This window comes from Paraburkholderia dipogonis, assembly GCF_042680985.1.
Classification (GTDB): Bacteria; Pseudomonadota; Gammaproteobacteria; order Burkholderiales; family Burkholderiaceae; genus Paraburkholderia; species Paraburkholderia phytofirmans.
This window is the reverse complement of record NZ_JBHUFR010000038.1, coordinates 1-57,671: the sequence shown is the minus strand read 5'-3', so window position 1 is coordinate 57,671 and position 57,671 is coordinate 1. Positions and strand designations below refer to the sequence as shown.

The 57,671-nt window shown below is 60.5% G+C and carries 50 protein-coding genes, 2 tRNA genes and 4 pseudogenes; 16 read left to right on the top strand and 40 right to left on the bottom strand.

What is annotated here, in order from left to right; translation table 11 throughout:
* Positions 1 to 388 precede the first annotated feature (388 nt).
* The 4 genes from ACFSNN_RS37775 to ACFSNN_RS37760 all read left to right on the top strand — a co-directional run bounded on the left by ACFSNN_RS37775 (position 389) and on the right by ACFSNN_RS37760 (position 6,363).
* Positions 389 to 1,282: an MBL fold metallo-hydrolase gene (locus ACFSNN_RS37775; protein WP_134458494.1), complete on the top strand. Its 894-nt coding sequence runs from the start codon at positions 389 to 391 to the stop codon at positions 1,280 to 1,282.
* A gap of 20 nt (positions 1,283 to 1,302) precedes the next feature.
* The gene (locus tag ACFSNN_RS37770) at positions 1,303 to 2,799 is read left to right on the top strand and encodes an aldehyde dehydrogenase family protein (protein WP_134458492.1); all 1,497 of its coding nucleotides are present in this window, start codon (positions 1,303 to 1,305) and stop codon (positions 2,797 to 2,799) included.
* A gap of 3 nt (positions 2,800 to 2,802) precedes the next feature.
* Entirely contained in the window at positions 2,803 to 4,437 is a 1,635-nt protein-coding gene (locus tag ACFSNN_RS37765) for a GMC family oxidoreductase (protein ID WP_134458490.1), read from the top strand.
* A gap of 543 nt (positions 4,438 to 4,980) precedes the next feature.
* Positions 4,981 to 6,363, top strand: coding sequence for an MFS transporter (locus ACFSNN_RS37760; RefSeq protein WP_244322825.1), 1,383 nt, complete (start codon positions 4,981 to 4,983; stop codon positions 6,361 to 6,363).
* Positions 6,364 to 6,514: 151 nt separating this feature from the next.
* Here the strand turns inward: ACFSNN_RS37760 and ACFSNN_RS37755 are convergent.
* Positions 6,515 to 6,596: pseudogene (locus tag ACFSNN_RS37755) on the bottom strand (cold-shock protein); the annotation flags it as partial.
* A gap of 74 nt (positions 6,597 to 6,670) precedes the next feature.
* Complete coding sequence (locus tag ACFSNN_RS37750; protein ID WP_244322824.1) at positions 6,671 to 7,585, bottom strand: LysR family transcriptional regulator; 915 nt, start codon at positions 7,583 to 7,585, stop codon at positions 6,671 to 6,673.
* Positions 7,586 to 7,746: 161 nt separating this feature from the next.
* Here ACFSNN_RS37750 and ACFSNN_RS37745 point away from each other — a divergent pair, with 161 nt between their 5' ends.
* Together ACFSNN_RS37745 and ACFSNN_RS37740 are read left to right on the top strand one after the other, a co-directional pair.
* Entirely contained in the window at positions 7,747 to 8,667 is a 921-nt protein-coding gene (locus ACFSNN_RS37745; protein WP_134458486.1) for an alpha/beta hydrolase, read from the top strand.
* A 195-nt stretch (positions 8,668 to 8,862) separates the two neighbouring features.
* Positions 8,863 to 9,498, top strand: a complete 636-nt coding sequence (locus tag ACFSNN_RS37740) for an SDR family oxidoreductase (RefSeq protein WP_134458484.1) — start codon at positions 8,863 to 8,865, stop codon at positions 9,496 to 9,498.
* A gap of 69 nt (positions 9,499 to 9,567) precedes the next feature.
* On the opposite strand, the gene ACFSNN_RS37735 is transcribed toward ACFSNN_RS37740, so the two are convergent.
* The 12 genes from ACFSNN_RS37735 to ACFSNN_RS37680 all read right to left on the bottom strand — a co-directional run bounded on the left by ACFSNN_RS37735 (position 9,568) and on the right by ACFSNN_RS37680 (position 22,146).
* Positions 9,568 to 9,801, bottom strand: a complete 234-nt coding sequence (locus tag ACFSNN_RS37735) for an MBL fold metallo-hydrolase (protein ID WP_134458482.1) — start codon at positions 9,799 to 9,801, stop codon at positions 9,568 to 9,570.
* A gap of 2 nt (positions 9,802 to 9,803) precedes the next feature.
* The gene (locus ACFSNN_RS37730; RefSeq protein ID WP_134458480.1) at positions 9,804 to 10,304 is read right to left on the bottom strand and encodes an MBL fold metallo-hydrolase; all 501 of its coding nucleotides are present in this window, start codon (positions 10,302 to 10,304) and stop codon (positions 9,804 to 9,806) included.
* Between the two features lie 212 nt (positions 10,305 to 10,516).
* Positions 10,517 to 11,434 carry a LysR family transcriptional regulator gene (locus tag ACFSNN_RS37725; protein ID WP_134458478.1) on the bottom strand — a complete coding sequence of 306 codons (918 nt, stop codon included), beginning with the start codon at positions 11,432 to 11,434 and terminating at the stop codon, positions 10,517 to 10,519.
* A 310-nt stretch (positions 11,435 to 11,744) separates the two neighbouring features.
* Positions 11,745 to 12,893, bottom strand: coding sequence for a CaiB/BaiF CoA transferase family protein (locus ACFSNN_RS37720; protein WP_134458476.1), 1,149 nt, complete (start codon positions 12,891 to 12,893; stop codon positions 11,745 to 11,747).
* A 111-nt stretch (positions 12,894 to 13,004) separates the two neighbouring features.
* Complete coding sequence (locus tag ACFSNN_RS37715) at positions 13,005 to 13,424, bottom strand: Zn-ribbon domain-containing OB-fold protein (RefSeq protein WP_134458474.1); 420 nt, start codon at positions 13,422 to 13,424, stop codon at positions 13,005 to 13,007.
* Between the two features lie 20 nt (positions 13,425 to 13,444).
* Entirely contained in the window at positions 13,445 to 14,656 is a 1,212-nt protein-coding gene (locus ACFSNN_RS37710) for a thiolase family protein (protein ID WP_166799283.1), read from the bottom strand.
* 11 nt (positions 14,657 to 14,667) lie between these two features.
* Entirely contained in the window at positions 14,668 to 15,165 is a 498-nt protein-coding gene (locus ACFSNN_RS37705) for a MaoC family dehydratase (protein WP_039341337.1), read from the bottom strand.
* Positions 15,166 to 15,243: 78 nt separating this feature from the next.
* Entirely contained in the window at positions 15,244 to 16,386 is a 1,143-nt protein-coding gene (locus ACFSNN_RS37700; protein WP_134458472.1) for an acyl-CoA dehydrogenase family protein, read from the bottom strand.
* Between the two features lie 370 nt (positions 16,387 to 16,756).
* Positions 16,757 to 18,070, bottom strand: a complete 1,314-nt coding sequence (locus tag ACFSNN_RS37695) for an MFS transporter (RefSeq protein ID WP_134458470.1) — start codon at positions 18,068 to 18,070, stop codon at positions 16,757 to 16,759.
* A 476-nt stretch (positions 18,071 to 18,546) separates the two neighbouring features.
* Complete coding sequence (locus tag ACFSNN_RS37690; protein WP_134458468.1) at positions 18,547 to 19,464, bottom strand: LysR family transcriptional regulator; 918 nt, start codon at positions 19,462 to 19,464, stop codon at positions 18,547 to 18,549.
* 225 nt (positions 19,465 to 19,689) lie between these two features.
* On the bottom strand, positions 19,690 to 20,943 hold the full coding sequence (locus tag ACFSNN_RS37685; protein WP_134458466.1) for a CaiB/BaiF CoA transferase family protein: 1,254 nt from the start codon (positions 20,941 to 20,943) through the stop codon (positions 19,690 to 19,692).
* 42 nt (positions 20,944 to 20,985) lie between these two features.
* The gene (locus ACFSNN_RS37680) at positions 20,986 to 22,146 is read right to left on the bottom strand and encodes a CaiB/BaiF CoA transferase family protein (protein WP_134458464.1); all 1,161 of its coding nucleotides are present in this window, start codon (positions 22,144 to 22,146) and stop codon (positions 20,986 to 20,988) included.
* A gap of 473 nt (positions 22,147 to 22,619) precedes the next feature.
* On the opposite strand from ACFSNN_RS37680, the gene ACFSNN_RS37675 reads away from it, so the two are divergent.
* The 6 genes and pseudogenes from ACFSNN_RS37675 to ACFSNN_RS37650 all read left to right on the top strand — a co-directional run bounded on the left by ACFSNN_RS37675 (position 22,620) and on the right by ACFSNN_RS37650 (position 29,331).
* Entirely contained in the window at positions 22,620 to 23,486 is an 867-nt protein-coding gene (locus tag ACFSNN_RS37675; protein WP_377747345.1) for an SDR family NAD(P)-dependent oxidoreductase, read from the top strand.
* Positions 23,487 to 23,597: 111 nt separating this feature from the next.
* A complete protein-coding gene (locus tag ACFSNN_RS37670; RefSeq protein WP_134458462.1) occupies positions 23,598 to 24,653 on the top strand; it encodes a zinc-dependent alcohol dehydrogenase family protein in 1,056 nt (351 codons plus the stop codon).
* A 65-nt stretch (positions 24,654 to 24,718) separates the two neighbouring features.
* Positions 24,719 to 26,179, top strand: a complete 1,461-nt coding sequence (locus tag ACFSNN_RS37665; RefSeq protein ID WP_134458460.1) for an aldehyde dehydrogenase — start codon at positions 24,719 to 24,721, stop codon at positions 26,177 to 26,179.
* Between the two features lie 254 nt (positions 26,180 to 26,433).
* Positions 26,434 to 26,550, top strand: a pseudogene (locus tag ACFSNN_RS37660) (MerR family DNA-binding transcriptional regulator); the annotation flags it as partial.
* A gap of 137 nt (positions 26,551 to 26,687) precedes the next feature.
* A complete protein-coding gene (locus tag ACFSNN_RS37655; protein WP_134458456.1) occupies positions 26,688 to 28,238 on the top strand; it encodes an MFS transporter in 1,551 nt (516 codons plus the stop codon).
* Positions 28,239 to 28,446: 208 nt separating this feature from the next.
* Positions 28,447 to 29,331, top strand: a complete 885-nt coding sequence (locus ACFSNN_RS37650; RefSeq protein WP_134458454.1) for an alpha/beta fold hydrolase — start codon at positions 28,447 to 28,449, stop codon at positions 29,329 to 29,331.
* A 455-nt stretch (positions 29,332 to 29,786) separates the two neighbouring features.
* On the opposite strand, the gene ACFSNN_RS37645 is transcribed toward ACFSNN_RS37650, so the two are convergent.
* Together ACFSNN_RS37645 and ACFSNN_RS37640 are read right to left on the bottom strand one after the other, a co-directional pair.
* Positions 29,787 to 31,079, bottom strand: a complete 1,293-nt coding sequence (locus ACFSNN_RS37645; RefSeq protein ID WP_134458452.1) for an acetyl-CoA hydrolase/transferase family protein — start codon at positions 31,077 to 31,079, stop codon at positions 29,787 to 29,789.
* A 304-nt stretch (positions 31,080 to 31,383) separates the two neighbouring features.
* Positions 31,384 to 32,234, bottom strand: a pseudogene (locus tag ACFSNN_RS37640) (LysR substrate-binding domain-containing protein); the annotation flags it as partial.
* Between the two features lie 29 nt (positions 32,235 to 32,263).
* Between ACFSNN_RS37640 and ACFSNN_RS37635 the strand changes: the two are divergent.
* Positions 32,264 to 32,446: pseudogene (locus ACFSNN_RS37635) on the top strand (AMP-binding enzyme); the annotation flags it as partial.
* A 2,335-nt stretch (positions 32,447 to 34,781) separates the two neighbouring features.
* Positions 34,782 to 35,201 (top strand): hypothetical protein, encoded by a 420-nt coding sequence (locus tag ACFSNN_RS37630; protein WP_377779218.1) that lies wholly within the window; start codon positions 34,782 to 34,784, stop codon positions 35,199 to 35,201.
* An 11-nt stretch (positions 35,202 to 35,212) separates the two neighbouring features.
* On the opposite strand, the gene ACFSNN_RS37625 is transcribed toward ACFSNN_RS37630, so the two are convergent.
* The 22 genes from ACFSNN_RS37625 to ACFSNN_RS37520 all read right to left on the bottom strand — a co-directional run bounded on the left by ACFSNN_RS37625 (position 35,213) and on the right by ACFSNN_RS37520 (position 54,937).
* Positions 35,213 to 35,542 carry a hypothetical protein gene (locus tag ACFSNN_RS37625; RefSeq protein WP_134458448.1) on the bottom strand — a complete coding sequence of 110 codons (330 nt, stop codon included), beginning with the start codon at positions 35,540 to 35,542 and terminating at the stop codon, positions 35,213 to 35,215.
* A gap of 201 nt (positions 35,543 to 35,743) precedes the next feature.
* A complete protein-coding gene (locus tag ACFSNN_RS37620; RefSeq protein WP_134458446.1) occupies positions 35,744 to 35,932 on the bottom strand; it encodes a helix-turn-helix transcriptional regulator in 189 nt (62 codons plus the stop codon).
* A 46-nt stretch (positions 35,933 to 35,978) separates the two neighbouring features.
* Entirely contained in the window at positions 35,979 to 36,482 is a 504-nt protein-coding gene (locus ACFSNN_RS37615; protein WP_134458444.1) for a hypothetical protein, read from the bottom strand.
* The gene (locus ACFSNN_RS37610; RefSeq protein WP_279631145.1) at positions 36,479 to 37,480 is read right to left on the bottom strand and encodes a ParM/StbA family protein; all 1,002 of its coding nucleotides are present in this window, start codon (positions 37,478 to 37,480) and stop codon (positions 36,479 to 36,481) included. The genes ACFSNN_RS37615 and ACFSNN_RS37610 overlap by 4 nt, the downstream gene beginning before the upstream one ends.
* 754 nt (positions 37,481 to 38,234) lie before the next feature.
* On the bottom strand, positions 38,235 to 38,921 hold the full coding sequence (locus tag ACFSNN_RS37605) for a hypothetical protein (RefSeq protein WP_134458440.1): 687 nt from the start codon (positions 38,919 to 38,921) through the stop codon (positions 38,235 to 38,237).
* Positions 38,922 to 39,114: 193 nt separating this feature from the next.
* Positions 39,115 to 40,002: a site-specific integrase gene (locus tag ACFSNN_RS37600; protein WP_134458438.1), complete on the bottom strand. Its 888-nt coding sequence runs from the start codon at positions 40,000 to 40,002 to the stop codon at positions 39,115 to 39,117.
* Positions 39,999 to 40,340: a hypothetical protein gene (locus ACFSNN_RS37595; protein ID WP_134458436.1), complete on the bottom strand. Its 342-nt coding sequence runs from the start codon at positions 40,338 to 40,340 to the stop codon at positions 39,999 to 40,001. Before ACFSNN_RS37595 ends, ACFSNN_RS37600 begins: the two co-directional genes overlap by 4 nt.
* Before the next feature lie 679 nt (positions 40,341 to 41,019).
* Positions 41,020 to 41,096: transfer RNA gene (locus ACFSNN_RS37590), tRNA-Pro, on the bottom strand.
* Positions 41,097 to 41,159: 63 nt separating this feature from the next.
* Positions 41,160 to 41,573 (bottom strand): MerR family transcriptional regulator, encoded by a 414-nt coding sequence (locus ACFSNN_RS37585; protein WP_134458434.1) that lies wholly within the window; start codon positions 41,571 to 41,573, stop codon positions 41,160 to 41,162.
* Positions 41,574 to 41,619: 46 nt separating this feature from the next.
* A complete protein-coding gene (locus ACFSNN_RS37580; RefSeq protein WP_012433735.1) occupies positions 41,620 to 42,030 on the bottom strand; it encodes an integration host factor subunit alpha in 411 nt (136 codons plus the stop codon).
* Between the two features lie 69 nt (positions 42,031 to 42,099).
* Positions 42,100 to 44,535, bottom strand: coding sequence for a phenylalanine--tRNA ligase subunit beta (gene pheT / locus ACFSNN_RS37575; protein WP_134458432.1), 2,436 nt, complete (start codon positions 44,533 to 44,535; stop codon positions 42,100 to 42,102).
* 162 nt (positions 44,536 to 44,697) lie between these two features.
* Complete coding sequence (pheS, locus tag ACFSNN_RS37570; RefSeq protein WP_166799281.1) at positions 44,698 to 45,711, bottom strand: phenylalanine--tRNA ligase subunit alpha; 1,014 nt, start codon at positions 45,709 to 45,711, stop codon at positions 44,698 to 44,700.
* A gap of 158 nt (positions 45,712 to 45,869) precedes the next feature.
* Entirely contained in the window at positions 45,870 to 46,229 is a 360-nt protein-coding gene (rplT, locus tag ACFSNN_RS37565; protein WP_006052502.1) for a 50S ribosomal protein L20, read from the bottom strand.
* Between the two features lie 29 nt (positions 46,230 to 46,258).
* Positions 46,259 to 46,456, bottom strand: a complete 198-nt coding sequence (gene rpmI, locus ACFSNN_RS37560) for a 50S ribosomal protein L35 (RefSeq protein WP_012433738.1) — start codon at positions 46,454 to 46,456, stop codon at positions 46,259 to 46,261.
* A gap of 246 nt (positions 46,457 to 46,702) precedes the next feature.
* Positions 46,703 to 47,227: a translation initiation factor IF-3 gene (gene infC, locus ACFSNN_RS37555; protein ID WP_074263967.1), complete on the bottom strand. Its 525-nt coding sequence runs from the start codon at positions 47,225 to 47,227 to the stop codon at positions 46,703 to 46,705.
* Between the two features lie 48 nt (positions 47,228 to 47,275).
* On the bottom strand, positions 47,276 to 49,183 hold the full coding sequence (gene thrS / locus ACFSNN_RS37550; RefSeq protein ID WP_012433740.1) for a threonine--tRNA ligase: 1,908 nt from the start codon (positions 49,181 to 49,183) through the stop codon (positions 47,276 to 47,278).
* A gap of 253 nt (positions 49,184 to 49,436) precedes the next feature.
* A tRNA-Val gene (locus ACFSNN_RS37545) sits at positions 49,437 to 49,513 on the bottom strand.
* Positions 49,514 to 49,646: 133 nt separating this feature from the next.
* Positions 49,647 to 51,890, bottom strand: coding sequence for a RelA/SpoT family protein (locus ACFSNN_RS37540; RefSeq protein ID WP_134458430.1), 2,244 nt, complete (start codon positions 51,888 to 51,890; stop codon positions 49,647 to 49,649).
* 58 nt (positions 51,891 to 51,948) lie between these two features.
* Positions 51,949 to 52,302: a RidA family protein gene (locus ACFSNN_RS37535; protein ID WP_134458428.1), complete on the bottom strand. Its 354-nt coding sequence runs from the start codon at positions 52,300 to 52,302 to the stop codon at positions 51,949 to 51,951.
* Between the two features lie 83 nt (positions 52,303 to 52,385).
* On the bottom strand, positions 52,386 to 53,300 hold the full coding sequence (locus ACFSNN_RS37530; protein WP_134458426.1) for an alpha/beta fold hydrolase: 915 nt from the start codon (positions 53,298 to 53,300) through the stop codon (positions 52,386 to 52,388).
* A 288-nt stretch (positions 53,301 to 53,588) separates the two neighbouring features.
* Entirely contained in the window at positions 53,589 to 54,230 is a 642-nt protein-coding gene (locus tag ACFSNN_RS37525) for a CoA transferase subunit B (RefSeq protein WP_012433744.1), read from the bottom strand.
* A gap of 2 nt (positions 54,231 to 54,232) precedes the next feature.
* Positions 54,233 to 54,937 carry a CoA transferase subunit A gene (locus ACFSNN_RS37520; RefSeq protein ID WP_106309570.1) on the bottom strand — a complete coding sequence of 235 codons (705 nt, stop codon included), beginning with the start codon at positions 54,935 to 54,937 and terminating at the stop codon, positions 54,233 to 54,235.
* 243 nt (positions 54,938 to 55,180) lie between these two features.
* Between ACFSNN_RS37520 and ACFSNN_RS37515 the strand changes: the two genes are divergently transcribed.
* Positions 55,181 to 55,726: a LuxR C-terminal-related transcriptional regulator gene (locus tag ACFSNN_RS37515; protein WP_106309572.1), complete on the top strand. Its 546-nt coding sequence runs from the start codon at positions 55,181 to 55,183 to the stop codon at positions 55,724 to 55,726.
* Between the two features lie 153 nt (positions 55,727 to 55,879).
* Here ACFSNN_RS37515 and ACFSNN_RS37510 read toward each other — a convergent pair whose 3' ends face one another.
* Entirely contained in the window at positions 55,880 to 56,311 is a 432-nt protein-coding gene (locus ACFSNN_RS37510; RefSeq protein WP_134458424.1) for an acyl-CoA thioesterase, read from the bottom strand.
* 187 nt (positions 56,312 to 56,498) lie between these two features.
* Positions 56,499 to 57,275, bottom strand: a complete 777-nt coding sequence (locus tag ACFSNN_RS37505) for an SDR family oxidoreductase (protein ID WP_134458422.1) — start codon at positions 57,273 to 57,275, stop codon at positions 56,499 to 56,501.
* A gap of 187 nt (positions 57,276 to 57,462) precedes the next feature.
* Between ACFSNN_RS37505 and ACFSNN_RS37500 the strand changes: the two genes are divergently transcribed.
* The coding region (locus tag ACFSNN_RS37500) for an NAD(P)-binding protein (protein ID WP_377779217.1) at positions 57,463 to 57,671 on the top strand (209 nt) is incomplete at its 3' end.

The following is a 57,671-nucleotide window of genomic DNA, read 5'->3' as shown; positions in this document are numbered from 1 at the left end:
GACAAAACTACTTCGTTGCTCATACCGTCTCCTTATCGTCTGGATCGACCTGCACCGGTTTGCGATATGCCAGCACGTCCGCCCCTGCCCACATTAAACGCGCGCCCCGTCGGTATTCGCAATGCGACACGCGAGTTGTTCCGAAAGTTGGAAATGAACGCGATGCCGGCGTTGTCGCCGGTAGCGACGACGAGCGCATCACAGCCGCCCCTTCCGAAGTACGAAACAATATGAGGCAAACGGCTCGGCAAAGACGTGCGCTGTGATGCAATCGAATATTCGTGCCCAGACAAGCACGACACATTTTTCTAGTGCGGCCGGCGCTTGATCTGCGAGAACACTCTTTGAGCTAGGCCGTCCGCCAAACCCATCTCCGGGGAGACACACCATGTCGTTGCTGCACACCATCCGCTCGCGGATCGGCCATGCGGAAATCGTGCAGATCGTCGAAATGGACATCAGCCGGATTCTGGAAACGCTGCTGCCCGACGCCACGCCCGACGTGATGAAGACCATTCCGTGGATGAAGCCTCCCTACGTGAACGATGATCACAGCATGCGCGCCGTCAGCCAGTGTTTCATCATCAGGATAGGCGCGCGCATGCTGGTGGTGGACACCTGCGTCGGGAACGACAAGCACACTGCCGGCTTCGACGCGTTCGCCGAACTGCAACTCGAATTTCTGACCACGCTGGAGCAGGCGGGAATCGATCGCCACGCGGTCACCGACGTGCTGTGCACGCACCTGCATTTCGACCACGTTGGCTGGAACACCTACAGGCAGGACGGCCGGTGGCTGCCCAGTTTCCCCAACGCGAAATACTACTTCGGCAAGAAGGAGTACGAATTCGCGCAAAAGGGCAACCCGAAGGACGCGATGTACGAGGCGCAGGACATGTCGTTCCAGGAGTCCGTCAAGCCTGTCGTCGATGAAGGTCTCGCGAACTTCATCGACCGCGACACCGACCTGGGCGACGGAATCTCGGTGTTCTCCGCGCCGGGACACACCATCGGCCACATTGCCATCGAGGTCGACGCCGGCACCGAGAAATTCATCATCGGCGGCGACGCGATGCATCACCCGGTACAGGTCGCCAAACCGGACATGGCACAGGTTCTGGACTACGACAACGCACAGTCGTCGGCCACGCGACACGCGTTGCTGTCGCGCCTCGACGGCAGCGCCACGCTGTTCACCTGCACGCATTTCTGTTCACCGTCGTTTGGGTTAATTACCCGCGATCCGAAAGGCGACTACATGTTCACCGGCGTTCACAAGTAACGCCCATTTTTTTCCAACCCATGCTCAGTCTCGTCTCTACACTCGACCGGTTAAACGTCCGCCCCGGACGCCTGTTCATCGATGGCCAATGGCTGGACTGGTCTGATGCGCGTTTCGACCAGCTCAACCCCAATACGAACGAGGTCATGACCAGCTTCGCCGAGGCGGGCCCGCGCGGTGTGAATCTCGCCGTGGCTGCGGCACGCAGGGCGTTCGACGAAGGCCCCTGGCCGCACCTGCGCGCGCAGGACCGCAAGCGCCTGTTGCAGCCTATTGTCGAACGCCTGTACGCGGCCGAGGAGGAGATCGCCCAGCTACAAACGCTCGACAACGGCATTCCCTACGCCTTCAGCCGCAACTCGCGCGTTTCCGCCAAGGCGGCCGCCGACATCTTCGATCACTTCCTGGGGTGGATCGACAAGATCAACGGCGAGACGCTGCCGATCTTCTCCAGCGCGTCGAACATGCAGTACATGACATTCCGCGACCCCGTCGGCGTGGTCGCGGCCGTATTGCCGTACAACGGCCCGGTGATGACGTTCGCGATGAAAGTGGCGCCGGCGCTGGCCTGCGGCTGTACCGTAATCGTCAAGCCGTCGGAACTCACCAACCTGGCCGTGAGCAGGCTTGCGCAGATCCTTGCCGAGAGCGACTTGCCGCCTGGCGTGTTCAACCTTGTGACCGGCGGCACCGAAACCGGGGCCGCGCTGACCTCGCACGCCGGCGTCGACAAGGTGAGCTTTACCGGCAGCCCTGTCATCGGCGAAAAGATCACGGTCGCCAGCGCACCGACCATGAAACGTCTGTCACTGGAGCTGGGCGGCAAGAGCGCGGCGCTGGTCTTTCCCGACACGCGCAGTGTCCATACTGCCGCGCAAGCGCTGATGGGGCTGTGCTCCACCTTTTTGTCGGGACAGGTCTGTACCACGCCTTCACGCGCGGTCGTGCATCGCTCAATCATGGACGAGTTCCTGCACCACGCGCAGGCACAACTCCGCAAAGTGCGGTTCGGCGATCCGTTCGACGCCGCCACCACGTCAGCGCCGATGATTTCCCGGCGTCACCAGGCGCGCGTGCTCGAATACGTCGAAAGTGGTCAGCAGCAAGGTGCGACGCTATTGGCCGGCGGTCGTTTGCCGGGCGGCGATTTAGGCAACGGCAACTGGGTCGAGCCCGCGCTCTTCGCCGACGTGCGCAACGACATGAAGATCGCCCAGGATGAAATCTTCGGCCCCGTGCTGTCGGTGATTCCGTTCGACACTGAGGAGGAAGCCATCCGCATCGCCAACGACAGCGAGTACGGCCTGGCCGGCTGCATCTACACCACGGACGTGAGCCGCGCCTTCCGCGTGGCACGCGCGGTGAAGAGCGGCTCGATCGGCGTCAACGGCTTCGCCAGCATTCCGAATGCGCCTTTCGGCGGCATGAAACGCTCGGGCGTGGGGCGCGAGGGCGGCTGGTCGACGATCGAGGCGTTCACCGAACTGAAGACCCTCAACTTCAATCTGGATGCCTGAACCATGAGCGAAACGTTCGATTATGTGGTCGTCGGCGCTGGCAGTGGCGGCAGCGTGGTGGCCGCCCGCCTGGCCGAAGCCGGCCATACTGTGTGCGTGCTCGAAGCCGGCCCGCCCGATACCAATCCCTTCATTCACATCCCGGCCGGGTACATCAAGAACCTGTTCAACGACAAGCTGGTGTGGCGCTTTCGCAGTGGCCCCATCGCTGGCACGGACGGACGCACCATCGAGTTGACGCAGGGCAAGGTCGTCGGCGGCTCGGGTTCGATCAACGGGATGGTGTACAACCGCGGTCAGCACGCCGACTTCGACAACTGGGCTGCGCTGGGCAATCCGGGTTGGGGCTACGACGACGTACTGCCGTTTTTTAAAAAGGCGGAAACGCGGATCGGACCCGGCGATGACCGCTATCGTGGCCGCAGCGGGCCGCTGATCATTACCGACCCCATCTTGCCCGCCCCCTTGTGCGACCTGTTCATCGAAGCAGTCGAGAGCCTGGGCTACCCCTATATCGCCGACTCGAACGCCGAAGCGCAGGACGGTGTTGGCCCGTGGCATTTTATGATCGACACGCGCGGTCGTGCGCCGCGACGCAGAAGCGCCGCCAGGGCTTACCTGCATCCGGCCATCAAGAACGGCCGCGTGACGCTGCGTACCGGCAGCCCTGCCACCCGCGTGCTGCTGGACGGTCGCCGCGCCACGGGCGTGCGTTACCGGGCGGGCGGCGCCAGCGCACCCGAGCACGAAGTGCGCGCCAACCGCGAGGTCATCGTGGCGGCAGGCGCGCTGAACACGCCTCGCCTTCTGCAAATCTCGGGCATCGGCGACAGCGCGCATCTGCGCGCGATCGGCGTGCAGACGCGGGTCGACCTTCCCGGCGTCGGCGCCAACCTGGTCGATCACTTCAACCTTCGTGTGGCCGTCAAGGTCAAGGACATCGCCACCATCAACGAGCGCGGACGCGGCTTGCCGCTAGTCAGGGAGATCGCAAAGTACTTCCTCGGACGGCCCAGCATCCTGAGCATGGGCCCCGTGCCGATGCGTTTTTTCTTCCGCTCCGAACCTGCGTTGTCTCGGCCCGACCTGCAAGTTTCGTTCACGCCGGGCAGCTATCAGGAGGGACTGCCCGGCCTGCTGGATCATTATCCGGGTATGACGCTCGGCGGCCACAAGCAGCGCCCCGACAGTCGGGGTTGGGTCAAGGCACGCTCCGCCAACATCGACGAACTGCCCGAGGTGCAGCCCAACTACCTGACCGACGAGTCGGACCAGCGCGCCATGGTGGCGGTGGTAAAGATGGCGCGCACCGTGCTGCAGGCCAGGCCGTTCGCGCCGTACTACGTCGACGAAATGTTCCCCGGCAACGAGGTGCGCACCGACGACGAGATCCTCGCGTTCGCGCGCCAGCGCGGCGGCACCGTCTATCACCACAACGGCACCGCGCGCATGGGGCCCGACAGCGATCCGATGGCCGTGGTCGATGCGCGACTGCGCGTTCGCGGCGTGCAGGGATTACGTGTGGCCGACGCGTCCGTCATGCCATCGCCGATCTCGGGCGCGACCAATGCCGCCACCATCATGATTGGCGAGAAGGCTGCCGACATGCTGGTTCAAGACGCGAAGACGACGGCCTAGACACGCGTCCGACGGATGCCGCCTGCCTTCCCGAACGCGAGTGGGTGGACGGCAATGCGATGCACGAAAACCGACAACCGTTGGCCCGATCAGGGATGATCTCGACCGGCAAGCTTGTCTCGTCGTTTCATGGCCTTTATTCCGTACTTCGAGGTACCTTCCCGGTCAGCAAACAGGCGCAGCGTCACCGTCGATCCGGCTGTCATCCCGGCCGACCCGCTCATCTAACGAATGGTAGATCGATTCGAAAAAGACGACTCCATCCGGTCAAACCCAGACGCCCGCGCGGCGTCCGGATCATGCAGGTCGCGCTTAATGGATAACACCCATAGCACATCACTTCCGATCTCGCCAAACTACCTAACAATAGTTTGATAAAAACACTCACAGGTATCGCCGCCGGCCGCTTCGATTGAGCGGCGATGAGCGCTCGATGCGCTTGATCGATGCGAAGCTGTCGCCTCGAATGTCGTGTCTTTCGTATTTGCCGAAAATATCCCGCAGCAGCTGAACGATCGTATTGGAGGAATGATGAGGAATGCCATGAATGAATCCCCGCCCGTCGGCGGCCTAAGCGACGCACTAGCGGGACGAACCTCCGTCCAGACCGGGCATGACAGCCTTCGGTCGTGGTACATCCTGATCATTCTCACGCTGGCGTATTCGCTCGCTTACATTGATCGCCAGATTCTCAACCTGCTCGTCGACCCGATCCGGCATTCGCTCGCCATTTCCGACACGCAACTCAGCCTAGTCCAGGGCATCGCGTTCATTTCCGCGTATCTGATCGCGTCGCCACTTTTCGGCCGGCTCGTCGACGTGACCAATCGACGCAACATCCTGCTGGTCGGCATCTGTTTGTGGTGCATCTTCACCGCCCTGTGCGGCAAGGCCACGACATTTCAAGGGCTATTCCTCGCGCGCTTCGGCGTCGGTGCCAGCGAAGCGTGCGTGTTTCCGATTGCACTGTCGATGATCGCCGACTGCTTTTCGGCGAAGCAAATGCCGCGCGCGATGAGCATCTTCATCCTCGGCCCAATGCTAGGCGGGGGACTCTCACTCGTCGCCGGCGGCCTCGTCATCTCGTTCGCGCGCGACGTCCACCAGCAGTTTCCGTTGCTCGCTGAGTTCGAAACCTGGCAGCTCGCATTTGTTCTGATCGGGCTGCCAGGCATTCTGTTCGCATTGCTGGTATTGCTGACAATGCGCGAGCCGGTGCGCAGCAAAGTCGTCAGCGGCAGCGCGGATGAGCGTCAGTACTCGACCCGAGAATCAGCCGCGTTTATTTGGGAGCGGCGCGGGTTCTACGCGCGCATGTTGTTCGGTGTCGGCATGCTCGCGATCGTTGTACTCGGTATGCCCGCATGGCTGCCGACGTATCTGATCCGTTCACACGGCATGCCGGCAGCGCTCGTCGGATTCCGCTTTGGCGCACTGGTGGTTGGCTCCGGCGTCGTCGGCGTGCTGGTCGGACCATGGGTCGTTCGCCGGTTCGAAAAGCGTGGCTATGAAGATGCCCCCCTGCGAACTGCCGCGTTCGCGATGATACCGATGCTGCTCTGCTGTGCGAGCATTCCGTTTGCGCCGGGCGCCACCGGCACACTGGCCGCGGCCGCAGGCACGGTCTTTTTCTTCACTCTGCCTACTGCCTGCATGGCCGCTGCACTGCAGCTCGTCGCACCCAGTCGCATGCGCGGTATTGTCGGAGCGCTCTACTCGTTCTTCGCCCAATTGATCGGGTTTGGACTCGGTCCGACGTTGATTGCGTTCGTCACGGATCGCGTGTTCGGCAATCCGAAGATGGTCGGCAATTCGATCGGATTCGTCTGCACGATTGCGGCGGCACTGGCCATGTGGCTTTTGTTCACGGCGCTGCCGCACTATCGCCGATTGCTTGCGGAGGAGCGCGGAGAGGAAGTTGGTTGACGTTGCGTGATGTTGGCCAAGGTCAATCATCGCTGCGGCTAACCCGAGGAAGGCTCGACCTGAGAGACCGCCCATTTTTTGCGGAATAGATAATAGACCCTTAAGCCCTGTCTTTAGCGACAGATGCGGCACTGCGGCTTTTCGCACATATAGAGAATTGAGCGAACAGATCGCCGCCACCGCTGTCGCGGCGTGATGAAGCCAAAGCCCTTGCTGTCGTTGAACCACTTGACGGGAGCGGGCCTATAGAAGCAACACGTCCCAACTTAAAAATTCGCCGGCCTCGAACGTTGCTCGGCCCCGCAGACTAGAAAGCGCGCGAGGCGGCAATCGCCTCGCGCTTCTCCACGAGGAAATCGATGAGCGCCCTGACCTTGGCCGGCATCTGTGCACGGGTCGGTGCGTAGACATAAAAGCCCGCAAAGGGCTTGCACCACTCCTGCAACACACGCACAAGCGCCCCCGAAGCCAAATGTTGCTGCACGGCAATGTCGATGTGCTGGATGAGTCCGACACCCTGTAACGCAGCGCGGATCATACCGTCGTCGTCATTGGTGGTAATGCTTCCCCGCGGCTCAACCACGAAACTGTGGCCCGACTCTTGTGGCGACGTAAATTCCCAAGGATGAATTGCCCCACTCACTTGCCGGAAGCGCAAGCAATTGTGCTGCGCGAGATCGGTCGGCGTCACTGGCTTGCCGTAGCGTTTGAAGTAGGCCGGCGTGCCGACCACTGCCATCTCCAAATTCGGAGTAATGGGCACGGCAACCATGTGTTGAGCGAGGCTCTCACCGATCCGAATGCCAACGTCACACCCGTCGGCCACGATGTTGGCAAGGCCATCATCCATCACCAACTCAAGACCCAGTCTCGGAAAGCGGGTACTGAACTCCTCGAAGTGTGGCTCTATCAGCGTCTTCGCTGCGACGCGCGAAGTATTCACACGAATCAACCCCGAAGGCTCGTCACGCGCCTCGTGTAACGCGTCGACGGTGCGCTCGACTGCGACCAGAGCGGGGTACCACACTTCGTAGAGCCGCTGCCCCTCCTCAGTCAGCGACATGTCGCGCGTCGTTCGATACAACAGCTTGACATTCAGCCGGCGCTCGAGCGCCTTCACATTCTGCGAAAGATTCGCTCGAGAAACGCCCATTTCCGCAGCCGCTTTCGTGAAGCTACGATGATGTGCGACGTGGGCAAACCACGCGAGAGACGGGAGCAATGAGGGATCCATGCAGGTGCGATTGTCAATTTGAAGATACCACTGTAGTCCAGATTGCGATCTTACGGAATTCCAATCGGCTCTCTATATTCGAGTCGTTGCCGCGTGGCTACCAACGATTCGGCCTAGCGAACTTACCCCTCCCCCTAAAAGGAGCTGTTATGAAAAGCGTCAAGATCAAGAATGTGTATTGGGACATCGCAGCCGACATCCACTACCCGCAGAATTTCGACGAAGATAAGAAATATCCCGCCATCATCAGCGCGCATCCGATCGGCAGTTGCAAAGAGCAAACCTCGGGGAACGTGTACGGCGAGGCTCTGGCCAAGGAAGGTTTCGTCGTCATTGCATTCGACGCCAGCTTTCAGGGGGATAGCGGCGGCGAACCCCGTTACATCGAAGATCCAACGTTGCGCGTCCAAGATTTTCGCGTTGTCTGTGACTACCTCGTGACGCTTCCGTACGTCGACGAAGAGCGTATCGGCGTGCTGGGCATCTGCGGTGGCGGCGGCTATTCGATCAATGCAGCCATGACCGAGCGTCGCATCAAAGCGGTCGGCACGGTCACGGGCGCCAACTATGGTCGCCTGATGCGTGAAGGCTTCAGCAACTACAACCCCATTGCCGCACTTGAAGCTATGGCCAAACAACGTACGGCGGAAGCACGCGGCGCCGCCCTGCGGGTGGACGATCTGTTGCCGCCGTCGCCCGAGGCTGCCAAGGAAGCCGGTCTCACGGAAGTCGACTTGTATGGTGCAACCGAATACTACCGTTCGGATCGCGGCCGTGCGCCGAACGGTGTCAACCGCTCGCTGTTTTCCCACCAGGCCGCCGCCGTGGGCTGGGACGCGTTCCACCTGTGTGAAACCCTGCTCACCCAGCCGCTGATGGTAGTGGTAGGCGACAAGGTCGGTGCTTTCGGTGCATACCGCGACGGCTGCGAAATCATCGGTCGCGCGGCTTCGAAAAAGAAGGAACTGGTGGTTGTCGAAGGCTGGTCGCACTACGACCTGTACGACAAGCCCGAGCCGGTCAGCAAGGCATTGGCCAAGCTGGTCCCCTTCTACAAAGAAAACCTGTAATCCCCATCGCCGCGATCGCTACGGCAACTTCTCGCGCCAGGGAGCCAACACGAGGCTTCCTGGTGTGGCTGCCCACGTTCCATGCGTGAGGCGCCCGTAACCGCGCTGCCGCGCATACGCAGGATCTGTCACGCTCATCGAACATGCTCCTACGTTCTCGCGCGAAGCCTACTTTCTGAATCCGGAATAAACATCATGACCAAGGTATTGATCCTCGGCGCCAGCGGACAGATTGCGCGCTGGGTCGTACAGATGCTGGGCGAGAAAAAGGACGTCAAACAGACCCTCCTAATACGCGATCCCAAAAAGCTGGCCGGCAACGAGCCCACCAACGCGAGCGTCGTTATCGGCGACGTACTAGACAAGAAACTCCTGCCGCGGATCATGGAAGGACAAGATATCGTCTACGCCAACCTGGCTGGCGACGTGGACACTCAGACCGAACATATTCTGGCAGCCATGAAAGCCAAGAATGTCAAACGGCTGATCTTCATCAACTCTCTCGGCATTTACGAAGAAGTACCGGGCGAATTCGGCGAGTGGAACCGTCGGGAGATCGGGCAATATCTGCCGCCCTATCGCAGGTCTGCCGATCTGATCGAAGCATCCGACTCGGAATACACCATCCTCCGTGCGGCTTGGCTTCAGGACAAGGATGAAGTGGCCTATGAGGTCACTGCACGAAATCAACCGTTCAAGGGAACCGAAGTTTCTCGCAAAAGCGTGGCTGCATTGGTAACCGAGTTGGTCGAACATCCCGACAAGCTGGTGCGCGCCAATGTCGGCGTCAACAAACCGGGAACCGACGGCGTTAAACCCGCCTTCGTCTGACGTCGTACACCGGTACGCTTAAATGGGGCGTCGGCATCACCTGATGGACCGACTCGTGGCGGCGTCTCGTCAGACCTGGGTGAAGCGAAAACGATACTTGTCGCCATCCCGCTCGACATGCTCGCCCGATCCATATCTGAAGTGGGCAGGAAAGAGCATCGTATCGGTGCCTGCAATTTCCTCGAGCACCGCGATGCGAACCTGTTCCGCAAGATCGCCGTTCCAGTCGTACGCAAAATGAAGATCCGGACGGATCAGTTGAACCGGATGATGTACCAAGTCGCCGGCGAACCGCCGCAGCAAGCCTAGATCATGCAGCTTCCAGGCGAGTGGCCGTACGCCGGCCGGAGCCACATGCCGTCACCGGCCTTGCCGAAAATGACTTCGTCTCCCTCGACGATATCCGCCTGCCCGACATCGATCACTGGTAAGACGGAATCGAGCCACAGTTCACGAATCATCGCATGGGTGCCCGGTGCGCTGAGATGGTCGACATCGCGCCTGTTCATGACATAGCGCGCATTCGGGAAAGTCGGCACCCAGCGCCCGTTGTCGAGGCGTGTGTTCCAGCCGACATGATCAACGTGCAGGTGCGTACACATGACCATGTCGACATCTTCCGGAGCAATATCGAGTTTCCGGAGCCTGTCGAGCCAAGGCGTATTCAGCCGATGGAAGGTTTCGGTCGAGCGATCCTTGTCGTTCCCGTTGCAACTGTCGATCAGGATCGTCTTTCCTCCGAAACGCACAAGGTAACTGCGAATGCTCAGACCACACCGTGCTTGAGTCGGATCGAGCGAAAGCACATCGTCCCAGTACCCCCTTCAGGCGGGAAAGGTCGCCTGCAGTTACGCCCGGGAACAGCACGTCGATCGGAAAACTCGTTTCCATTTCGACTACCTTCTGAATCTCCAACCTGCCAAGCACAATGGGCTGCATCGGAGCTTTCCCTTGTCTGTCGTTGTGATTTTCGTGTCGAAAGTATGAAAGCGTGGCCATCCAGCGCCGAAGCGACCACTCAGTCGCGAGGTCGGTCCAGCAGTTGCTTGATCAGCGCACGAACAATCGGATTCTGGTCTCGACCGCGCGCAGTGGCGATATGAATGCGTCGCAACGCCCATGGTTCGGCCAATTCCAGCACGGCAACCCGGCTAAACAGTTCATGACTGACAAGGCATTCCGGTTGAATGGTGACGCCCAGTCCGGCCTGCACCAGACTTACTGCGACGCCAGCGCTCCTGACGCTGTAGCGCGGCTTGAACTCTTCGCCCAGTCGCCGCGTGGCCGCACGTACCGCGCCAAGCATCGCCGTGACGGCGATAACATTCTCGGAAAGGAGATCCTTGAAGGTCACGCTTGCCTGCTCGCTCAAGCGATGCCCCTTCGGGACGACGGCAATCAACCTGTCTTCCCGGTATGGCGTTACATCGACGCCGCCTAGGTCCAGCTCGTGTGCGGCAGCGAACACGCCAATATCGGCTTCGCCTCGGACAACGGCCTGCACGATTTCGGCATTCTCGAGCTCCTGCATCACGAGGTCGACAAGCGGGTATTCCCGACAGAACTCGCCTACTTCGCGCGAAAGAAACGGGACGATGATCGACCGAGCGGACGCAATTGTCAGCTCGCCCTGCATGCCGTCGGTAAAGGACGTGATCTCGGATCGCATATCGTCCAGATCATCGAAAATCTTGCGGATATAGCGCAGTAGTACCGCACCGGCCGGGCTGGGCGAGACGCCTTTCGGGCCACGTTCGAGAAGTTTTACGCCGGCAATATCTTCGAGATCCTGAATACGCTTGGTTGCAGTGGACGCGGCGATATTCTCCCGGATCGCGGCCAGGCCGATCTGCTGCTCCTCAACCGCTGACACGAACAGCTTCAGCGTAAACAAATCGACCTGACGAATCAGGTGCAATCGGTTGAATGTACTCATGTCTCCTCGCGTGCACGTCTTCATGACCTTGTTAGGCGTCATGTCACACGGCGTGCACTTCCGCTCTCAAACGCCTCACCACGATAACGCGTCGATGCTGTTCCGTGTCTGTGTCGGCAGCGAAGTGTGCTTCCTCGTCGACTGACGTTAACCCTGATCGTACACCAACGTCATCTGCCCGGTACGCCAATAAATGACCCCGCCAGCCTGACGCAAATTGCGTGGCTGGCGGGATCATCGATCGTCGCTTGACGACTCAAACGGAACGGCATCCGCCTTGCTGCATCGTCGTCTACTTCGGGTAAAACGGTTAAGGACTGACCTTCAGAAGACTGTCGAGGAGCGAATTGTCGGCGCCGGTATCCTTCGCCAGATGCAGCGGCGGGGAACGCTTGCCGTCGAACGAAAGCGGCAGGCCAACGATACCGATCTCATCGTCCGACGGCTTCTCGATGATGCCAAGCGCCTGCGTCTGCTCGTGGGCCAAAACTTCCGCGGTCGTTTGAATCGGTGCAACCGGAATTCCGGCGGACTGCAACCGTTCCGTCCAGAACTCCCGCGTCCCCGTCGACAACCGATCGCCGATAAGGCGGTCGATCTCAGCGCGATTCTTCAGACGCCCCGCGTTCGTCGCGAACCGCTCGTCCGTCGACCATTCCGGATGGTCGAGCGCGGCACACAATCGCGCAAAGAGCGGATCGTTCGCGCAGCTCACGATGAGGAAACCATCCGCAGTCGCAAACGCACGGTGCGGCACGATAAACGCGACCCCCGACCCATGCCGACCACCCGGTTCGCCGTCTGCGTTGTAATTCGCGATGCCGACGGACATCCACGCAAGCGCAGTCTCCAGCAGAGAGGCATTCACGGTCGCCCCGCAGTGCTTCATCTGACGTCGGTACAGCGCAGCCAGAATGCCCATGGCAGCCCACATGCCCGCACCGAAATCGACGATCGACACCCCCGCTCGCACCGGTGCTTGACCTTCTTCGCCCGTGATGCTCATGACCCCGGAAAACGCCTGCATCAGCGGGTCGTAACCGGGAAGCGTATTCATCGGTCCGACATGGCCGAATGCACCGATCTCGCAGCAAATCAGCTCGGGCTTCGTAATCCGCAGGCTGTTTGCGTCGAGCCCATAATTCGCGGCCGCCCCGGGCCGCAGATTGTGAATGAATACGTCGGCACGCTCGGCAATCAACCGATGCAACGTCGCCAGTTGTTCCTTGTCCTTGATGTCGATGCAGATATTGCGCTTGCCGCGATTCAATGCGTGATAGGCCGCGCCGCTGCCTTTCCACATGCTTGGGCCCCACCCGCGCGCAGAATCGCCTGTCGCCCGTTCGACCTTCCATACTTCGGCCCCGAGCGACGCGAGTATTTTCCCGCTGAACGGCGCGGACGCGCTGTCGCTCAATTCAACCACCACCACGTTCGAAAGCGGTAGATCTCGTAACATGTCGCTCCTCCACTTCAATGTCTCGATCAGGTCATCGCGGCATCGGCCGGGTCCACATCGATACGGACTCGACCATGTGCCAACGCGCGATACCTGATCACGCAGTTAGCGTTATTGTTTCGACAACACGAATACCGGCAACTTCTGTTCGCCACGCTGCACGAACCGGACTTCGACACGCTGGCCAATCCGTATCGCTTCCGGCGCTTCGTCAATCTGCGAGAACAGGAAATAGCCCTCGTCCATGCGAATGAAGCCGACGGTGTACGGAACGATGCCGGCCCAGACCGGCGTCGGCCCGCGCGTGATAGTGCTGTATGAATAGATTTCGCCGCGGCCGGACGACTGCGTCCAGCCCAGCGACTTCGCACCACAGTGCGTGCAAAACGAGTGAGCCGGCCATACCGATTCGCGGCACGCAGTACAGCGCTGGAACGTCAGCTTCTCGTCGGCCAACGCGTCCCAGTAAGGCTGCGCATCGAGCAACCGGTACGGTTGCGGCCAGGTATTCGGCAAATGGGTTTCCGTCATGGGATCCTCTCGATCGGGTATCAGGTCTCGGACGACAGGAGCAGAACCGCACCCGCGGCGAGCATCCCTCCGGCGCCTTGCACGAGCGCGGTCTTCGGGCGGCGCGATGGCGCCAGTCCAAGCGGCTCACCGCGCAACTGGCGAACGGCTTCGACGATGCTGTCCATGTTGCATGAAATGCCAGGCTGACCAAACGACAGCCAACCGCCGTTCGTGTCGGTCGGCAGATCGCCGTCGACGCTCGTACGGCCTTCTCGATAGAGGTCGATGCCGCGCCCCTTCTTCGCGAAACCGAGATCCTCCATCACGATCGGCCCCATGTGCGCGAAGTTCACGGAGATCTGTGCCATGTCGATGTCGGAGGGACTCAGGCCCGACATCGCATAGGCTTGTCGTGCCGCCTCGGCAGTTGCAGTGGTCGTCAGGTTCGGAAATGCGCCGAGACTATCGAACCTGCATTGACGCATGTTCATGCGATCGGTCAGATATTCGTGCGTCGTGGCCGATCCGTAGCCGAGCAGGTACACCGGATCACGCGCGTGGCGCGCGTTTTCAGGCGATGTCACGACCAGCGCGCCGCCCGTGCCGCCCCCCCACGTCGAACACATCCAGCGTCGCAGAGGCGTCGCCACATACGGCGACGACAGCACCGCCGCGCGATCGATCTCGCCGAACTTCGCCTTCGCCGCGTGCGGATGATGGCGCCCCCAACGCTGATTCGCGATCGCGACATCAGCGAGGTCGTCCTCGGTGATGCCGAACTCGTGAAAGTAGCGCTGCGCCGCCTGTGCATAGAGCGCCGGAATCGTCGGGCCGTACGGGATTTCGAACTGAGGGTCCGCGTCGGCTTCCGCGCCCATCGCCACTGCGTCGACGAACAGCTCGGTCGCATCGCTTTGCAGACACAGCACGTATTCCGCGCGGCCGGCCGCGATCATCTGCGATGCGATCGCGAGTGTCGACGTCAGGCCGGCGCCATGCATCGTCAGCTCGCTCGTGAGCGTCACTGGCATCTGCATGTGCGAGATGAAGATGTTGCTCCACTGCGAACGCTTGTCGGCCCACGGCGAGCGTCCCGTGAATACCGCATCGACTTGGTCCTTGCGGATGCCCGCGTCGGCAAGCGCGTTGAGCGTTGCCTCGGCGGCCAACTGCAGCGGGTCCTTGCGATTCGCACGCGACGCATAGGCGTCACCCATGCCGACGATCACCGCAACCGGACGAGGAGTCATGGCCGCGCTCCTCAGACCTTGAACTCGGGTTGGGCTTCGGCGATCAGCGCCTCGAGATCCGCGCGCTTGCGCAGCATCAGCAGGCTCCATTCGCTGCGCTGCACGACTTCGCCGCGCTGGTTGTACGCCTGAATCAGCATCGTGCCAACGCCGAACTTGTCGTCCTTTTCCTTCTTGGCGATGACTTCAGCGCTCGCGTAGACCGTATCGCCGATCTTTACCGGATTCAGGAAGCGCATCTTGTCGACGCCGTAGTTCGCCTGGATCGCGGGACCGAACTGCAGCAGGCCGGAGATCAGCGAGAAGGTCAGCATGCCCTGCACGATGCGCTCACCCCAGCGCGTTCTCTCCGCGTATTCCTTGTTCGAATGAATCTCGATCCAGTTGCCCGTGAACATGCAGAACATCACAACATCGCTCTCAGTCACGGTACGGCCAGGCGAACGAAATTTGGTGCCCACCTCCAGCTCGTCGAGCGGAATGTTGATGCTGTTGTTGATAACGCTCATTACAGTGTCTCCTGTCGAATTCGGGGTAACGGCGCGCGGGCCTGCCCGCGCGCTCCGTTCATGTGAAGCGATACGACGTTACTGGCGCATCGATTTCGCAATGATCGTGCGCTGGATCTGCGACGTGCCGCCGCCGATCGTCGATTGAATGCTTTCGCGCAGATAGCGCTCCATGTCGGCTTCCGGCAGATTTGCATAGCCACCCAGGATCTGCATGCCTGCGAGCGCACACTCCTTCAGCGTCTCGGACCCGTAGAGCTTCGCCATCGATACTTCACGGCTGCACGGCACGTGGTCCGCCGCCATCCGCGCCGCGCGATAACAGAGCAGACGCGCCGCGTCGACCTTCGTCTGGCAGTCGGCGAGCAGGTGGCGAATCACCTGGAAGTCGTACAGTTGATGGTCGAACTGGATACGCTCGTGCGCGTAGCGCGTCGCCGTCGTCACTGCCTGCTGTGCATTACCCGTATAAGCTGCGGCCACCGCGCAGCGCTCGAGTTCGAGGTGTTCGGTGATGATCTTCCAGCCCTGCCCTTCCTCGCCCAGCAGCGCATCGCCCGGTACACGCACTTCGTCGAGGAAGATCTCAGTCGTACCGGTCGCGTGACGTGACAGCGTCGGAAGGCGGTTGATGACCATGCCCGGCGTATCGTTCGGAATCAGCAGCACGGACAGGCCTTTGTGCTTGTCGTCGGTGCTCGTGCGAACCAGCATCGCGATCACGGTGTCTTTCGCCGCCGCGCCGCTGCACCACAGCTTCTGGCCGCTGACGATCCAGTCGCCGTTGCTGTCGCGGCGTGCGCGCGTCTTCGTGTTCGCTGCATCGGAACCTGCGTCGGGCTCGGAAATCGACACCGAAAAGCGGATCTTTCCGTCGATGAAGGGCTGCACGTACTTCGCTTTCTGAGCCGGCGTGCCGAACTTGGTGATGTTCATCGCGGTAAACGTCGGCACGAGCACCGAGCACGCGAAGTCAAAGCCGAACTTGCCAAGACCTTCAGCCATCAGCGAGTAATCGAAAATGTCGCCACCCGAGCCGCCCTCGGCTTCCGGAATCAGGATCCCGAGCCAGCCTTGTTTCGCGATCTTTTCGTACGCTTCGTACGGGTAGTCGCGATTCATGTCGCACTTGCGCACGTATTCGACGGTAATCTCGTTGTCCATGAACTTGTTCACGGTGTCGAGCCACATCGTTTGCGATTCGTCGATAAAGTTTGCCATTTGTCTTCGCTCCTGTTGTGTGGCGTCTGCTCCTGCATCGGCCCTGATCGTCATGACCTTCAGGTTAGGGCCACGTCCGGAGCAATCCAACTGGTCATTTTCGAAGCGGCGATTCGGAAATGGCGAAGACGGTTACCGACTACTTCGCGTCGGTCGTTCTGCTTCAATGATCGGGCAGGTTTGACCGAGCGAGGTCGCCGCCCGACCCAACTGAAACGTGCCCGACGTTCCTTTTTTGGAATCGTCGGGCACGGTCGCGATCAGTCCGGCTTCGGTACGCTAACAAGCACGCATTTGTCGTCGAACCTGCAGTCGACAGCGTGCGCTAAAGCTACCGTGCACCGCCTCGCGTCGAGACGACAACGTCGGGTCATGCCTTCGCATACGTCACGTCCACACGCCTCGTTTTGGGAATCTGGGTCACCATGATGGCGGCAATCACGGACGGAATCGCGAACACGTAGAAATTCCACTGATGTCCCAGGGTCGACCCGACGACCCATCCACCGATCATCGGTCCCAGCACCGAGCCGATCCGCCCCAGACCTTGGGCTGTGCCGATGGCCGAGCCTCGGCAGGATGCGGGGAAGTACGTAGCGATGTAGCCGTAGCCGAGCGTTGTCGATCCGATCGACCCCAGCCCTGCACCGAACACGGCAAGCATTAACCAGATGTAATCCGGTTTCTGGCTCATGACCAGCAACGAAATTGCGCAAACGGAAAAAAGGGCGATGAGTATCTTTCGGGATCCAAAACGATCGGCCAACCAGGCACCAAACAGATTGCCCGCGGCAGCACCGAATTGCATCACCAGAAGAAACTGCAGCGATGAGCCGAGCGGATACCCAGCCTTCCGCATCAACGTGGGAAGCCAGACATTCATTCCGTAGACAACAATCTGCCCGCAGAAACACACAACCGCGAACAGCAGCACCGCGGATCGCCAGTCTGACGACATCACAAGCTTGAAGCCGCGCCGTTCGCCTGAGACGGATTGAAGCTGACGTTGGTTGGCGTTATCGGCCAGGACACGATCGAAGTCGATCGAATAGCGGGTCGCCAGTTCTCGCGCTTCGTCCATTCGATTGCTGTCGACGAGAAAATTGACCGACTCCGGCAGGAAAAAGTACATGATGGGAAGGATGACAACGTACAACGCGCCGGCGGCATAGAGCACTCGCCAGCCGTGACTCTGCAACAGCGACATGGCCAGCAGCGCACACACTACGCCACCAATCGCATAGCCCGTCAGGGCGATTGCGCTATACAGCTGCCGGCGATTTCTCGGTGCGTACTCGATTGTCAGTGCCACCGACGACGGCACCACACTCCCCAACCCGACACCCGTGATGAAACGTGCGAAACCCAGTTGCGTCGGAGAATGGGCCGCCGCGCAGAGCAGCGATCCGATGGAAAACCACAGCACGCCGGCCATGATCAGTTTCCGACGGCCGATGCGATCGGACAAGGAACCGGCACCGAACAGGCCCAGCATCAGCCCGGCCAGTGTCCAGCTCCCGATCATTCCCGCCCCCGATGTGCTCAAGCCCCATCCGGGCTCCGCGAACAGGGACGACACCGTTGCGCCGTAGACGATGAGATCGTAGCCGTCGACAGCGATCGTTAGAAAGCACAAGACGACTACGAACAAGCTGCTGCGAGTCCGAATGGAAGAAGCGTTCACGTTGTCTCCTTTTTACTCACGAATTCCCGTTGACGACCGGGTTCTTTATCTCCTCGCCCACTATAGGGATGCGAAATTTATCGACCAAGTGACGGATTTCGAAGCGGCGCTTCGGCGGATTCGAATTACCTTTCGTGCGATCAGAAATGCCGTGCACGCGAGGCGTGCCAGGTTTACGGCAACGCACCCGTGGACAAATTCAGGCTTCTCCACTCGGCTGGAAGCAGCACGAATCGTCTTGTCAACGGTCGGGAAGACGTTGTCTCGATGGAACGGCCGTATTGAAGGGAACGCTTTATTCAGCGGTGTGGGGGATATTGCAGGGCAACTCGGGAAGCGGCATCGCACAAACGAAAAGCATGCGCATGCGCGACTCGCTCGACGCTCTCACGTCTGTCGACCATCGGAACTCCACGTAGTCGATGCAGCGCGCCGCGCCGCACGAATGTCGGAGCCGCATGTCATTGATACCGCAGCTAGCGGTCAGTGAACCGTGCAACGAACGCCCTCGTTGCTGCTGTCAGCGAATCGCCGCGCCTTGTTCCAATGCAGAGCCGGCGCAATGCCCATGGTTCGTCCAGCGCCACCAGCGTCACCTTGTTGAGGTCCTCGACCGGCAGCATGCTCTCGGGCTGAATCATCACGCCCAGGCCTGCCTTGACCAGGCTACGAGCTGCCTCGATCGTGCTGACCCGGAACTTCACATTCAACTCGCGTCCCAGCGCGGCGGCTGCATTTCGCAGCTGGGTCATCATCGAAGTTGTCGCTGAGATGCCAATCACGTTCTGCTCGAGGAGATCCCCTGTCTTTACGCTGGCGCGCTCTCCCAGGCTGTGCCCTTTCGGCACAACGGCAACGAGACGATCGGTACGATACTCGATGATCTCGAGCGCATCCCTGTCGATGTCGTCGGTTGCATAGAACATCGCCACATCGGCCTTGCCGGCCACGACGGCACCGACCACGTTGGTATTTGCATCCTCTTGCAACTCGATATCGACGAAGGGAAAGTCCCGTGTGAACTCGGCGATCTCCCGAGCCAGAAACTGGACGATGATCGTGCTGGTGGAACTGATAAAGATATGACCGCGCACGCCCTCGGTGAACTCGGCTACCTCCCGACGCATCACGTCGAGATTATCGAACAGCAAACGCACGTGACGAGCCAGCACTTCGCCGGCGGCGCTCGGCACCATGCCGGTTGGCAGTCGCTCGAATAGGTCAATACCGGCAATCTCTTCGAGATCCTGGATTCGCCTCGTCGCAGCTGACGGCGCGATGTTCTCCCTCACCGCTGCGCGACGCATCTGCTGCTCTTCCACGACGGTGAGAAACAACCTCAACGTGAAAAGGTCGACGCGTCTCGTCAGATTGTGGAGACTGAGCCCGGCCATGTCCTCTCCTCGGTCTTCTCGCTCGGCTGGATTGCTGAATTGAGCCATAGAGACTAAGCCGGGGGTGATCGGGCGTCAATTGGGAGTCGAAGAAGGGGCGACCGGGACAACCGCGGCGATATCGGTCATATCCCAAGGGCAGTCGAGAAGCTTGGGCCGCCTCGACGTCATGCGGGGCATGAGACGATTGGCGCGAGGCGGGCACGCGCCATCGGTTCGCCGGGTTCAGATCACGTTCATTTCCCGCAATTTCCCGATTTCATCGTCGTCCATGCCCAACCACTCGTGCAAGACATTCGTGTTGTGCTCGCCCAGGCGCGGCGGCGTCTTTGCTTCCGGTTCCGGAACATCCGACATCTTGACCGGATTTCCCGCCACCTGAATGGGACCCCATACCGGGTCATCGAGCGTCATGAGCATCCTTCGTGCAGCAACGTGCGGACATTCGAACAGGTCCGGCACGTCGTTCACGTTGGCGCAAGGCACGCCGCCCGCGCGGAGCTCGGCCAGCGCCGTTTCGCGTGACCGATCCGCCAGCCAAGCGTCGATCTCGACATTCAGATCGTCCAGATGCTGCTTGCGCAACATGCCGTCGGCAAATCTCGGGTCGTCCGGCAGATTCGGGCGGCCGATCACTTCCGCGAACCGCTTCCAGATGTGTTCGCCCAGTACCGCAATGACGATATACCCGTCTTTCGCACGATAGGTTCCGAACGGCGCAGTGACCGCGTGCACACCGGGAGGCGACGTCCGCTTCGTTGCGGAATACATCGCGACGGAGATTTCGTTCAGGATCAACGAGGCATCGTACATCGAGATATCGATTTTTTTGCCCTTGCCCGTCGTCTGCCGATGCAAGAGTGCAAGCACGACGCCGTAGAGCGCCAGAATCCCGCACTCGATATCGGCGAGCGAGAATCCCAGATAGGTTGGGCGGTCGTCGCTCCGCTCGGGACGATACATCAGCCCGCTCATCGCCTGTCCCACGATATCGAACGCCGGGAAGTCGCCGTACGGACTGGGCAGTATATCGTCGTGTCCGAACCCGGAAATAGCGCCGTAGATCAAACGCTGATTGATCTTGCTCAGGTCCGCATAACCGAGTCCCATCCGATCCATGACGTTCGGCCGCAGATTCTCGATCACGACATCGGCTTGCGCGGCGAGTTCGGTGAAGATGCGCCGGCCTTCCGGGTGTTTGAGATCGAGTGTGACACTCTTCTTGTTTCGATTCGCCCGCAGAAAAGCGAGGCCGCTCGGCTTTCCGTCCGCGCCCGGTTTGACCGGATTGGTGCTGCGGGAAAAATCACCGCCTTCGCGCGTCTCGATCTTGACGACTTCCGCGCCGGCATCCGCCAGCCACATCGAAGCAAAAGGCGCCGCGATGAAGTTTTCGACGGTGAGTACCCGAATGCCGGCCAGCGGTCGATCGGCACCGATCTTCGTTCCGACACGCGAATCATGAATTGCCTCCTCCATCACATCTCCTTTTCGATCATCTTTAGAATCCCGCACGCGCGCTCACCGAATCGCATCTCGATTGCGCAGCGCATCAATCTCATGTTGGGCAAACCCCCAGTCGAGCAACGCTTCGTCCGTATGCTCCCCGATCCGGGCAGGGGGCCGCTGGATGGCGCCTGGCGTGCGGCTGAAGCGCGGTGCCGGGCCGGGCTGTACTACGCCGGCCACCTCATGGAACGTTGCTCGGGCGACGTTGTGCGGATGCCGCGGTGCTTCCGTCAAAGACAGTACCGGCGCGATGCACACATTGGTCCCGGCCGCGAGGTCGCACCACTCGTCCCGGGTCTTCTGCCTGAATATCTCGGCAAAGCGTGCACGCAGCAGCGGCCATCCGTCCGTGTCGTGCTGTTTCGGAAGCACTTCATCGGCCACGCCGAGCAGGGTCAGCGTCTCGCGGTAGAAGCGTGGTTCGTTGGATGCGAGCGATACGTAGCGGCCATCGCACGTTTCATAGACCTGATACCAGGGCGCGCCTGAATCCAGCCGATTCGAGCCCCGCCGGTCGATCCATGCGTTGCCGGCATGCATGCCGTATATCAGTGTCATCAGCGACGCGGAGCCGTCGACCATTGCCGCGTCGACCACCTGCCCCTGTCCAGAGCTCCGGGCCTCGAGCATTGCACTGACGACCCCCAGTGCAAGATAAAGCGACCCGCCACCAAAATCTCCGACGAGATTGAGCGGTGGCACCGGGGGGCCGTTTTCGGAGCCGATGGAATGGAGTGCCCCGGTCAACCCAATGTAGTTGAGATCGTGGCCGGGTGCGTCTGCGAGGGGGCCGTCTTGCCCCCATCCCGTCATCCGGCCGTAGACGACCTTCGGATTGACTGCGAGACAGTCGTCAGGGCCAACGCCAAGCCGCTCCGCGACTCCGGGACGAAAACCCTCGATGACAGCGTCTGCTCCCTCGACGAGACGCAGGATCGCCTCGATAGCCGCCTCATTCTTCAGATCCATCGCGATCGAGCGGCGGCTACGGCGCAACAGGTCGAACCGGCTTTCCAGCGAAACACCGCTGTCCGACGGCACGATACGGTCGATTCGCAATACGTCGGCGCCGAGATCGGCGAGCAGCATTGCACAGAACGGCAGCGGCCCGATGCCGCCGACCTCGACCACCTTGAGACCCGCCAACGGGCCCTGGCCTTTGCAGCGTTGCAAGTTTGTCTCCGATTTTTTTGCGGGATTTCGTATCGCTACCCCGCCTCTTGTGTCCGAGACACTGTCTGCCTCGGAAAGCGTTGTGCCATGCGCGTCGGCAATTTGCCGGGCTTGCTAGTTGACGACCGGAGCCGACCAGCACGGTCAATCATAGGTGCGTCCGCCCCCTCGTTCAAATGCAGATTCGCGAAAGCGGAGTTGCAGTTTCGCGAACAAGGACATCGCACTGCAGGTCACGAGCATCTCGGTTGCCACATCCCGATCGATGGGCCAGTCAGGCAGTCACCTGCCATGTCACGGTGCGACGAAGGTCAGATTCGAAAATAAGCAACTCCTCATTCGAAAAACGTCACTCGAAATACCCCGTCTCCGTACCTACTATTGCCCAAGCAGATATACGGTGCGCGGAAGAGCTCATTTGCCTCTCGCCGCCAGGCATTCTCGATCCGCCAGTCGGATTCGCACGATTCGCAATGTCGTGCGTACCCGACCGACAGGCGAGCTCGAGCGAACTTCTCCATGATTTGAAGGCAATTTCGATGAGCAGTCTTGAAGGGAAAGTAGCCATCGTCACCGGTGGCACAGGCGGGATTGGCAAAGGCATCGCATTGCAGCTCGCATCGCGCGGCGCAACGGTCGTGATCAGTGGGCGAAACGCAGCAAAGGCAGAGGCGGTCCTTGCCGAGCTCCGGCTGGCCGGGGGCATTGCAGATTTTCTGTCCGGTGACGTGCGATCGAAAGCCGATATGGACGCGTTGGCCGCGGAGACTGCCCGCCGCCACGGCGGCATCGACATCGTCGTCGCCAATGCCGGCGGCAATGATGACGAGGCGCGGTCTCCCAAGGTTCGTGGCGCATTCGCCGAGATCGATCTCGCACGTGTTGCGGCGCTGGTTGCCGAGAATACGGCCGCCAAGCTCTTTCCGGTGCAAGCTGCGTTGCCGTACATGCGCCCTCGTGGCGGTGGCAGCGTGATCTTCGTGACGTCGGAAGGCGGCCGGGTGCCCACTCCGGGTCAAACGGCCGTCTCGACATTTGCCGGCGGCCTGATTCGCGCAAGCAAAGTCATCGCCAAGGAACTGGCGCGCGACAAGATCCGGGTCAACTGTGTTTGCGTGACGGTCGTGCGCGACAGCCCGTCGTGGGAAGCCGTGTTCGGTGCCGATAGCAAGGTATCGGAACAGCACCGCAAACAATACGAAAAGGTCGTCGCCGGCTGCCCGCTCGGCGTTGCAGCGCCGACGGATATCGGTCAGGTCGTCGCGTTCCTCGCATCGAACGAGTCGGCCTACCTGACAGGTGCAACGCTGAGTCCGACGGGCGGGCTGACCATTCATTAATCGTGCCACGGGTCGTGCCTGAGCTCACCGCGCCGGTATCGGAACACTGACGCCTCGCGCAAGAGCTGCAGCGCACACGCCGGCTTATGCACCAGCATTCGGAGAACTCTCATGCGTGGCATAGTCTTTCAGGGAAATTGCAAGGTCGATGTACTCAACTTCGACGATCCTGTTCCGGAATACGGAGAAGCAGTCATCGAAATGAAGGCTTCCGGCATGTGCGGGACCGACCTTCACTATTACCGCCACGGTATGGCGGAGTCGTTGAGCATGCTCGGCATGCGCGGCCGGATGGAATCCGAACAGGTCATCGGCGGTCATGAACCTTGCGGCGTCGTGGCCGCGGTCGGCCCGGGCGTAGATCCCACAACGTTTCGGGTCGGCGACCGGGTCATGGTCTTTCATTACGCGGGTTGCAGCTGCTGCGACCACTGCCGGACAGGCTGGACCCAACTATGCGATCGCGGCGCGCGCATCTACGGCGTGCTAAGTCACGGCGGGCATGCGAACTACATGAAGGTACCGGTATCGTCCCTAGTACATCTGCCGCAGGAAGTGTCGTTCAAGGGAGGTGCGGCCATCGCGTGCGGCACCGGCACGGCATACGGCGCGCTGTTGCGTCTGGATATCAGCGCGCGTGACACGCTTGCCGTCTATGGCCTTGGTCCTGTCGGCCTCTCCACGGCTCAACTCGCCGCCGCAATGGGTATCGAGGTGATTGGCATCGACATCAATCCGAGTCGCGTCGAGCGCTCGAAAGCATTCGGCGTCACGCATGGCATCGACGCCAGCAAAGTCGACCCGGTCGAGGAGATCCATAAGCTGACTGGCGGAAAAGGCGTGTCCTGTGCAGTCGAATGTGCCGGCGGCGAATTGCCACGCGCACAGGCGATTCGCAGCACGAAAGTATGGGGGCGTGTCGTTCTCGTTGCGGTCGGCGGGAACCTGACCATCGATGCGATGAAGGACCTGATCGGCAAGCAAAGGACGCTGATTGGCTCCTTTACCTTCTCTGAAGTCGGCATGAAGGACTGTGCCCGCTTCATAGCCGATCGCGGTGTCGAAGTAGACAAGCTCTTTACCGAAGAGTGGCGTCTCGAGCAAGCCGGTGAAGCCTACGCACACTTCAACCAACAAACGAGTGGCAAGGGCGTCGTCGTATTTTGACGGCACGCACACCCGTGCTGTCCGGAATTTGGAAAGCGCCGTCGATGACGGCTCTGGAGAATCAGATGACCAAGAGAACGATCGACCTCAAGCATCCTCGAGAGTTCTACATCGGTGGACAATGGGTGGAACCATCCACCGCCGAAACGTTCGATGTCCTCGACTGCGCGACGGAAGAAGTCGTGGCAACCGTGGCAAAAGCCGCGTCCGCCGACATGCAGCGTGCAATCACTGCGGCTCGTGACGCATTCGACAATGGCCCGTGGCCTCGAATGACGCCGCAGGAACGCGCGGTTTATCTCGAGAAGTTCGCCGAACGGCTGGAGGCGCTGAACGACGATTTTGCGCGCATCTGGTCGATCGAGACCGGGATCGTGTACAAGATCGCCCAGCCTCGAATCGGGCTGTTCATCAGCGGCGCATTTCGCCAGTATGCGGCAATGGCATCGACCTTTCCGTTCATCGAGGAACACCGGTCGGTTACCGGCAATCTCGGCTATCGCGTCTACGAGCCGGTCGGCGTCGTCGGGGAAATCATTCCGTGGAACGGTCCTGCCGGGTTGATGGCGTACAAGACTGCACCCGCACTGCTCGCGGGTTGCACGCTGGTGATCAAGTCGTCTCCGGAGGCACCCTGCTCTGCCTACGTGTTCGCCGAGATCTGTGAAGAAATCGGTTTGCCGCCTGGTGTGATCAATGTTGTGACGGCTGACCGGGACGTATCCGAGGAGTTGGTCCGCCATCCCGGCGTCGACAAGATCACGTTCACGGGTTCGACGGGCGCGGGTCGCCGGATCGCGTCCATCGCCGGTGATCGAGTCGCGCGCGTCACGCTCGAACTCGGCGGCAAATCTCCCGCCGTCATTCTTGATGATTTCGATGTCGAAGCTGCGGCAAACATACTCGGGCCATCCTATTTCGGCTACAACACCGGGCAGATCTGCCACAGCCTGACGCGAGTGATCGTTCCTCGTGCGAAACACAACGCGATGGTCGAAGCGTTGTCGAACATCGCCAGACAGATTGTGGTCGGCGATCCTTTCGCGCCAGAGACGACCTCCGGCCCGCTCGCGAGCGCGCGGCAGCGAGAGACCGTCGAGCGATTCGTCGCGAAGGGCATCGCGGAAGGCGCAACGTTGGCAGCCGGCGGCAAACGGCCACCCGAACTGCAGCGCGGGTTCTTCTTCGAGCCGACGGTGTTTGGCAACGTCGACAATCGTTCGACGATCGCGCAGGAAGAGATCTTCGGGCCGGTGTTGAGCGTCATTCCCGCCGACGACGAAGCCAGCGCGATACAGATGGCGAACGATACCCCATTCGGACTGAATGCAGCGGTCTTCACGAACGATAGCGCCCGTGCCCTGCACGTGGCACGACAGATCCGCTCGGGGACGGTCGGTCACAATGGCCCGCGCACCGATTTCTCGATCGGCTTCGGCGGATTCAAGCAATCCGGCATCGGGCGTGAAGGCGGTGTAGAAGGACTGACAGCCTTCATGGAATCGAAGACCATCGTCATGGCTTGACGATCCGGCTTTTCCGGCGCGGTTCGCTCATCGACACGGGTAACAGAGTCGATTGGTAACGCGGTTCTCTGATTTCGCGTAGCGGATCGACCGTGTCTCTCCCGACACGCCCGTCCGACTCAACGATGCGCCGACAGAATGTCGGCGCTTCATTTTCGCCAAACATGTACGCATACGTTGACGTTCCATGCAGCGCCCAAACGCGCCGCGTGAATCCGTATGCGCGGGCAACCGCCCTCCCCCTCGTTCAATCGATGCAAGCCGGGAATTCACAACTCGTCGCGATTCGCGAGGCCGCTCGGCAACTGGCCGTGACGCCCCGCACACTGAAGTATTACGAGGAACTCGGCCTTGTGATTCCAGCCAGGAGCAACGAGCTGAACGACGATCTCGAGTACTTGCGGCGACGACTCGCTGGCACACCCGCGGAAGTCCTCGAAGGTGAACGTCTTTCCGCTCGCGAGCGCCGTTCTGCCTCGTTCGGGTCTGGAAACGGAGAATCGTGATCATGGCATTCTCCCGTGCGCGGTCGCTTACGTACCGCCATCTTCGCAATGACCTTTTTCCCTGGGCCGTCGCGTTGTCGGTCGGACTCGACTACTTCGACAACACAGCTTTCTCGTTCTTCAGTAGCTATGTGGCCGGTGGGATCAACGTGCCGCCGGACGAACTGGTGTGGTCGTCGTCTGCGTATGCTGTCGCATCGGTACTGGGCATTCTTCAACAGCAATGGCTGATCGAGCGAATCGGGTTCCGCCGATACCTCAGTGGCTGCCTGATGATGTTCGCGATCGGCTCGCTGGCGGCGTCGCTCAGCGTTACATCATTTCAACTGGCGATGGCACGAGGCTTTCAGGCCTATTTCATAGGGCCGATGCTGGGTACGTGTCGGATTCTCCTGCAGACTGGCTTCTCGCCCAAGAATCGCCCGCCAGCGACGCGCCTGTTCCTGACGATCATCCTGTTGGCGAGCGCTCTTGCTCCGCTGGTCGGTGGCGTGCTCATTGCGAACTTTGGCTGGCATGCGCTCTTTCTCTGCACGACAGTCGCCGGACTCGCACTGGCCGTATTTGCGTTCCTGGTCGTCCCGCATATCGGCAAGCGCCAGCCGGCACTGCGCAGCGATACGCATCTCTGGCCCTACCTGATTTTCGCACTCGCCCTCGGTGCGCTGCAGATCGTCGCTCAGCAGATCCGCTTCGAGCTGTTCAGTACGTCGCCGATACTGTTGCTCCTTACCGCGATGGGCCTGCTTGCGCTCGGTTGGGTTGCCTGGCAGCAATGGAACCACCCCAAACCGCTCATTCGGTTGAATGCACTGCGAGAAGGCCCCTTCAGAATCGCCATCATTCTCTACGCGTTCTACTACTACATCACGAATGCAATCGGCTATCTGATTTCACGATTGCTCGAAGGCGGGCTCGGATACCCGGTGGAGAATGCGGGTCGAATCGTCGGATTCACATCCCTGTCGTCGATCACCGTGGCGTTCATGTATTTCCGATACGCGAAGTTCGTTACACGCAAAAAACTGTTGATCGTTCCAGGATTTTTGATGGCTACCTTCATCGCCGTGTGGTTTATCCACCTCCCCCCCGATGTGAGCGTACCATGGCTCCTGGCACCGTTGATCGTACGCGGCTTCCTGTTGATGTTCATCGCTCTGCCGAACGGAAACGTGGCGTTCCAGATCTTCCCCGATCACGAGTTTACGCACGGCTACCGACTGAAGAATATCGTCAAGCAGCTCGCATACTCGCTCTCGACCGCATCCATCATTATCCTCGATCAGCATCGCCTCGCACTCCATCAAACCAGGCTGATCGAGTTTGCGACCCCTTACAACCCGATCTTTGAGAACGCGCTGCAGTCGACGACTCGCGAGTTCGTCGAGCGGGGCATGAGCTCCGCACAGGCCGAAGGTTTGGCCCTCGGAGAATTCGCCCAAATGGTCGCTCATCAAGCGAGCTTCATGAGCGTCCTAGACTGCTTCTATGTGATTGCGATCATTTCCCTGGCTGGCGCCGTCATTGCACTCGTTCAGAAGCAGATAAAGTGACACGAGCGTCATCACAGTACGGAACGTTACGGGTGTCGAGATTGACGCAACTGCCCGCTGCGTCGAACTTATAGGGATGCTCAGTGATCACCATGGGCGACACCGATCTATCCGAATCCCAAGCCGAGAACGCGGGATCCGAGTGCATCGGTTGCTCACGGTGTCGAATCGGTGGCGAATGGTCACGTAATGCGGAAGCGGTGCAATCATGACGATTTCGATGAAAGAGGAAACCCGCCCTTCGTGCTCGACGGGAAGGACTCACACATGGACGAGTGCTGACGGTCTCCGGCTCGCCGGCGAATCGTGGGGCAACCCGCTCGGCACGCCCGTCATCTTGCTGCACAGCAGCGGGCAAACGCGCCATGCGTGGAGCGGAATCGGCCGCGCGCTCGGTGCGGCCGGCTTTCATGCCGTTGCCTTTGACGCACGAGGCCATGGTGAATCGGATTGGTCGCCGACTGGCAACTACAGTCAGATCGCGATGGTCCGCGATCTCGAACGCGTCGCGACCATCTTCGATGGCCGACGACCGATGCTCGTCGGCGCCGGCCTGGGAGGTGGCACGAGCTTGCTCGCAGTCGGGGAAGGCTTTCTTGATGCAGTCGCACTGGTGCTCGTCAACATTGCGCCTTGCGTCGAACCGCACGGTGTCGTACGTCTGCAGTCGCTAATGCGACGGCCGGATGGGTTCGAATCTCCCGACGAAGCCGTCGACGCGATCCGGCGATATCGCCGACATCCGAAAAATGCGTTCGTTTCAAGCAACGTGGGCCGCAGCCTGCGTCATGACGGCGATGGAAGATATCGCTGGAATTGGGATCCTTATTTTCTCGCGTGGCCTCGTGATCTGGATCGACGCCACGCACGCTATTCTGCCTGCGCACGAAGGCTCAAGCTGCCGACGTTGCTGGTGCGCGGCAGCAATTCCGACATCGTCAGCGAAGCCGGTGTGCACGAGTTCCTCAAACTGTGCCCCCATGCGGAGTACGTCAACGTTGCTGACGCCGGGCACATGGTGGCGGGTGATCGCAACGATGTCTTCGGAAAGGCCGCAGCTCAGTTCCTCGCTCGCCACATCCGCCCTGTATAGAACTGTCGGGTTGTCACCAAATCTGCTCAGCAGGTCGAACTGCCACATGCGGCAAAAATCGAGCGAAGCGAACGCGTCGCTGTTCAGACCCTCCGCATCACGTCCGTTGTGGCCGCCCGGGTGGAGCGAAATCCATCGACATCGCGAAATGTTCTGCATCGTGGCGCGATGTGCAGCCATGGCGCGTGGTGGTGACATCCCGCGAGACGATCTATCAGTGCCGCGCTGCACTCGTCGACCATGCTGCGCGGCATACCGAGATGGATTCCGATGTCCGGTAAATATGCGCGGCACGTAAATCGCGAAGATGATAGATGATGGATCGTTTCGACGTCTGCCGGAGTCCGTTCATCCAACCACAAGCGATCGATGAGCTTGTGCATGGTGTGTTTCTCCTTCCATTGATCGCTATCGGCGTTCGACTCAATCCGCCACGTCGCCCTTGGCCGCGTCATTCAGCTACCCGGATGGGCTTCTCGTGCGAGACGCTGGCGATGATCGGGGTGTGCGACTGCAATCATCTTCGGAATACGCTGGGCGAGCGACAGGCCACGCAAATCAGCAATCCCGTATTCGGTAACAATCACGCATGCGTCACTTCTCGGTATCGTGACCGGCCCCGACAATCGCGTCACGATCCGGCTATGCCGCCCCGCGGTTGACGGCAGCGCAACGATAGGAACGCCTCCATGGCTGAGCTGTGCCGCACGCAGGAAATCGCCGACACCGCCGACGGCGCCAACATACGTGTCGCCAACCACCTCTGCGTTGATCTGCCCGGTCAGGTCCACCTCCACTGCCGAATTGATCGCGACGAACCGGTCGATCCGGCGAAGCACCTCCGGGTTATGCGTGTATTCGGTACCGCGCAACTCGAGCGCGGGATTGCAATGCGCAAAGCGACGCACACGTGCAGAACCGATGATGACACCACCGATGATAACCCCCGTGTCGATCGCCTTCTTCGCGTTCGTGACGACACCTGCTTCGCAGAGCATTGCAACCCCGTCCCCGATACTTCCCGAATGCACGCCGAGGTCGCGTTTGCCCCGCAGTTCCGCCATCACTGCATCGGGAATCGAGCCGATGCCTGTTTGCAGCGTCGCGCCGTCCTCGACGAGCGATGCGACATGCCGACCGATTGCCTGCTCGACCTGCCCAGGCTCTGTCACAGGAACTTCGGGGAACACCGCGTCGGAAGCCACCACCAATTCGATATCGTCGGCGCGGAAATACGGCCCACCGTGAGTCCACGGAACGTCCGGATGCACCTCGGCGACAATCGCGCGCGCGTGCTTCACCGCCTCGACCAGATACTCGCGAGCAAGACCGAGGCTGTAGCGTCCCTGTTCGTCCGGTGGCGAAACTTGCAGCATCACGACATCTATCCGCAACCCGCCGGCACGGATCAACCCGGGCAGCTGTGAGTAATGCACGGGAAGAATGTCGAGCACGCCTGCGCGGGCTAGCTTTCGGTTCGATCCGCTCCCGCAATAGGCGAGAAAGTCAAACGCGTCGGCATGCTCGGGGGCAAGCACGTCGGCAAGGCCGATACCGAGGAAGATGCGGATCCGCTTCAGGTGGTCGCGCTGGGCGACGAGCGCGCGCATCAGCGTTACGGGTTCGGCGTGAGATTGACCCCACATCACGGTGTCGCCAGGTCGAATGATTGTGGAGAGAACTTCGCAGCGGTCAGCCGTGGCGGCATCGTTCGAAGATCCCGGAATCGAGGGTTCAGCGTGGTTCATGCGCGGACGAAATCGAAAGTCACGGAGATCCTGATCCGACGCTGCTCACTGCGTTCGAAACGGTCTATGTGGAATGGGGTAGTCGGCACGCCACCGCGGCATGCAACATGCTTCTGCGCGCAAGCAAATTGGGCCGTCGGGTTCGCTACAGCAAGAGTCGAGAGCAGCTGTGGCGGTAAAGGCGTTCTGCATCGATTGCAGCACTGCCATCGGGGCGCGTCAACGCGGTCTCGGTCCGCGTTCCGTACTTTGGTGTGCGTTGTATTGAACCCGCCTGGCGACCACCGACACTGCCGTCGTCGTTTCAGTGAAAATCGGTCGCGGCCGCGCGCAATGCAATATCCGTCCAGACACCACTCTCGGCCAACTCGGTGATCAGTTCGACAATGATTCGCCGCACCGCCAACGTCGCCGAAACGACAGGCGCCGTGTTCGACCAGCAAAGGCTGACCGGGCGCCGGATCTCAGGATGCACGATACGCTGCATTTTCGGCCGGTTCGTGACATCGCGCGACGCCAGCACGGATGCAGGCAGGATCGTACATGCCGCCCCCGAATGAGCGATTGACAACAGCGTGGGCAACGAGTCGATATCCGCCGCGATGTCCAACGGAATACCTTCGCGAGCGAACGTTCGTTCGAGCATAAGCCGCAATCCGTTCGCCGCGCTCGGCGAGACGACAGGTACGCAAGCGCGGTCCGACCGCGCCGCCCGGCTCGCCGAGCAAGTACAGATCCCCGTCGAACAACGGCATCGCGGTAATGCCGGCTGTATTGGATTCGCGGAACAGGATCGCCGGATCCAGGCGCCCGTTTGTCAGGAGCTCGTTGATGTACCCGCTGATGCTCTCGAAGAATTGCAGCCGAATACCCGAAAAGCGCGCCCTGACGCGTTTGAAGACCGGGGCCGCAAGCAAGAGGGCCATCGTCGTCGGCAAGCCCATCGCGACCGTGCCAGCCTCCCCGCCCGCGTCTGCCCTTACCTCTTGCCGCAACTGATCCATTTGCCGGAGAACGAGACGCGCATGCCGATACAGTGCCTGTCCTGCCGGAGTCGGCTTGACACCCTGCGGACTGCGCACGAGCAGTTCAACTGCCGAGATCATCCTCGATCTTCGCAACTTGCTGGCTCAGTGATGGCTGTGCGACGTACAGGGTCGGGATTCCGCGCAAATCAACACTTCGAAGCGAGCTATGCGCTCGTGTGGGACTTGCAACCGCACGTCCGTACGCGGCTAGCCGCACACGAGTATCCGCGCGAGGTGCGCTTCGCCGCGGAATTGCCAATGACCGCGACGGGCAAGGTCATCCGCAGGACCTTGCGCGCCGACTTCACGCGGAAGCCCCGAGCCGAATCAAAAGCCTAGACCCGCGACGAATCTCCAGTGACCATTCGTCGACGCGAGTTCCATCACCTCGGCCAGCTCGGATCCATCGAGCGACTTGTGCGCGACGGTGCCCGTCGAATATCACTCGACGCTGCTCCAACTCACATATTCCATCATCGCCACGCTCGGTCATGGATTGCCCGAGCGTCGGTCTGAATAGTGAGGCCGGCCTCGCGCACGTCAGCCTTCGGGTACAGACGCCTCGGTCAAGGTTTTGTGAATGATCGCAAGGTGTTGGGAAAGACCCAGACACTTGGTGCCGTGCGCAATTCTCTCAGCCCACGCGTCGCTATTCACGATCAAGAATTGGAAGCAGTGACGCGGAATCCTGCGGCAAGGTAGTAGTCGTTTGGGCGTCAAACCACCATTGAAAATTGAAAGAGCACTCGCGGAGCAACCGGAGTTCTCGCGGCGGCCAAGCCTCAGCCGAGCGTATCCCGATTACGCAACGTCGCTTTACGCGTCGGCCTAGAGGGACGCAACATCGCTGTGATCGCATTTCGGTTTTGTACGCTGTGTCAGGATACCTACCCTTCCGCGCTTGCGTTGCCTAGTAAGCGTTTGGCGCTGGATTGAGCTTCCGCATCTCTTCTTAAACGCAAATTCGATTGACTTATAGCTCGATCGGCACTTTGTCGCTGACTACGGAAACCCGCGCTTCCTGCCAGCCACCCGCTAAGACAAACGCGCCCCGCGGTCAGGCGATGTGAACTTGCGTGTGTTAATTCGAGAACGCGTATGAGACTGCGTGACCAGATGGTCCTCCGGAAACTGCGCACCGGTCCTGCCAGTTGCCCCGGATCTGCCAACGGACTAGGACGCTGCCGGTTCAATTTGAGGACAGAAGGTCTCCGCGCCACACGCTCGCGACACCCCTGCGTCATTGGCGAAGCTCGTGCAACACATCAATGACTCACGGAAATCACTAGACCGCCCGCCAGAACCTTATAGGCGAGTGCGCTACGCCGATCCTGTACCCTATCTGGTAGATTTATCAGCGTCCAGATGCGCCAGCCGATCCTGTATGCCTGTCTGGAGTAGATATGTGGTAGATAGCGCACCCAAGCACGCTCGCCCGACGAGAATGCGCCGACCCATCGCGATGGCAGTGTGGATCGTCGCCGAACACTCGCGAAGCGCGACGACCACCACCGGATCGAACCAGTCGCACTTACGCTGCTGTTTCCCTCCCAAACCCTCCGAGTGCGACGACTGACCTGAGGAGAGTCGACGCGCCACCACGATCACAGTGTCGGTTCGGAGGATCGGCGTCAGCACTCCGGCTACGCTTGCTCCCGGTCTCTGTACCCGACAAGTACACCGAATACCCAAAGCATGCGCAATCACGGCGCCCACCGCGGCTTGAACAACGTAGGGCCGCAACTGAGAGCTTGGCCAACACGCGGTAGCACAGACTCTTTCGAGGATACGGCGCGAAGGGAGGGCTGATTTCAGCCTTCGGTTAATTGAGCAATGGCGCTCTTTATTTCGATCTTTCAACCGGTATAGCCCACTCCTTTCCTCGCAGAAAATGCGTCGCCGCCAAGATCGGACATCGAGGCAATAATTCGCCTTGTAGAGTGCGCATGATCTTAATTATCTTGAGCGCGAAGTGCGGCGATTGACTGACCGCTCAACCAGGCACCGATGGAATCACTGAACTTGAGGGGGATACGAGCGTGGAGCCGGATCCCGATCGCCTTGGTGGCCCCGTTGACCTCCCGCTAACGCTCACCGTTGGTGTGCTTGAGCGCATTGGTGCGAACCAGCGTCGCCCCGATTTTCGGTCGTCCGCAAGCGTTGCCTGATGGAGCCGGCGATTGAACCATAGCCCGCACAATACCGGAAACGGTTCGCCGCTTATGGGGGATCGCGACTTAAGCATCCAAAGCGGGGAACGGTATCGACTGAGCCGGTGCGTGCGGCCAGTAGGTCAGACTCGCGCGAGGTTCGTTATGCCGGACGCCAACGTCTTCACTGTTCTGCCGACACTTCTTCCGCGACGATACCAGTCTCGCCGCGTGTTCGTGCCGCCGATTTGATATTCCCATAAATCCGTCGACGAAAGCCCAAATGAGTTCGCGAAAAGGGTTCTTCACATCGCTCAAGATCCATGATGCGTTCTCGCGCCGCTACCCAAACTGGACTGTCGCATTACCGCAATTTTGCTTCCATCAAGGTAAAAGCCCAGGCGCCTATGCACCCGAACTCCTGCCTCACGGGATCACAACAGAGTCTCCGCTCCCTACTCGTGGATCACGGAAATTGTTGTGACGCGAAGACCGTGCGTCCGTTCTGCCTCCTCTATCGACTCATGCCACTGCTGCGCGAATTGGTGAGCCACCGCCTCCAGAACCCGCTCCCCGCCGGGAGAAAGCGGTTCTCCGATCACAGTGACTTCGACATCGCAGGTTTGCGTCTGGGCTGCAGTCAGGCGTACGTGAAATTCACGCAACACCGCTACCGTTACATCGGCTGCGGCTTCGGCAAGCAAATGGCTCAGTCCACAGTCACGGTATTCCGGATCGACAAACACTTACCGAATGTCAAGGTCAGCTTCGGGTGCATCACCGTCACAGTCATACCTCAGGGTCGAGCTTACGGTGCGGAATCCCACGGCTTCATCGACGGAACACAACACAAGACGATGCTTCACCGATGCGGACGCAAATCCGTCATCATCCGGCACGGCGATGACGCTGGCATCAGGCCACGTACCAGACTTTTTCATTAAATCGTACGGCGTCAGAAACTGTCCTTCGAAGGAGGATACTTCGTCGAGCTCCCGCCAGCGCGGAGTTTCTTGCAAAGTGAGCGCATTGTGCCGAGCTCTGTGTTGCCCGGCGCGCGATTCGAAAAGACGGCCCATGTCCACTCCCCGCGCAGATCGCTGATCGCTGCCAAGGGTTTCGACGGGTCGTCTGACACCGGAAACGGGATCGATAGTGCCCCCACGATTCCATCATGCAACGGCGTGTGAATCACGGCAACTTGTGAGCACTTCTCGGCCAACGCGCGCGTCGTCGGGGCAAAGCCCATCGCGTCGAGGTTCATCGCCTTGCTGTGTTTTTTCATTCTAATTCTCCTTTGGAAAACTGCTAGCCATTAGACCAATGCCATCTACCCTGACCAGCACGTGCGTGGAGCAGGCGCTACTCAGAATTCTCGTTTTACCGGTTCCTGCATTGCGTAGACGCCGGGTGGTCCTCCACACAACATCCGCCACGTTCGAACTGGAAGCATTCGTGGTCGATAATGTTTAATTTCGTATCCTAACTAGTCAACACCCACCTGCTTTCGCGCAACGAGCCACGCCTCGATCTCCTGCGCATGCCAGCCGATTGCCCTGGATCCCAACCGAACCTGACGGGGAAACGAGCCGAGCTTCATCCACTGATAGATGCTCGTTTTTCCCACGCCCACGATCTGCATCACGTCGCGCAACCGCAGAATTTTGTTCGTCATTTCCGTCATCTCCTCATCAAATCGTTAGTCCGAGCCCCGTACACCGCTACTCGAGCACCGATCCTCCAAATCCAGCCAGAAAATCCCGCGGCACTACTCCCGCTGGAAGCGAAAGGGCATCCAAGTCATCCGCCGTCGTGCGAACTTCTTCGGCCTGCACCGCCGCCACCCGCGTCACCTCAGCCGGCATCCGTTCGCTTCGCACGCCGCGCAGCGCTTCCTGCGCGTATCGTCGAAGCAGTGCGGCGCGTGCGCGTGAGTTGCATTCCCCTCCGAGCGCGGCGTAGAGGTGCGGAAACTCCTCCTCGCGGATCGCCAGCCGGATGTCAAAATGCGACGAGTCCACGCTGGGGGGCGGCGCGAGCGGCACGCGCGACCGCCCGGCGCCAGAATCCGGCAGGCCCCCACCTGCCGCGCGCGCGCCTTCTTCGGCCAGGCGCTTGAGCCATCCGGCGCGCGCCCGCGGCTCGGCAAAGGCGGCGAGTTCCCCGGCGAGCGCGGCGTAGACCGGGCTGCGGATCACAACCGTGAGTATCAGCGGCGGTTTCATCGCGTCGCCAGCGCCTGCTGCTCGCCATAGAGCAGGAACCCTATCGCATTGGTGAAGCGGGCCTGCTGCAGTTCGACCACACGATTTTTCTGAAACACGGTCGCGATCGCGTCACGGTATAGAGGCGCGCCGCCGCCGGTCAAAACAATCGTCAGATCGTCGGCGCTACGAACCCGGGCGCGCATCGCGCGTACGGTCTCGAGCGCGGGCGCTTTTCCACACTCGAGATAGCGGCTGATGTCGAGGGGCTGGCCAAACGCCAGGAGCGGAGTCCCCTTTCGAAGCGCCAGGTCGATCGCATCGAGACCCTCGAACGGTTCCCCGAGCTCGGCCGACAGGCCTTCAGCCAGTGCGCGATAAATGTGGCTCGCACCACCCGGTCGACCGCCGCTGCGACTGAAGTCGATCGCGAGCCCCTGAGCGACACCGACAATCCAGTCACTGGTGTAATGGCCGATGTCCATCAGACAGATGGTCGTTCCCACAAGCGAGGCATCGCCTTGGGCGAGCACCATGAGCAACGAACCGACGCCTTGGGGAACCACGTGCACGCGGTCCACAATCACCGAGCGGCTGCCAAACGTCAGCGTGCCGCGGAATTGTTTCTGCAGGGACTCGGCGTAGCGCGCGAAGGTCATCATCGGCAGACCGAGCACGAGCGTCGAGACACGGGTGACATCAAGACGGGCGAACGCCGCACCCACCAGGGCCCGATACTCGGGCCGTCCGGCGAAATCGTTTGCTTCGTTCCGCTCGCCCATTGCTTTCCCGACGGACGAATTCTCGTCGACGTCGACGTCGAACAGTTGCCCGTCGACGGCGATCGTCTGGATCAAACTGCTCGCCTGCGCACGACGCACAGACGTCGCAAGCGCCGAGTCAATGTGCGGCAGGGCGACGGAGCGGAACGACCCTGACCGTATGCGGCCGCTGCCATCGCGATAGGACCACTTCATGAAACCATGTCCCGGGTCAAGCCCGAGTTCAGAAAGATACATCGCACCCTCCGATCTGTAAGTCAAACAATGCCCGGTCACGGCTGGCCGAACCGCACCCACCCCGCAACCGGCACCTCGCTCGCGCCCGTCCCCGGGCGTAGGCGCATCTACGAAGAAGAACAACGAAAAGGAAACTGCAAACATCACAACCCACAAACTGCTAAGCACAACGAGAGAGATCACCACCACACGGGGCGGACGGTCGCCCGCAGGCGACCTGGGACGCGCGATTAGGAGCGCAAAAGCTGGTGCAATTTCACGAGCGCTACGATGACTCGGCGCAATGGGTCGATTTCTGGGAGCGCGCGCATGGCGCGGTGGCGCAACAGTGATGAGCGCGCCCGGTGTCGGGCGGCCGTTGCCATTGATGGACGCTGGAGCGCGTTACGATACGTGGATTGCGGAAACGAAAAAGCCCGCGACCGCTAATGCGGCCCGGGCTTTCTGCGGGCGGTCTCGACGCTGGCGCGTCAGACGACTTTACCGATGAACCTGTCCGGGTAATTCATGGCCCGGACAAGGCTGCTCATTCATAAATATTCACTTCGTGCCTGGATGGCGTGGAAAAATTCCGTATGCAACTCCAGGGTGAAACTCTGCCGATCGAACGGCTGCACCTACTATACGCTACCCCATCGAACGCGCGCAACTGTTTGTTGAACTTCCTGCATCGTCTTTTTTAAATCAATCACACGACGTTCGAGCCCCTCGATTGTGCTAGACGTAAGCATACCGAAACGAACGGCAGCGAACGTCACTGGCCGTTGTCATCGGAAGCGTCGGATACCCAAGTAATCAGTTTTTTCCTGGTGCGCGCCTTCGCTCTCAGTTCTAGGACGTGCTCAATTCGCGCATGCCCCAGCAGCAACTCAGCCCTCGATGTAACGCCGGCGGAGTTCGATGCGTACACGTCGAGGAACCACGCGAGTTCCGCTCGCCGCAACGCAGGAATCAAATCGGGCCGACCGTCCCGCTGCATCTGCTGGCTGGCGTCTCGGGCCGCCTGTCGAACGGCTGTGCTCAATGACACGCGATCCTGCCTTTCGCCGTCACGGTTCGCCGGGTCGGCGACTGCCATCACGCGTATTGTCTGCAGCGTGTTTTCGGGGAGAAAGCGTGCGACCAACTCAGCAAGCTCGGCGCGAATCTGGGTTTCTTGCGTCCGCGCCAGCCACGGGCACTCCCGATCGATCAGCCCTTCCCCATTCGCCCAGCGCCAGATTTGCCTCAGCCTTCGGATGAGCGTTTCTACCTTGACTGGACCAACGCCCGGGAACGCTCGAAAGGTTTGACAATCTGTTTCGCTGAGCTCGTCGACCATTGGATCACCAAGATCACGCAGGCGTTGCATAAGGAGTCCGACTTCTTTGCTGAAAAGGCGGCGCTTCTTGTTTCCGGCAGGTCGATGTCGCTCGGAAAACTCATCGATCAGCCAGCTCACCCGGAGCGGGTTAGGCACAACAATCGAGGCACGTCGCACGTCCAGCCACCGTGTGTAAGCCCGTTGCCAGTCAGTGCCTAACGAGACCTCCCGACCACTCTTTGGATCACAAATGGCGAACCGACGTTCTTTGGCGCCCCCCTTCCGAACGGTCATCCCAGGAGGATGAAACGGAAACATATCCACAGTTTTCCTAACGAGGCTGGTAGTACGCAAAAATCGGGCGAAAGTGGCCAAGTTCCCGACTGACGAGTTGGATCGCTGCCATGAACTCATAGCCGAGGGCCATCAGCTCGCGCACCCGACGCTGGGCATAGGCGTGGCGCAGGCCGTGTGCCCCGGTGGACGCGCCAAGGGCGCGCTGGCTCGCGTCAGAAAAACTTTGGCTAAACGCCTGCCCGCCAGCGATGTCGTAATAGGACTCGTAGTGCACCCCGCGATCCACAACGATCACCGGCTCGGGACGCCGTCGCTTCTCCAGTTCCTCGGCCAGACAGCGTGCGAGCGCGATCGGCCGCCGCAATCCTCCCTTGCCCGTCACGATCATCACGACCACGTCGTGCCGCCCCAAAAACATGGTCGCGGGCCAGTTGCAATGCGCAGAGGGCGTCTGTTCATCGGCGCGGCGCAGCGCGAAAAGCTCAATCGCGCGCAACCCCGCATCATTCGCGATGAGCGTCGACAGCGCGTTGTGCTCACGCTGCCGCGCGGCGATCGCGGTTACTTCGTCCCAGCGCGTGGCGCGTCCCTGTCGCACTGTCTCGATGAGGCTGGCGACCGGTGACAGCTTCATGGACAGCAACCGGCCAAGAGCGATGCGCGTCGCGTCGAGGTTCGATTGTTCGTGCAGCTCTGCGTAATCCTGAAGAAACTCAACTACTTCAACGCGAAGATAAGGGCCGTCGAGTGCGAGACCATTCTCCTCGCGCCACTCGAGGAAACGCCGCTCGGCCTGCCCAGTGACGCGCTCGGTTCCCACCGAGGTAATGACGACACGGCGGTCTTGCTTCAACGTCGATTTCGGCACGCCATGCAAGGCGATCGACTTGCGAATTTCGCTTAGCGTGTTCGACTTGGTCATTCTTGATAGCGCTCCATACCGTCGACGATGCCCCACACCACCATCCGCCGTTGCAGGGTGGAGACTGCAAAGCGGCGTCCGGACTTGCGCTCAACCAGGCGCGCCAAACGCGCGTAAGTGTAAGCAGTTCGATCGTGGGCGTGCGCCCGCCGCTTAATGAATTGTTCAGCAATGCTGCGGTAAGGCTCAAGCGCCGACCCGCGCCATCGTCGTCGTGACGGGACGACATCCCGCTCTGGGACCACGAGCGTGGCGAGAACGGGAGTCGCCATCGGCGACGCCGCCTTGTAGCGATCCTGCAATTGAAGGATCAGCGCTGAAACAGTCGAACTAGGCATCGGGACTCCTTGTGCGCGACACGTGAATCAGAAGATGCGGGTATGGCGAATGAAGCACGGGTAAGACGGATGAAGCGCGCGGCCGGTCGAATAGCCACGTGGCGATACGAGCAACCAAGAAAGTTTCTGAGCGCCATGACGACGCGGTGTCGAACCGCGGCGGTGCAAACGGAGGGGGTCGTACGGCGCCGTCATGGCGTGAAGCCACAGTCCGACGCGCGGCGTCCGGATTTGCGATGAAATGAATTTCTGAGAGGAGTCGCGGGCATGCGTACGCATGCCGCGTGGCGACGCGTACGCCTACCCGGTGCGGTGCTCGGCCAGCTGACCGGCGCCGGGTCAGCAAGCAGTATCGCTCGCGCCTTACGCGCCGCTGTGCAGGACATCTCGCGCTGTATCGCGCGACTTTTCAGGGGGATGCTGCCGAGTGAACGGCTCGGCAGGATTCTTCCATCCCTCACATACCGTGTCAATGGCAAGATACGCGCGTCTCACGCGCGCCTTCGGAGCCGGCCCGCGTCACCGGTGGCCAGGACGATCACCACTCAACGGAAAAGCCGCACCCAAGATGGAGTCGCCAGCGCCGTTGCAGCGCCCGCGATTTCGGGTAAATTTTGGGTAAAACACGCCGCAAATGAAAAAGGGCTACAGACCGAAATCTGTAACCCCTTGATCTATTTGGTCGGGGCGAGAGGATTTGAACCTCCGACCACCTGCACCCCATGCAGGTACGCTACCAGGCTGCGCTACGCCCCGAACAGCACAAAATTATAACAGACACTTTATTCGATTAGAACCGCCTTCTGCCAACAAAGGCGACTAGTGCCCCAACAAATCGATTACGTGCAGCAATTCTTTACGCAACTGCTCGACGTCCACCGCCGCCACTGCTGTGGTTGCCGCCGGCACCACGGCGCCCTCGCCTTCATCGACCACATCGCCCGGCGCACCGTGCGACCCGCCGCCATGTGAATCGAGCCGGTTGCGCGCGCCGTTGATCGTGAAACCCTGCTCATACAACAACTCACGAATCCGCCGGATCAACAGCACCTCGTGATGCTGGTAGTAGCGACGATTGCCGCGCCGCTTGACCGGCCTCAACTGCGTGAACTCCTGTTCCCAGTAGCGCAAGACATGCGGTTTCACGCCGCATAGTTCGCTGACCTCACCAATCGTGAAGTAGCGCTTCGCCGGAATCGGAGGCAAGACGACTTTTTCGATCGTCGCTGTCATCGTCAGTTAGCCGTCGTGGTGGGTTGCGCAGGAACGCGCCAGTCGGTTAGCGCGTGAAACTCGCTTCAGCGCCGTTCTCAACCAGTGCTTTCAGCTTTTGACTTGCATGGAACGTCACAACGCGGCGCGCGGCAATCGGAATCGCCTCGCCAGTCTTCGGGTTTCTGCCGGGACGCTGGGGTTTGTCGCGCAACTGGAAGTTGCCGAACCCCGACAGCTTCACGCTGTCGCCACTCTCCAGCGCGTCGCGGATCACCTCGAAAAACGCTTCGACCATGTCTTTCGCTTCCCGCTTGTTGAGTCCGACATTGTCGAACAGCAACTCAGCAAGTTCCGCCTTGGTAAGCGTCGGCGTTTCAGTGGAAACGACGGCGGGTGATGTCGGAATTTCGCGAATCATGGCGCTACGTTGCGCCGTAAGAAGGGCTTCGAAATCACTCGAGTTCATTTCATTCATATCTATCAAATGGCGCGCCAAGCAGAAAACAATGGATGCGGAAACAGCCGTGCAATTGTTAAATGCGGGTTATCCGCGCAACCGTGCGCCATATACTCGAGCCAGACGTTCCACCAGAGTTTGAATAGCCAGATCGACCGTTTCATCCTGAAGGGTTCCGCCAGTATCTTGCAAGGTCACACGGAACGCAAGGCTTTTCTCGTGAGCGCCCAGGCCACCGGAAGTGTTTGATTTTGGACGGAATTCGTCGAAAAGCGCAACCTTCTGAACGGTCTTGCAAGCGGGTTCGGACTGGGCCTTGTGAAGCTCGTCCAGCAGTGCCTGGACTTCGATTTTCTGATCGACGACCACCGCAATATCACGACGCACCGGCTGAAATTTAGACACTTCAGACGGAATGGGCAATACGCGCTGCATTAATGCTTCGGCTTCGATTTCAAACAGAATCGGCGCATGCGGTAAATCATATTTTTGCATCCAGCGCGGATGCAATTCGCCAATCCAGCCAACTGCGCGGCCATTCAGTTCGATACGCGCGCTGCGTCCCGGATGCAACGCCGGATGTTCCGCTTTAACGAAGCGCGCGACCGCCGGCGCCAGCACAGCCTCCAGGTCGCCCTTCACGTCGAAATAGTCGACCGTGCGCGTCGCCGCGCCCCACTGCTCTTCGAGCGCGGGACCGTACGCGAGGCCGCCGATCATCTTGGGCTGCGCGAAACCTTCGACCGTCAGCTCGCCGGCCTTGATCGACGGATCGTGCAGGAACACGCGGCCGGCCTCGAACACGCGCACGCGATCCGCCGCGCGGCGGTTCAGGTTCGTACGCAGCACGTGGATCAGGCTGCCGAACAGCGTGGTGCGCATCACCGACAACTGGCTTGCGATCGGATTCAGCAGACGTACCGGCTTGTCGTTGCCGGCGAAGTCCTGCTCCCACTCCGCATCGACGAAACTGAAGTTCACCGTTTCCGCGTAGTCGCGCGCGGCGAGCGCGTGACGCAGCACGTGGATCGAGCGCTGCGTTTCGTTGGTCGCGCGCATTTCGCTGGTCGCGACCGGCGGACGCGCCGGAATTTTCTCGAAGCCATAGATGCGTGCGACTTCTTCGATCAGGTCTTCTTCGATTTCGATATCGAAGCGATACGACGGCGGCATCACTGAGAACGTGTCTTCACTGCGCTCGAACGACAGGCCGAGGCGCGTGAAAATTTGCGCGATTTCGTCGGCGTCGATCTTGATGCCGATGATGCGATTCGCACGCGAAACACGCATCTTCACAGGCTCGCGCTTCGGCACGTTGACGATCTGATCGTCGACCGGACCGGCTTCGCCGCCGCAGATGTCGAGGATCAGTTGCGTGATGCGTTCGATATGTTCGACGGTGCTCGCGTAGTCGACGCCGCGCTCGAAGCGATGGCCGGCGTCGGTCGAGAAGTTGTACTTGCGCGAGCGGCCGCGGATGCTGTCGGGCCACCAGAAGGCGGCTTCAAGATAGATGTTGGTCGTGTCGAGCGTGACGGCCGTGCTGTCGCCGCCCATGATGCCGGCGAGACTTTCGATGTGCTGCTCGTCGGCGATCACGCCGACGGTTTCATCGAGCTCGACGGTGTTGCCGTTCAACAGCTTGAGTGTCTCGCCCTTACGGCCCCAGCGAACGTCCATGCCGCCGTGGATCTTGTCCAGATCGAACACGTGCGACGGACGACCCAACTCGAGCATCACGTAGTTCGAGATATCGACGAGCGCGGAGATGCTGCGCTGACCCGAACGCTCCAGACGCTCGACCATCCAATGCGGTGACTTGGCGCGTGCATTCACGCCACGGATCACGCGGCCCGAGAAACGGCCGCACAGATCTGGAGCCGAGATTTTGACGGGCAGCGTCTCGTTGAGTTTGACTTCGACCGGCTTGATTTCCAGCGGACGCAACGGCGCGCCGGTAATTGCCGAGGTCTCGCGCGCCACGCCGAATACCGACAGACAGTCTGCCTTGTTCGGCGTCAGCTTGATTTCGAAAACCGTGTCGTCGAGATTGAGCGTTTCGCGAATATCCTGGCCGATCGGCGTATCTTCCGGCAGGATCATCAGGCCGCTATGATCTTCGGAGAGCTTCAGTTCGCGTGCCGAGCACAGCATGCCCTGGCTTTCCACGCCGCGCAGCTTCGAGAGCTTGATCGCGAACGGCGCGCCGCCTTCCTCGGCGGGCGGCAGTTGCGCGCCGACCAGCGCGACCGGCACCTTGATGCCCGGCGCCACATTCGGCGCACCGCACACGATGTTCAACGTCGCGCCCGTGCCGGCGTCGACCTGACACACGTTGAGCTTGTCCGCGTCCGGGTGCTTGACGACTTCCAGCACCTGGCCGACAACGATCTTCGAGGTCGGCGGCGCGGCCGGCCGCAGGTCTTCGACTTCGAGACCCGCCATCGTCAACGCGTGCGACAGTTCATCGGTCGTCAGTTGCGGATCGACAAAGGTTCTCAGCCAGGATTCCGGGAATTGCATGGTTCTGTGTACGTTCTGATCAGGTTAGGTCCACGTCCGGCAATGCTTTGACTCGGCGCGATGTTCACGCGAGCGAATCATCGGACACTGCCGGGGACGCTGTGGCGGCATGTACTGCAGGCCTTGCCGCACTCTATGCTCGTCGCGTTCGACCGCGCCGGTTCAGGCGAATTGACGCAGGAAACGCAGGTCGTTTTCGAAGAACAGACGCAGGTCTTGCACGCCATAACGCAACATGGTGAGCCGCTCGAGGCCGCTGCCGAAAGCAAAGCCGATGTAACGCTCCGGGTCGAGGCCCATGTTGCGGATCACCGTGGGGTGAACCTGGCCCGAGCCCGAAATTTCGAGCCATTTGCCGGCGTTCTTGCCCGTTTCGAACAGCATATCGATCTCGGCCGACGGTTCGGTGAACGGAAAATACGACGGACGGAAGCGCACGAGAATGTCGTCGCGCTCGAAGAACTTCTTGAGGAAGTCGGTGTAGACGCCCTTTAGATCCGCGAAGCTGATGTTCTCGTCGATCCACAGGCCTTCGACCTGGTTGAACATCGGCGAATGCGTCGCGTCGCTGTCCACGCGATACGTGCGGCCCGGCACGATCACCTTGATAGGCGGCGTGTTGGTGCGCGCGTAGCGAACCTGCATCGGGCTGGTATGCGTGCGCAGCAGCAGTTGGCGGCCGTCGGCATCTTTGCCGTCGACGTAAAAGGTGTCCTGCATGGAACGCGCCGGATGATTTTCCGGGCTGTTCAGCGAGGTGAAGTTGTACCAGTCGGTTTCGATTTCGGGGCCGTCGGCCACGTCGAATCCGATCGTGCGGAAAATCTGTTCGACGCGCTCCCACGTGCGCATCACCGGGTGCAGACTGCCTGCGCCGGTGCCGCGACCCGGCAGCGTCACGTCGATGGCTTCGGCGGCGAGGCGCTGATTCAGCAGCACGTCGGCCAGCGCCTGACGGCGCGCCGTCAGCGCGGCTTCCACTTGTTGCTTGACGAGGTTGATCCGTGCGCCTTCGGACTTGCGCGTTTCGGGATCGAGTTTGCCGAGGCCCTTCAATAGCTCGGTCAGCGCACCCGATTTGCCGAGAAAGCGTGCTTTCTCGTTCTCGAGGGTGGTGACGTCGGAGGCTTCTGCGAAGGCTTTTTGCGCGTCGGCGACAATCTGGTCCAGATCCATTGATCCCATCATTTCAACGTCAGTGTTCAATCGAAGCAAAACTGGTTCTACCAACAAAAACGGGGCTCGGTGAGGAGCCCCGTTTTTGCTGCAGCGTCACCGAGACTACCGGATGTTCGCTGCAACGAACCACGCAGTGTTAATTGCCAGAAGCGCAATCAGGCTGCAACGGCGGCTTTCACCTGCTGAACGATCGCAGCAAAAGCAGCCTTGTCGAACACAGCCATGTCGGCCAGCACCTTGCGGTCGAGTTCGATCGAAGCCTTCTTCAGGCCGTTGATGAACACGCTGTACGTCATGTCGTGCTGACGCACCGCCGCGTTGATACGCGTGATCCACAATGCACGGAACACACGCTTCTTGTTGCGGCGATCGCGGTAGGCGTACTGGCCTGCACGCATGACCGCCTGCTTGGCGATGCGATAGACGTTATTGCGACGGCCGCGGTAACCCTTGGCCAGCTTGATGATCTTCTTGTGACGGGCCCGTGCGGTAACCCCACGTTTTACTCGAGGCATGTCTTGCTCCTATGAGTGTCGGTTAAGGGTTAAGCGAACGGCAGCATTGCGCGCACGGAGTTCATATCTGCATCATGAACTGCCGTCGAACCGCGCAAATGGCGTTTGTTCTTGGTGGTCTTCTTGGTAAGAATGTGGCGCTTGAAGGCTTGACCGCGCTTGACGGTACCGCCCGGACGCACCACGAAGCGCTTTGCAGCACTCTTCTTGGTCTTCATCTTCGGCATGACAACTCCATTATTTGATGGATATGGGTGTGCAGTCGGCCATTGGCCATTACCCGCCCTTCGAAACCCACTCCACTTGGTATGCAGACCGCCTGAACTACCGGCAGCCGCTTTTCGGGAAACGACGCGCATTGTACACACGTCGCTCCGAAACCTGCTGACACCGCACCGGACACCCGGCGCCGCGCCGTTCAATCTTTTCACAAACAGAACGCACGCCACACGGCGCGCCGCTGCTCTGATTGCTTACTTCTTTTTCTTCGGAGCGAGCACCATGATCATCTGGCGCCCTTCCATTTTCGGCATCTGCTCGACCTGACCGACTTCGTCGAGGTCCGTGCGCAGGCGCTCGAGCATGCGCATACCGATTTCCTGGTGAGCCATTTCGCGGCCACGGAAACGCAACGTGATTTTCGTCTTGTCGCCGTCGTCGAGGAAGCGGATGAGGTTGCGCAGCTTGACGTTGTAGTCGCCGTCGTCCGTACCCGGGCGGAATTTGACTTCCTTGACCTGGACGATCTTCTGCTTCAGCTTGGCCTCGTGTTGCTTCTTCGCTTCCGAGTACTTGAACTTGCCGTAGTCCATCAAGCGGCAAACCGGCGGAACCGCTTGCGGAGCGATTTCGACCAGATCCACGTCTTGCTGTTCCGACATGCGGAACGCATCAGCGAGTTTCACGATGCCAAGCGGTTCGTTCTCGACGCCGACCAGACGCACCTCGGGTGCCGTAATTTCACCGTTGATGCGGTGCGCAGACTTATCAGTAGCGATGTTACGTTTCCTCTAAAAATTAAAAAAACGAGCCGAGCTGCCAATGGCTCAATTGAACGACTGCACATCCTGGCGCAGACGCTCAATGAAAGTGTCGGGAGGCATCACACCCAGATCGACACCACCACGGGCACGCACGGCTACCGTTTGGGCTTCACGCTCTTTGTCGCCGACCACAAGCAGGTACGGCACCTTTTCCAGCGTGTGCTCGCGTATTTTATAGCTAATCTTCTCGTTGCGCAAATCGGCCTCTACTCTAACCCCTTGTTTTTGCAACGATTGGGCTAAAGATTGTGCATATTCGGCCTGACTTTCCGCGATATTCATCACCACGACCTGCATCGGCGCGAGCCATGCGGGCATTGCACCGGCATGGTGCTCGATCAGAATGCCGAGGAAACGCTCCATTGATCCGACGATTGCCCTATGCAACATGATCGGACGGCGGCGGCTGTTGTCTTCGGCGACGTATTCAGCGCCCAGACGCTCCGGCAGCACCATATCGAGTTGCAGCGTGCCGCATTGCCACGACCGGCCAAGCGCGTCCTTGATGTGGTACTCGACCTTCGGGCCGTAGAACGCGCCCTCGCCCGGCAACTCCTCCCATGTCACACCGCAGGCCGTCAGCGCCTCGCGCAGGCCCTGCTCCGCGCGATCCCACGTTTCGTCCGTACCGGCGCGCGCGTCCGGGCGCAGCGACAGCTTGATCTCGACATTATCGAAGCCGAAGTCTTTGTAGACGCTCATCGCCAGCGTGTTGAACGCGATCGATTCGCTGATGAACTGGTCTTCGGTACAGAAAATGTGCGCGTCGTCCTGCACGAAACCGCGCACGCGCATCAGGCCGTGCAACGCACCCGACGATTCATTGCGGTGGCACGAGCCGAATTCCGCGTAACGCAGCGGCAGATCGCGATACGAGCGCAAACCGTGGTTGAACACCTGCACGTGACCGGGGCAGTTCATCGGCTTGATCGCGTAGTCGCGCTTTTCCGATTCCGTCGTGAACATATTTTCACGATAGTTCTGCCAGTGGCCCGACGCTTCCCAGAGCGAGCGGTCCATGATCATCGGCGTCTTGATTTCGAGGTAGCCCGCGTCGTTCACGCGACGGCGCATGTACTGCTCGACCTGCTGCCACAGCGTCCAGCCACGCGGATGCCAGAACACCATGCCCGGCGATTCGTCCTGCATGTGAAACAGATCGAGTTGCTTGCCGAGCTTGCGGTGATCGCGCTTCTCCGCCTCTTCGAGCATGTGCAGATACGCTTCCTGGTCTTCCTTCTTCGTCCAGGCCGTACCGTAGATGCGCTGCAGCTGTTCGTTCTTCGAATCGCCGCGCCAGTACGCGCCCGCGACCTTCATCAGCTTGAAGACTTTCAGCTTGCCGGTGGACGGCACGTGCGGGCCGCGGCACAGATCGGTGAAGCCGCCGTGCGAGTACAGCTTGATGTCGTCGGTAGCGGGAATCGATTCGATGATCTCGGCCTTGTACTTTTCGCCGATGCTCTTGAAGTAGTCCACCGCTTCGTCGCGCGACACCACGCGGCGCGAAACCGGCTCGTCTTTCTTCGCGAGCTCCTGCATGCGCTTTTCGATCTTCTCGAGATCTTCAGGCGTGAAGGGACGGTTGTACGCGAAGTCGTAGTAGAAACCGTTGTCGATGACCGGGCCGATCGTGACCTGCGCTTCCGGATACAGATCCTTCACCGCGTACGCGAGCAAGTGCGCCGTGGAGTGGCGGATGATATCGAGACCGTCTGCGTCTTTCTCGGTGACAATGGCCAAGGCTACATCGTGATCGATCAGCGCGGACGTATCGACCAGTTCACCGTCGATCTTGCCGCCGAGCGCGGCTTTCGCGAGGCCGGGACCGATCGAGGCGGCCACTTCGGCGACGGTCACCGGATGCTCGTACTGTCGAACAGAACCGTCAGGCAGACGTATCGAAACCATTGCGTTCTCCGTGGTGCCGACCGGCGGCGGCACATACAACCAGGTCAAAAAAACAAAAAAAAATGCGGCCCCGCTTTCGAGGGGCCGCATTCACATTTCCTGCTAACTACAGTGGCGAAAGTGGTCCTCGACTAGCGTCGCTCCGAAGTAGTTTCGGTCAACGTTCGCGGTGTCATAACCGTATTCGCCTTTTGCGCCAAATGCGCTTACTGCAGCTTGCGAAACCCCGGCAAAACCGGGATTTCTCTTTCGTTGGTAGGCTCGATTGGACTCGAACCAACGACCCCCACCATGTCAAGGTGGTGCTCTAACCAGCTGAGCTACGAGCCTGAAGAAACGAGATTATATGGAGCGCCACACTGCTTGGCAAGTACTTTTATGCACCGACTTTAAATTTCTACTCACGCGCTCATGCATGGCTCTAGCAGATACCTCGACTGGCCATGCGTGCGCCGCACACTCATCAACTCTTGCGTGAAGCGCGCACAACGCCCGTGACTTCGCCGAGCAGCGTACACGCGCGCTGAATCTGCGCCGCGCTCGACACCTCGACAGTAAATTGCATGAACGCAGCGTTACGCCGCGTCTGCGTTTTCACACCGATCACGTTCATCTTTTCGCGCGCGAACACTTCGGAAATATCGCGCAGCAGGCCCTGCCGATCCGTTGCATCGATCGAGAGATCGACCGGATAGACCGACTGGCCATGGCCGCTCATCACCTCCGCCGACCACGCCGTTTGCAACACGCGCTCGGGCGCCCGGTCTGCCATGCGCAGAAACGTCGGGCAATCGCTGCGGTGAATGGACATGCCTTTGCCGCGCGTAACAAAGCCGCAAATATCGTCGGGCGGCGCGGGCCGGCAGCAACGCGCGAGTTGTGTGAGCAACGCATCGACGCCGACCACCAGCACGCCCGTGGACGCTCCACGCGCCACGCTCGCGCCGCTGCTACGCTTCTCGAACTGCTCCGGCGCTTCGACCACCGGTTCGGGCGGCGGCGCATCGTGCAGCGCCTGCTCGACGAGCCGCAAACTGAATTCTTCCTTGCCCACCACTGAGAACAGATCGTCGGTGGTCTTGAAACCGAGCTTGGCTGCGAGCTGATCCAGATTGACCGACGTTTTGCCCTCGCGTTGCAAGGTCTTTTCGACCATCGCGCGGCCGCTCGCGATATGTTCCTGCAGTTCGACCGCATTGAACCACGCGCGCACCTTCTGCCGCGCTCGCGGACTTTGCAGATAGCCGAGTTGCGGGTTGAGCCAGTCGCGCGACGGGCCGCCCTCCTTCACCGCGACGATCTCCACCGTCTGACCGTTTTGCAATGGCGTATTCAACGGCACCATCGCGCCGTCGACGCGCGCGCCGCGGCAACGGTGCCCCAACTCGCTATGCAAGTGATACGCGAAATCGACAGGCGTGGCGCCGTGCGGCAACGGAATCACCCGCGCCTGCGGCGTCAGCACATAAATGTGGTCGTCGTCGAGCGTGGCCTGGCGCAATTGTTCCCACGGCTGCGACGCGCGCTTCTCACCGTGCTCGCCCTCGGAGACTTCGTCTTTCCACGCGAGCAATTGACGCAGCCACGCGATCTTCTCGTCGTACTTCTCGTTGGCGGCGAACTGGCCGCCGTAGCCGCGTGTGCCGGCTTCCTTGTAACGCCAATGCGCGGCCACGCCGTATTCGGCGAACTGATGCATTTCCTGCGTGCGGATCTGCACTTCGAACGCGCGGCCGTCGTCGCCGATCACCACCGTGTGCAGCGACTTGTAGCCATTCGGCTTCGGTCGCGAGATATAGTCGTCGAACTCTTTCGGCACCGGTTGCCACAGGTTGTGCACGATGCCGAGCACCGTGTAGCAATCCTTGATGTCCGGCACGATCACGCGAAACGCCCGCACGTCGTAGAGCTCGGCGAAATCCAGCTCCTTGCCGCGCATCTTGCGCCAGATGCTGTAGATGTGTTTCGGCCTACCGCTCACTTCCGCGCGAATATGCGCCGCGGCCAATTCCTTTTGCAGGCGTTCGATAGCCTGCGCGACATAGCTCTCGCGCTCGACGCGTTTCTCGTCGAGCAACTTGGCGATGCGCTTATACGTGACCGGCTCTTCGAAGCGTAACGCGAGATCCTCGAGTTCCCACTTCAATTGCCAGATGCCCAGACGATTGGCGAGCGGCGCATAGATATCGAGCGTCTCGCGCGCCACGTCCGGTGAAGGCGTAATTTTCGCCGCCGCGTAGTAACGCAGCGACTGCAGTCGCGACGCGAGCCGGATCAGCACCACCCGAATATCCTGCGCGAAGGCGAGCAGCATCTTGCGCAGCGCCTCGACCTGCGCGCGGCGCGCGGCTTGCGCGTCGCGCCCGGCTTCGGGCATGGCATTCTGTGCGGCACGCAAGCTCACAGTGCCGAGACGCAGCAACTTGCGCACGTCGCCGACCAGTTGCGCGACTTCTTCGCCGAAGTTGTCGGCGATCACGCGCTCCGGGTCCTGCAGATGCGGCGTCAATGCAAACAACGCCGCCGCCAGCACCGCCGGCGGATCGACGTTGAGCTTGCGCATGATCGACGCCGTACCCGCCGCGTGATCCGCCAGCATTTCGCCCGACGACAGCCGCACCTCGCCCGCATGTTCGCGCACGAACGCCATCGCTTCATCGAATGAAGGCAGGGGGTGCGGCGCGTTCGTAACGGTTTCGGTATTCATGGTGCGACGGCCCACCGAGCCAGACGATTCAACGGAATTTCAACTACAAGCGCCCTGCTTAGTCGCGCTGCGCGGCGACCACGCAAATTTCTACCAGGCACTTCGGATTGGCGAGCTTTGCTTCGACCGTAGCGCGCGGCGGCGTGGCGCCTTGCGCGACCCACTCGTCCCACACCGCGTTCATGCCGGCGAAATGCACCATGTCCGAGATGTAGATCTGCACCGACAGCAAGTGCGACTTGTCGCTGTTCACTTCGCCCAGCAGACGGTCGATGTGGCCGAGCACTTCGCGCGTCTGACCCGTGATGTCCTGATCCGCGTCTTCAGCGATCTGGCCCGCGAGGTACACGGTGCCGTTGTGCACGGCGATTTCCGAGAGGCGCTTGCCGACGTGGTGACGAATGACTGCCATGGCGAATCCTGATTTGGTTTGAAAATTGATCGGAGATGCGTTCCGCATCGCGCCCCACTGAGGACGCCGCGCGGAACTGCATATTATGACGCGTCGGCGGCCGGTCCGATAAAGAACTGCCGCGCGATGTCGATCTGCTCGGCCGACAGAAACGCCGGCGCGTGTCCGACACCGGCAATTTCCGCGCTCGACACCGCGCGCCCGGTCTCGACCATCTTCGCGACGGTTTCACGCGAAAGCAGATCGGACAACTCGCCCCGCACCACCAGCACCGGCCCCTGGAACGAAGCCAGCGAATGCCACAGCGCGGCCTCGCCGAGTTTGGATGCTTCCTCGGTGATCGCGGTGAAGGGCTGCGCGATCCGCGGGTCGTAACGGAACAGCCACTTGCCGTCCTGTTCGTGCAGAAGCGGCGTGTTGATCTCGCGCCACTCGTCCGGCGTGAGCGGGCCAAAAGTCTGAGCGAGCAGGGCTGCGTAGCCGATACCTTGCTGCAGCGTTTCAAACTGCACGGGCTTGCCGAGATAATCGCCGATGCGTTGCACCGCAGCTGGCTCCAGATGCGGGCCGACATCGTTCAGCAACATCTTGCGGATCGGCGTTTCGGGCAAGCCGGCGAGTCCAAGCCCGATCAGGCCGCCCATCGACGTGCCGAACCAGTCGACCGTCTCGACATTCAGGCGCGCGATCAGCGTGACCATGTCGGCAACGTATTGCGGCACCGTATAGAAGTTGGGGTTGGCAAGCCACGATGACAAGCCCCGCCCCGCGACATCCGGGCACACCACGCGGTAAGTGCCGGCGAATTCCTCCGCGAGACGGTCGAAGTCGCGCCCTGAACGGGTCAAGCCATGCACGCACAACAGCACGCGCGGATTGGCCGGGTCGCCCCACTCGGTGTAGGCAATGCGATGCAAGCCCCCGGCGCTCGCGCACTGCACGTAGCGTTGACGCGGCGCGAGCCGCCCTGCGGTGGAAGCGGACATGATTTCGGTCATCTGGGTTCCTTGCAAAAGCGCTGCGGGATCGGCCTGGGTAAAGCAGGGACCGTCGTGCGTTCAATCTTCAAACGATTGTAAACCGCTTTGCCGCGCGGCAAGAGTCGGCCAGATGGCATAGGACGGCTCCGAAAGGACGTCTTATGCAGAAAAGAAAGCGGGCGAGACTCACGCCTCGCCCGCCTTGGAACTGCCTCGCGGCCGCCTGCCGCTCACACCAGCCGCATCTGGCCGCACAGCGGCCTCATACCACCTCGAACCGCTTCAGATGGCCTCGCCGCACGCCATTCAGCTAACCGCGCTCACATCGAGCGGCGCGCCTGTCTTCGCCTTGATTTCCTCGACGCTCACGCCCGGCGCCAGTTCGGTCACCTTGAGCCCGTTATCCGTGACTTCGATCACGCCGAGATCGGTGATGATCTGGTCGACCACGCCTACGCCCGTGAGCGGCAGCGTGCATTCTTCGAGGATCTTGTGCTGGTCGCCCTTCGCGACGTGCTCCATCAGCACGACCACGCGCTTGACGCCCGCGACCAGATCCATCGCGCCGCCCATGCCCTTGATCATCTTGCCCGGAATCATCCAGTTGGCCAGATCGCCCTTCTTGCTGATCTGCATGGCGCCGAGAATCGCCAGATTGATGTGGCCGCCGCGAATCATCGCGAACGAATCCGCCGACGAAAAAATCGACGAGCCCGGCAGCGTGGTCACCGTCTGCTTGCCGGCGTTGATCAGGTCGGCGTCGACTTCCTCTTCGGTCGGCGACGGGCCGATGCCGAGCAGGCCGTTTTCCGACTGCAACCACACTTCGACGCCGGGCGGCACGTGATTGGCGACCAGCGTCGGCAGGCCGATGCCGAGGTTCACATAAAAACCGTCCTGCAATTCCTTCGCCGCGCGTGCGGCCATTTCGTCACGAGTCCATGCCATGATCAGTCTCCTTTCGCGCGGACAATGCGTTGTTCAATGCGTTTTTCCGGATTCGCATTGAGCACAATGCGCTGCACGAAAATGCCAGGCGTATGGATCGCGTCCGGATCGAGCTCGCCCGTTTCGACAATCTCTTCGACTTCCGCAACGGTAATCTTGCCGGCCATCGCGCACATCGGGTTGAAGTTGCGCGCGGTGCGGCGGTAGATCAGATTGCCCGATTTGTCGGCCTTCCACGCCTTCACCAAAGCGACGTCTGCCGTCAGCGAATGTTCGAGCACGTAGTGGTTTTCGCCGAACTGGCGGGTTTCCTTGCCTTCGGCGATCAGCGTGCCGTAGCCGGTATTGGTGAAGAACGCCGGAATGCCCGAACCGCCCGCGCGCAGCTTTTCGGCGAGCGTGCCCTGCGGCGTGAATTCGAGCTCGAGTTCGCCGGCCAGATACTGGCGTTCGAATTCCTTGTTCTCGCCGACGTACGACGAGATCATCTTCTTGACCTGGCGCGTTTCGAGCAGCAGACCAAGGCCGAAACCATCGACGCCCGCATTGTTGCTGATGCAGGTGATGCCCTGCACCTTCGAATCGCGCAGTGCGCCGATCAGCGCCTCCGGAATGCCGCACAGCCCGAAACCGCCGACGGCGAACGTCTGCCCGTCCTTGACGATGTCTTTCAGCGCCTCGGCGGCGCCTGGATAGACCTTGTTCATCAGTATGTCCCTTCCTTTATGGAAACCCGAATTCGGATCGTTGCGGCTGGTATGACGTTGCGCGGGCCCGAGCCCGACACGTCATTCTAGTCATCCCCGGCGGGCTGTGCGCCCAGGTTTCCCTGCGCGCAGTGCGAAGCCCGCCGCGGACGGCTTCGCCGCGTTGTCATGTGCCCGAAAGAGTACGCTGGGCGCGCCATGCGGCACAATACGCAAAAATACATAAGTACTCGCCGCCAATTCATGCCCGCACTGGATTATCAAACCGCGTTCCACCTCGCTCCGATCGGACTCGTGCTGTCGCGCGAACGGACTATCGAAGACTGCAATGACGAGCTCGCGTCGATATTCGGCTGCACGCGCGAGTCGCTGCTCGGCCAGTCGTTCCAGGTGCTGTATCCGTCGACGGACGAATTCGAGCGGATCGGCGCGCGGATTCCGCCGATCATGACCGCGCACGGCAGCTACGCGGACGACCGCATCATGAAGCGGGCCAACGGCGAATTATTCTGGTGCCACGTGACAGGCCGCGCGCAGGAACGCGCCGACCCGCATGCGGCGGGCGTCTGGACTTTCGAGGATTTGAGCGCGACGCGGCGCGTGGCGGTCGAACTGACGCCGCGCGAACGCGAAATCGCCGCGCAGCTGGTAACGGGCAAAACCAGCAAGCAAATCGGCCGGGTGCTGGATATCAGCCCGCGGACCGTCGATGTCTATCGGGCGCGGCTGATGCGCAAATACGATACGGGGAACGCGACGGAGTTGTTGCAGCGCCTGCTCGGGCATTGAAGCAACGGGCGCGTGTGTCGGGATGCTGGTTCGCGCGACGCTGAGTCGCGCCTTTGGCAATCACCTCAGACGCGGGCGGCAATGCGCGGCGGCGTAAGTGAACGCCGCCGGTTCGCCACGAAAGTCGGCTGAGAGTTGTCTAAAGGTCGCCTATTACGCCACCTTGACCAGCGCGGCCCGCTCGATGGTTTCGCGCAGCGAGTCCGGCACCGGCACCGACTTGCCAGCCGCGTAATCGATCCAGACACAGCGCGCGGCGCCGCGTGCATAAACCGTATTCGGATCGTCCGCGCGCACCAGCTCGAAACCCGTGTCGAAGCTGCTGCGGCCGGGCGTGGCGACCGTCATCCGGCCGATCACGTCGCCGGGATAATGCAGTTGCTTGAGAAACTCCATCGACGCATTGACGATCACCGGTCCCTGCCCGTCGGCGTTGTTACCGGCGAGGCCCAGCTGTTCGAACCAGGAAATCCGCACCTGCTCCATGTAGCGGAAATAGACCGTGTTGTTCACATGGCCGAAGGCGTCCATGTCGCCCCAGCGGATCGGCATCTGCATCTCGAAAACTGCGTGAAAATCGCTCATCGTACTTCTTTATCGGGTTGAAATCAGGTTGAAGCCGGCGCGTGGACCGGCGTAGAGACAGACAGCAACATAGCGCGCGCCCTCAGGCGACGCAAAGGCCCGAGCGCGTAAAACAGTTTCTTCGAACGGACGCCAATCCGGGCCCTCGCGACCTGAAAACGCGAGCGCTGGCTGCGCCGTCTTGCGTTCAGGAGAGCCCGAAGCCGTCGTCGGCGGCAATCACCGAGCCGTTGATGAACTGCGATTCGTCCGCCGCCAGCAGCAGCAGGAGCCCGTCCAGATCGTCCGGTTTGCCGACGCGGTGACGCGGCAGCATCGACACGAGCTTCTGCCCTTGCTCCGTCGACCAGTGATGATGGTTGATCTCCGTGTCTATGTAGCCGGGACAGATCGCGTTCACGTTGATGCCGTGCTTGCCCCACTCGAGCGCCATGGCTTTCGTCATATGCACGACAGCCGCCTTGCTGATCGAATACAGGCCGATTTGCGGCAGCACGCGCAAGCCCGCCATCGACGCGATATTGATGATGCGGTACGACGGTTTCTGCGCGCTGTTGCCGCGCATGATCATGCGCTTGGCGACTTCCTGGGCGACGAAGAACGCACCGCGCGTGTTCGTATCGAACACGTATTCGAAGTCCGCGGGCGTGACCTCCGACAGCTTCTGCGTGGTCGACACGCCCGAATTGTTCACCAGAATGTCGATCGTGCCGGCCTCGGTTTCCGCATGGGCGACCGCCGATTTGATGCTTTGGTAATCGGTCACGTCGAGCGAAACGACGTGCGCCGCGCCGCCGGAGGCCTCGATTTCGGCGCGTAGCTCCTTCAGGCGCTCGGTGCGCCGGCTCGCCAGCACGACCTTGGCGCCCGCCTGCGACAACACTTGAGCAAAGCGCTTTCCCAACCCGCTCGAGGCGCCGGTAATCAGCGCGACCTTGCCTTCCAGATTGATCGAACGGCCCATTGTCGTTCCTTGTTCGGTTGTTGTTACGGCTGCGGTTGATGGGTGCGGTAAGCCCGCCACTACGGGTCATACCGTATCACGAAAATAGAACGCTCGTGCTAATCTCTGCTCATCTGGTTGCAGTGCGGGTGTGCATCGCCCACAATACGAACCCGAAAAAAGCATTCTAACGGTAAGAGGAGCATCAATGACCCCCGCAAGTCTCATTGAGCAATACGGTCCACGCGAGTCGATGGAATACGACGTCGTGATCGTCGGCGGCGGCCCGGCTGGCCTGTCCGCGGCGATCCGCCTGAAGCAGCTGGCTGCTGAGAAAAGCGTCGAGATTGGCGTGTGCGTACTGGAAAAAGGCTCGGAGATCGGGGCTCATATCCTGTCGGGCGCGGTGATGGATCC

Excerpts from the sequence above, each read along its gene's own strand:
- ACFSNN_RS37775 (WP_134458494.1), top strand. The coding sequence starts at position 389 with ATGTCGTTGCTGCACACCATCCGCTCGCGGATCGGCCATGCGGAAATC.
- ACFSNN_RS37770 (WP_134458492.1), top strand. The coding sequence starts at position 1,303 with ATGCTCAGTCTCGTCTCTACACTCGACCGGTTAAACGTCCGCCCCGGA.
- ACFSNN_RS37765 (WP_134458490.1), top strand. The coding sequence starts at position 2,803 with ATGAGCGAAACGTTCGATTATGTGGTCGTCGGCGCTGGCAGTGGCGGC.
- ACFSNN_RS37760 (WP_244322825.1), top strand. The coding sequence starts at position 4,981 with ATGAATGAATCCCCGCCCGTCGGCGGCCTAAGCGACGCACTAGCGGGA.
- ACFSNN_RS37745 (WP_134458486.1), top strand. The coding sequence starts at position 7,747 with ATGAAAAGCGTCAAGATCAAGAATGTGTATTGGGACATCGCAGCCGAC.
- ACFSNN_RS37740 (WP_134458484.1), top strand. The coding sequence starts at position 8,863 with ATGACCAAGGTATTGATCCTCGGCGCCAGCGGACAGATTGCGCGCTGG.
- ACFSNN_RS37725 (WP_134458478.1), bottom strand. The coding sequence starts at position 11,434 with ATGAGTACATTCAACCGATTGCACCTGATTCGTCAGGTCGATTTGTTT.
- ACFSNN_RS37720 (WP_134458476.1), bottom strand. The coding sequence starts at position 12,893 with ATGTTACGAGATCTACCGCTTTCGAACGTGGTGGTGGTTGAATTGAGC.
- ACFSNN_RS37715 (WP_134458474.1), bottom strand. The coding sequence starts at position 13,424 with ATGACGGAAACCCATTTGCCGAATACCTGGCCGCAACCGTACCGGTTG.
- ACFSNN_RS37710 (WP_166799283.1), bottom strand. The coding sequence starts at position 14,656 with ATGACTCCTCGTCCGGTTGCGGTGATCGTCGGCATGGGTGACGCCTAT.
- ACFSNN_RS37705 (WP_039341337.1), bottom strand. The coding sequence starts at position 15,165 with ATGAGCGTTATCAACAACAGCATCAACATTCCGCTCGACGAGCTGGAG.
- ACFSNN_RS37700 (WP_134458472.1), bottom strand. The coding sequence starts at position 16,386 with ATGGCAAACTTTATCGACGAATCGCAAACGATGTGGCTCGACACCGTG.
- ACFSNN_RS37690 (WP_134458468.1), bottom strand. The coding sequence starts at position 19,464 with ATGGCCGGGCTCAGTCTCCACAATCTGACGAGACGCGTCGACCTTTTC.
- ACFSNN_RS37685 (WP_134458466.1), bottom strand. The coding sequence starts at position 20,943 with ATGGAGGAGGCAATTCATGATTCGCGTGTCGGAACGAAGATCGGTGCC.
- ACFSNN_RS37675 (WP_377747345.1), top strand. The coding sequence starts at position 22,620 with ATGTCGTGCGTACCCGACCGACAGGCGAGCTCGAGCGAACTTCTCCAT.
- ACFSNN_RS37670 (WP_134458462.1), top strand. The coding sequence starts at position 23,598 with ATGCGTGGCATAGTCTTTCAGGGAAATTGCAAGGTCGATGTACTCAAC.
- ACFSNN_RS37665 (WP_134458460.1), top strand. The coding sequence starts at position 24,719 with ATGACCAAGAGAACGATCGACCTCAAGCATCCTCGAGAGTTCTACATC.
- ACFSNN_RS37655 (WP_134458456.1), top strand. The coding sequence starts at position 26,688 with ATGGCATTCTCCCGTGCGCGGTCGCTTACGTACCGCCATCTTCGCAAT.
- ACFSNN_RS37650 (WP_134458454.1), top strand. The coding sequence starts at position 28,447 with ATGACGATTTCGATGAAAGAGGAAACCCGCCCTTCGTGCTCGACGGGA.
- ACFSNN_RS37645 (WP_134458452.1), bottom strand. The coding sequence starts at position 31,079 with ATGAACCACGCTGAACCCTCGATTCCGGGATCTTCGAACGATGCCGCC.
- ACFSNN_RS37630 (WP_377779218.1), top strand. The coding sequence starts at position 34,782 with ATGCCACTGCTGCGCGAATTGGTGAGCCACCGCCTCCAGAACCCGCTC.
- ACFSNN_RS37625 (WP_134458448.1), bottom strand. The coding sequence starts at position 35,542 with ATGAAAAAACACAGCAAGGCGATGAACCTCGACGCGATGGGCTTTGCC.
- ACFSNN_RS37620 (WP_134458446.1), bottom strand. The coding sequence starts at position 35,932 with ATGACGAACAAAATTCTGCGGTTGCGCGACGTGATGCAGATCGTGGGC.
- ACFSNN_RS37615 (WP_134458444.1), bottom strand. The coding sequence starts at position 36,482 with ATGAAACCGCCGCTGATACTCACGGTTGTGATCCGCAGCCCGGTCTAC.
- ACFSNN_RS37610 (WP_279631145.1), bottom strand. The coding sequence starts at position 37,480 with ATGTATCTTTCTGAACTCGGGCTTGACCCGGGACATGGTTTCATGAAG.
- ACFSNN_RS37600 (WP_134458438.1), bottom strand. The coding sequence starts at position 40,002 with ATGACCAAGTCGAACACGCTAAGCGAAATTCGCAAGTCGATCGCCTTG.
- ACFSNN_RS37595 (WP_134458436.1), bottom strand. The coding sequence starts at position 40,340 with ATGCCTAGTTCGACTGTTTCAGCGCTGATCCTTCAATTGCAGGATCGC.
- ACFSNN_RS37585 (WP_134458434.1), bottom strand. The coding sequence starts at position 41,573 with ATGACAGCGACGATCGAAAAAGTCGTCTTGCCTCCGATTCCGGCGAAG.
- ACFSNN_RS37580 (WP_012433735.1), bottom strand. The coding sequence starts at position 42,030 with ATGAATGAAATGAACTCGAGTGATTTCGAAGCCCTTCTTACGGCGCAA.
- pheT (WP_134458432.1), bottom strand. The coding sequence starts at position 44,535 with ATGCAATTCCCGGAATCCTGGCTGAGAACCTTTGTCGATCCGCAACTG.
- pheS (WP_166799281.1), bottom strand. The coding sequence starts at position 45,711 with ATGGATCTGGACCAGATTGTCGCCGACGCGCAAAAAGCCTTCGCAGAA.
- rplT (WP_006052502.1), bottom strand. The coding sequence starts at position 46,229 with ATGCCTCGAGTAAAACGTGGGGTTACCGCACGGGCCCGTCACAAGAAG.
- rpmI (WP_012433738.1), bottom strand. The coding sequence starts at position 46,456 with ATGCCGAAGATGAAGACCAAGAAGAGTGCTGCAAAGCGCTTCGTGGTG.
- thrS (WP_012433740.1), bottom strand. The coding sequence starts at position 49,183 with ATGGTTTCGATACGTCTGCCTGACGGTTCTGTTCGACAGTACGAGCAT.
- ACFSNN_RS37540 (WP_134458430.1), bottom strand. The coding sequence starts at position 51,890 with ATGAATACCGAAACCGTTACGAACGCGCCGCACCCCCTGCCTTCATTC.
- ACFSNN_RS37535 (WP_134458428.1), bottom strand. The coding sequence starts at position 52,302 with ATGGCAGTCATTCGTCACCACGTCGGCAAGCGCCTCTCGGAAATCGCC.
- ACFSNN_RS37530 (WP_134458426.1), bottom strand. The coding sequence starts at position 53,300 with ATGACCGAAATCATGTCCGCTTCCACCGCAGGGCGGCTCGCGCCGCGT.
- ACFSNN_RS37525 (WP_012433744.1), bottom strand. The coding sequence starts at position 54,230 with ATGGCATGGACTCGTGACGAAATGGCCGCACGCGCGGCGAAGGAATTG.
- ACFSNN_RS37520 (WP_106309570.1), bottom strand. The coding sequence starts at position 54,937 with ATGAACAAGGTCTATCCAGGCGCCGCCGAGGCGCTGAAAGACATCGTC.
- ACFSNN_RS37515 (WP_106309572.1), top strand. The coding sequence starts at position 55,181 with ATGCCCGCACTGGATTATCAAACCGCGTTCCACCTCGCTCCGATCGGA.
- ACFSNN_RS37510 (WP_134458424.1), bottom strand. The coding sequence starts at position 56,311 with ATGAGCGATTTTCACGCAGTTTTCGAGATGCAGATGCCGATCCGCTGG.
- ACFSNN_RS37505 (WP_134458422.1), bottom strand. The coding sequence starts at position 57,275 with ATGGGCCGTTCGATCAATCTGGAAGGCAAGGTCGCGCTGATTACCGGC.